The 57111-nt window shown below is 55.9% G+C and carries 51 protein-coding genes, 1 other RNA gene and 2 pseudogenes (1 of these 54 only partly in view); 28 read left to right on the plus strand and 26 right to left on the minus strand.

Translation table 11 applies throughout. The annotated features are described in order from the left end of the window. Window positions 1-94 precede the first annotated feature (94 nt). The 3 genes and pseudogenes from ACOTYN_RS07470 (at window position 95) to ACOTYN_RS07480 (ending at window position 2732) form a co-directional block, all read left to right on the plus strand. Window positions 95-661 carry a PH domain-containing protein gene (locus tag ACOTYN_RS07470; protein ID WP_014885296.1) on the plus strand — a complete coding sequence of 189 codons (567 nt, stop codon included), beginning with the start codon at window positions 95-97 and terminating at the stop codon, window positions 659-661. Between the two features lie 3 nt (window positions 662-664). Beyond that, window positions 665-1297: pseudogene (locus tag ACOTYN_RS07475) on the plus strand (phage integrase); the annotation flags it as partial. Window positions 1298-1562: 265 nt separating this feature from the next. Continuing rightward, window positions 1563-2732: a DNA repair protein gene (locus ACOTYN_RS07480; protein WP_332959296.1), complete on the plus strand. Its 1170-nt coding sequence runs from the start codon at window positions 1563-1565 to the stop codon at window positions 2730-2732. On the opposite strand, the gene ACOTYN_RS07485 is transcribed toward ACOTYN_RS07480, so the two are convergent. Further along, window positions 2733-3497 carry a siderophore-interacting protein gene (locus tag ACOTYN_RS07485; RefSeq protein ID WP_023331344.1) on the minus strand — a complete coding sequence of 255 codons (765 nt, stop codon included), beginning with the start codon at window positions 3495-3497 and terminating at the stop codon, window positions 2733-2735. A gap of 147 nt (window positions 3498-3644) precedes the next feature. On the opposite strand from ACOTYN_RS07485, the gene ACOTYN_RS07490 reads away from it, so the two are divergent. Continuing rightward, window positions 3645-4139: a PadR family transcriptional regulator gene (locus tag ACOTYN_RS07490; RefSeq protein ID WP_014885300.1), complete on the plus strand. Its 495-nt coding sequence runs from the start codon at window positions 3645-3647 to the stop codon at window positions 4137-4139. Here ACOTYN_RS07490 and ACOTYN_RS07495 read toward each other — a convergent pair. Then, complete coding sequence (locus tag ACOTYN_RS07495; protein ID WP_071922884.1) at window positions 4136-5695, minus strand: methyl-accepting chemotaxis protein; 1560 nt, start codon at window positions 5693-5695, stop codon at window positions 4136-4138. The two genes, ACOTYN_RS07490 and ACOTYN_RS07495, sit on opposite strands and share 4 nt — an antisense overlap. A 336-nt stretch (window positions 5696-6031) precedes the next feature. Continuing rightward, entirely contained in the window at window positions 6032-7552 is a 1521-nt protein-coding gene (locus ACOTYN_RS07500; protein WP_071922883.1) for a methyl-accepting chemotaxis protein, read from the minus strand. A 435-nt stretch (window positions 7553-7987) separates the two neighbouring features. Between ACOTYN_RS07500 and ygjG the strand changes: the two genes are divergently transcribed. Continuing rightward, on the plus strand, window positions 7988-9367 hold the full coding sequence (gene ygjG / locus ACOTYN_RS07505) for a putrescine aminotransferase (RefSeq protein WP_023337828.1): 1380 nt from the start codon (window positions 7988-7990) through the stop codon (window positions 9365-9367). A gap of 72 nt (window positions 9368-9439) precedes the next feature. Here ygjG and ACOTYN_RS07510 read toward each other — a convergent pair whose 3' ends face one another. After that, window positions 9440-10042 (minus strand): helix-turn-helix domain-containing protein, encoded by a 603-nt coding sequence (locus ACOTYN_RS07510; RefSeq protein WP_045268582.1) that lies wholly within the window; start codon window positions 10040-10042, stop codon window positions 9440-9442. 42 nt (window positions 10043-10084) lie between these two features. On the opposite strand from ACOTYN_RS07510, the gene ACOTYN_RS07515 reads away from it, so the two are divergent. Then, entirely contained in the window at window positions 10085-10771 is a 687-nt protein-coding gene (locus ACOTYN_RS07515) for a B3/4 domain-containing protein (RefSeq protein ID WP_071922882.1), read from the plus strand. Window positions 10772-10783: 12 nt separating this feature from the next. Then, a complete protein-coding gene (locus ACOTYN_RS07520) occupies window positions 10784-11632 on the plus strand; it encodes a dihydrodipicolinate synthase family protein (protein WP_332959291.1) in 849 nt (282 codons plus the stop codon). A 55-nt stretch (window positions 11633-11687) separates the two neighbouring features. Here ACOTYN_RS07520 and lsrG read toward each other — a convergent pair whose 3' ends face one another. Genes lsrG through lsrA form a run of 6 tightly spaced genes read right to left on the minus strand, consistent with a single transcriptional unit; the run spans window position 11688 to window position 17373 of the window. Continuing rightward, complete coding sequence (gene lsrG / locus ACOTYN_RS07525; protein ID WP_023331350.1) at window positions 11688-11981, minus strand: (4S)-4-hydroxy-5-phosphonooxypentane-2,3-dione isomerase; 294 nt, start codon at window positions 11979-11981, stop codon at window positions 11688-11690. Further along, a complete protein-coding gene (lsrF, locus tag ACOTYN_RS07530) occupies window positions 11978-12865 on the minus strand; it encodes a 3-hydroxy-5-phosphonooxypentane-2,4-dione thiolase (protein ID WP_014885309.1) in 888 nt (295 codons plus the stop codon). The genes lsrG and lsrF overlap by 4 nt, the downstream gene beginning before the upstream one ends. Before the next feature lie 11 nt (window positions 12866-12876). Then, window positions 12877-13878 (minus strand): autoinducer 2 ABC transporter substrate-binding protein LsrB, encoded by a 1002-nt coding sequence (lsrB, locus tag ACOTYN_RS07535; protein WP_332959288.1) that lies wholly within the window; start codon window positions 13876-13878, stop codon window positions 12877-12879. 1 nt (window position 13879) lies between these two features. Further along, window positions 13880-14857 (minus strand): autoinducer 2 ABC transporter permease LsrD, encoded by a 978-nt coding sequence (gene lsrD, locus ACOTYN_RS07540; RefSeq protein WP_045134798.1) that lies wholly within the window; start codon window positions 14855-14857, stop codon window positions 13880-13882. Next, a complete protein-coding gene (gene lsrC, locus ACOTYN_RS07545) occupies window positions 14858-15889 on the minus strand; it encodes an autoinducer 2 ABC transporter permease LsrC (RefSeq protein ID WP_071922878.1) in 1032 nt (343 codons plus the stop codon). Next, entirely contained in the window at window positions 15886-17373 is a 1488-nt protein-coding gene (lsrA, locus tag ACOTYN_RS07550) for an autoinducer 2 ABC transporter ATP-binding protein LsrA (RefSeq protein ID WP_071922877.1), read from the minus strand. Before lsrA ends, lsrC begins: the two co-directional genes overlap by 4 nt. 215 nt (window positions 17374-17588) lie before the next feature. Here lsrA and lsrR point away from each other — a divergent pair, with 215 nt between their 5' ends. The 3 genes from lsrR (at window position 17589) to ACOTYN_RS07565 (ending at window position 22379) form a co-directional block, all read left to right on the plus strand. After that, window positions 17589-18557, plus strand: coding sequence for a transcriptional regulator LsrR (lsrR, locus tag ACOTYN_RS07555; protein ID WP_023338807.1), 969 nt, complete (start codon window positions 17589-17591; stop codon window positions 18555-18557). Window positions 18558-18591: 34 nt separating this feature from the next. Continuing rightward, window positions 18592-20172, plus strand: coding sequence for an autoinducer-2 kinase (gene lsrK, locus ACOTYN_RS07560; protein ID WP_047625402.1), 1581 nt, complete (start codon window positions 18592-18594; stop codon window positions 20170-20172). 185 nt (window positions 20173-20357) lie between these two features. Further along, window positions 20358-22379, plus strand: a complete 2022-nt coding sequence (locus tag ACOTYN_RS07565; RefSeq protein ID WP_032635479.1) for an NADPH-dependent 2,4-dienoyl-CoA reductase — start codon at window positions 20358-20360, stop codon at window positions 22377-22379. A gap of 82 nt (window positions 22380-22461) precedes the next feature. On the opposite strand, the gene rlmG is transcribed toward ACOTYN_RS07565, so the two are convergent. After that, a complete protein-coding gene (gene rlmG / locus ACOTYN_RS07570) occupies window positions 22462-23598 on the minus strand; it encodes a 23S rRNA (guanine(1835)-N(2))-methyltransferase RlmG (RefSeq protein WP_014885317.1) in 1137 nt (378 codons plus the stop codon). Window positions 23599-23681: 83 nt separating this feature from the next. On the opposite strand from rlmG, the gene ACOTYN_RS07575 reads away from it, so the two are divergent. The 4 genes from ACOTYN_RS07575 (at window position 23682) to sstT (ending at window position 27925) form a co-directional block, all read left to right on the plus strand. Further along, window positions 23682-24185 (plus strand): YgjP-like metallopeptidase domain-containing protein, encoded by a 504-nt coding sequence (locus tag ACOTYN_RS07575; protein WP_014885318.1) that lies wholly within the window; start codon window positions 23682-23684, stop codon window positions 24183-24185. A 70-nt stretch (window positions 24186-24255) separates the two neighbouring features. After that, window positions 24256-25254 (plus strand): Gfo/Idh/MocA family protein, encoded by a 999-nt coding sequence (locus tag ACOTYN_RS07580; protein WP_014885319.1) that lies wholly within the window; start codon window positions 24256-24258, stop codon window positions 25252-25254. A gap of 252 nt (window positions 25255-25506) precedes the next feature. Next, on the plus strand, window positions 25507-26472 hold the full coding sequence (locus ACOTYN_RS07585) for a TerC family protein (protein ID WP_023331359.1): 966 nt from the start codon (window positions 25507-25509) through the stop codon (window positions 26470-26472). A gap of 211 nt (window positions 26473-26683) precedes the next feature. Next, on the plus strand, window positions 26684-27925 hold the full coding sequence (gene sstT / locus ACOTYN_RS07590; protein ID WP_023331360.1) for a serine/threonine transporter SstT: 1242 nt from the start codon (window positions 26684-26686) through the stop codon (window positions 27923-27925). 93 nt (window positions 27926-28018) lie between these two features. On the opposite strand, the gene ACOTYN_RS07595 is transcribed toward sstT, so the two are convergent. Next, the gene (locus tag ACOTYN_RS07595; RefSeq protein WP_023337835.1) at window positions 28019-29506 is read right to left on the minus strand and encodes a UxaA family hydrolase; all 1488 of its coding nucleotides are present in this window, start codon (window positions 29504-29506) and stop codon (window positions 28019-28021) included. A 17-nt stretch (window positions 29507-29523) separates the two neighbouring features. Then, window positions 29524-30936, minus strand: a complete 1413-nt coding sequence (uxaC, locus tag ACOTYN_RS07600; protein ID WP_014885323.1) for a glucuronate isomerase — start codon at window positions 30934-30936, stop codon at window positions 29524-29526. 474 nt (window positions 30937-31410) lie between these two features. On the opposite strand from uxaC, the gene ACOTYN_RS07605 reads away from it, so the two are divergent. From ACOTYN_RS07605 to ACOTYN_RS07655, 11 genes and pseudogenes are all read left to right on the plus strand, one after another. After that, window positions 31411-32709, plus strand: a complete 1299-nt coding sequence (locus ACOTYN_RS07605) for an MFS transporter (RefSeq protein ID WP_023331362.1) — start codon at window positions 31411-31413, stop codon at window positions 32707-32709. Between the two features lie 140 nt (window positions 32710-32849). Then, on the plus strand, window positions 32850-33626 hold the full coding sequence (gene exuR, locus ACOTYN_RS07610; RefSeq protein WP_014885325.1) for a transcriptional regulator ExuR: 777 nt from the start codon (window positions 32850-32852) through the stop codon (window positions 33624-33626). Between the two features lie 343 nt (window positions 33627-33969). Next, on the plus strand, window positions 33970-34632 hold the full coding sequence (gene yqjA / locus ACOTYN_RS07615; RefSeq protein ID WP_014885326.1) for a DedA family general envelope maintenance protein YqjA: 663 nt from the start codon (window positions 33970-33972) through the stop codon (window positions 34630-34632). 2 nt (window positions 34633-34634) lie between these two features. Then, entirely contained in the window at window positions 34635-35018 is a 384-nt protein-coding gene (gene mzrA, locus ACOTYN_RS07620) for an EnvZ/OmpR regulon moderator MzrA (RefSeq protein ID WP_047027421.1), read from the plus strand. Between the two features lie 143 nt (window positions 35019-35161). Beyond that, window positions 35162-35531 (plus strand): annotated as a pseudogene (locus tag ACOTYN_RS07625) (DUF1090 domain-containing protein). 29 nt (window positions 35532-35560) lie between these two features. Further along, window positions 35561-35866: a DUF883 family protein gene (locus tag ACOTYN_RS07630; RefSeq protein ID WP_008503141.1), complete on the plus strand. Its 306-nt coding sequence runs from the start codon at window positions 35561-35563 to the stop codon at window positions 35864-35866. A gap of 1 nt (window position 35867) precedes the next feature. Further along, window positions 35868-36266, plus strand: a complete 399-nt coding sequence (locus ACOTYN_RS07635) for a phage holin family protein (protein ID WP_014885329.1) — start codon at window positions 35868-35870, stop codon at window positions 36264-36266. Next, window positions 36263-36559 carry a YqjK-like family protein gene (locus ACOTYN_RS07640; protein WP_014885330.1) on the plus strand — a complete coding sequence of 99 codons (297 nt, stop codon included), beginning with the start codon at window positions 36263-36265 and terminating at the stop codon, window positions 36557-36559. The genes ACOTYN_RS07635 and ACOTYN_RS07640 overlap by 4 nt, the downstream gene beginning before the upstream one ends. Before the next feature lie 280 nt (window positions 36560-36839). After that, complete coding sequence (locus tag ACOTYN_RS07645; RefSeq protein ID WP_014885331.1) at window positions 36840-37232, plus strand: DoxX family protein; 393 nt, start codon at window positions 36840-36842, stop codon at window positions 37230-37232. A gap of 71 nt (window positions 37233-37303) precedes the next feature. Further along, complete coding sequence (locus ACOTYN_RS07650) at window positions 37304-38290, plus strand: glutathione S-transferase family protein (RefSeq protein ID WP_014885332.1); 987 nt, start codon at window positions 37304-37306, stop codon at window positions 38288-38290. Window positions 38291-38397: 107 nt separating this feature from the next. After that, the gene (locus ACOTYN_RS07655) at window positions 38398-38763 is read left to right on the plus strand and encodes a DUF805 domain-containing protein (protein ID WP_014885333.1); all 366 of its coding nucleotides are present in this window, start codon (window positions 38398-38400) and stop codon (window positions 38761-38763) included. A gap of 41 nt (window positions 38764-38804) precedes the next feature. Here the strand turns inward: ACOTYN_RS07655 and ACOTYN_RS07660 are convergent, their stop codons facing one another. Then, on the minus strand, window positions 38805-39707 hold the full coding sequence (locus ACOTYN_RS07660; RefSeq protein WP_014885334.1) for a LysR family transcriptional regulator: 903 nt from the start codon (window positions 39705-39707) through the stop codon (window positions 38805-38807). 104 nt (window positions 39708-39811) lie between these two features. On the opposite strand from ACOTYN_RS07660, the gene ACOTYN_RS07665 reads away from it, so the two are divergent. Beyond that, window positions 39812-40513 carry a pirin family protein gene (locus ACOTYN_RS07665; protein ID WP_332957700.1) on the plus strand — a complete coding sequence of 234 codons (702 nt, stop codon included), beginning with the start codon at window positions 39812-39814 and terminating at the stop codon, window positions 40511-40513. Window positions 40514-40552: 39 nt separating this feature from the next. On the opposite strand, the gene ACOTYN_RS07670 is transcribed toward ACOTYN_RS07665, so the two are convergent. From ACOTYN_RS07670 to garL, 11 genes are all read right to left on the minus strand, one after another. Then, window positions 40553-41854: a serine dehydratase subunit alpha family protein gene (locus ACOTYN_RS07670; protein ID WP_014885336.1), complete on the minus strand. Its 1302-nt coding sequence runs from the start codon at window positions 41852-41854 to the stop codon at window positions 40553-40555. A gap of 20 nt (window positions 41855-41874) precedes the next feature. Next, window positions 41875-43206 (minus strand): amino acid permease, encoded by a 1332-nt coding sequence (locus ACOTYN_RS07675; protein ID WP_047027423.1) that lies wholly within the window; start codon window positions 43204-43206, stop codon window positions 41875-41877. A gap of 260 nt (window positions 43207-43466) precedes the next feature. Then, the gene (locus ACOTYN_RS07680; protein WP_023338812.1) at window positions 43467-43877 is read right to left on the minus strand and encodes a Spy/CpxP family protein refolding chaperone; all 411 of its coding nucleotides are present in this window, start codon (window positions 43875-43877) and stop codon (window positions 43467-43469) included. 149 nt (window positions 43878-44026) lie between these two features. Then, window positions 44027-46321 carry a formate C-acetyltransferase gene (gene pflB, locus ACOTYN_RS07685; RefSeq protein WP_071922876.1) on the minus strand — a complete coding sequence of 765 codons (2295 nt, stop codon included), beginning with the start codon at window positions 46319-46321 and terminating at the stop codon, window positions 44027-44029. 15 nt (window positions 46322-46336) lie between these two features. Continuing rightward, window positions 46337-47545 carry a propionate kinase gene (tdcD, locus tag ACOTYN_RS07690; RefSeq protein WP_332957707.1) on the minus strand — a complete coding sequence of 403 codons (1209 nt, stop codon included), beginning with the start codon at window positions 47543-47545 and terminating at the stop codon, window positions 46337-46339. Window positions 47546-47575: 30 nt separating this feature from the next. Then, the gene (gene tdcC / locus ACOTYN_RS07695) at window positions 47576-48907 is read right to left on the minus strand and encodes a threonine/serine transporter TdcC (protein WP_332957697.1); all 1332 of its coding nucleotides are present in this window, start codon (window positions 48905-48907) and stop codon (window positions 47576-47578) included. A 9-nt stretch (window positions 48908-48916) separates the two neighbouring features. Continuing rightward, window positions 48917-49906, minus strand: coding sequence for a bifunctional threonine ammonia-lyase/L-serine ammonia-lyase TdcB (gene tdcB / locus ACOTYN_RS07700; RefSeq protein ID WP_023331369.1), 990 nt, complete (start codon window positions 49904-49906; stop codon window positions 48917-48919). 114 nt (window positions 49907-50020) lie between these two features. After that, a complete protein-coding gene (gene tdcA, locus ACOTYN_RS07705) occupies window positions 50021-50941 on the minus strand; it encodes a transcriptional regulator TdcA (RefSeq protein WP_047027425.1) in 921 nt (306 codons plus the stop codon). Window positions 50942-51628: 687 nt separating this feature from the next. Next, window positions 51629-52005: RNase P RNA component class A (gene rnpB / locus ACOTYN_RS07710), an RNA gene on the minus strand. Between the two features lie 59 nt (window positions 52006-52064). Continuing rightward, window positions 52065-52955, minus strand: coding sequence for a 2-hydroxy-3-oxopropionate reductase (gene garR, locus ACOTYN_RS07715; protein WP_023331370.1), 891 nt, complete (start codon window positions 52953-52955; stop codon window positions 52065-52067). A gap of 20 nt (window positions 52956-52975) precedes the next feature. After that, entirely contained in the window at window positions 52976-53746 is a 771-nt protein-coding gene (garL, locus tag ACOTYN_RS07720) for a 2-dehydro-3-deoxyglucarate aldolase (protein WP_014885347.1), read from the minus strand. A 359-nt stretch (window positions 53747-54105) separates the two neighbouring features. Here garL and garD point away from each other — a divergent pair, with 359 nt between their 5' ends. Beyond that, window positions 54106-55677, plus strand: a complete 1572-nt coding sequence (gene garD, locus ACOTYN_RS07725) for a galactarate dehydratase (protein WP_071922872.1) — start codon at window positions 54106-54108, stop codon at window positions 55675-55677. Window positions 55678-55750: 73 nt separating this feature from the next. Here garD and ACOTYN_RS07730 read toward each other — a convergent pair whose 3' ends face one another. Then, a complete protein-coding gene (locus ACOTYN_RS07730) occupies window positions 55751-56566 on the minus strand; it encodes a DeoR family transcriptional regulator (RefSeq protein WP_023337843.1) in 816 nt (271 codons plus the stop codon). A 239-nt stretch (window positions 56567-56805) separates the two neighbouring features. Between ACOTYN_RS07730 and kbaZ the strand changes: the two genes are divergently transcribed. After that, window positions 56806-57111 carry the start of a tagatose-bisphosphate aldolase subunit KbaZ gene (gene kbaZ / locus ACOTYN_RS07735; RefSeq protein WP_071922871.1) on the plus strand. 1002 nt of this gene lie beyond the right edge of the window, so 306 of the gene's 1308 nt are visible here — the first part of the coding sequence; the start codon lies at window positions 56806-56808; its stop codon lies off the right edge, out of view.

Consider the following 57111-nt stretch of genomic DNA (forward strand, 5'->3'; position numbering starts at 1 on the left):
TGGCTTATGAAGACATTACTAACATCGGGGTGTACTAATCAACGGGGAGCAGGTCAGGTTGTATTAACAATAAGATAAGCATAAGGATTTGAAGATGATTGACTACAAAACAGCATCAAAAGACCAACTCAAAGCGGAGATGAAACGCTTAGCTGGCGTTGTATCTGACACGCCCTTTGGTACAAAAAAAGAATTCTTTCACCTCCCTGAAATTTTGAACTCGGGCGAACGTCCGGTGGCCATTGCCAGTGGCATGATGGACGGCAACACCTGGCTCATCACACTGACAAATAAACGCGTAATTTTCCTTGATAAGGGCATGATTTTTGGTGTTAAGCAGGTTGACATCAACCTCAACAACATTGTGAGCGTAGGCGGCAAGACGGGGCTTATGTTTGGTGAAATTATGATTTCTACTAGCGGCCAAAACTACACAATCAAAAATGTCATGAAAGGCTCAGTTATACCCTTCACAAATTTAGTGAACGAAACAAAAAACTCTCTGAACGCCCCTGCCTCGCAACAACAAGAACCGACCAAAGACACTCAATCATTCGATGATCAAATGGCGAAAATTGAACGTCTTGCAAAAATGAAAGAAGAAGGGATTCTTACAGAAGAAGAATTCCAGCAGCAGAAAAAATTCATTTTGAATGGTTAATTTATGTCTGTAAGAAAGTTAGCTAACGGCCAACGGGTTGCTGATTTTTACACTGTAGACAGAACTGATAGTAAAGACGGCAAGCGGGTTCGTAGGAAGTTTGTCACTAAAGGCGAAGCGCTGGCGTTTGAAAATTACACACTGCAAAAATTTGAGGACACGCCCTGGTTAGGCCAGGGCAAAGACAAACGTCGTCTTTCGGATATAGTCCATCTATGGTTTGAGCGCCATGGAATAACTTTGCGTGACGGCGAGAAACGTAAAAGCACCATGCTCTGGGCAGATCTGTGCATAGGGTCGCCCCTGGCTACTGAATTCTTAGCCCAGCTTTTCACCGCGTACCGGGCAAAAAGGCTCGATGGCCATTTTGCCCGTACTAAGCGCGTTACTCAGGTTTCGCCTCGCACCATGAACTTAGAGCACGCGTATTTCCTCACGGTGTTCAATGAATTGAAACGACTTGGCGAATGGGAAGCGCCAAACCCGCCAGATAATATTCGACAGTTCAGAACAGAAGAAAGTGAGATGGCCTTTCTTACTGGAGAGCAGATTGACAGTCTCTTAGAAGAAAGCCACCACAGCTCTGCTAAAGATTTGGAGATGATTGTCAGAATTTGCCTGGCTACTAGTGCTCGCTGAATGACGGGTGCCCCCTTGTTGTCCCCTGAGTTTTCCTCCTGGCATTCGCCAGGCTATATTCCTCCTCTGATTTTTTGCTGCACCCTGTGCAAGCACACACGGAATCAATCAAATGTAGTCCGTCCTGCCGCTCACCCTCACAAACCCTAAAAACTAAAGAAATCCCCCATCGCGCCGATCATCATCCGTGTGTATTATTTCCTGTAGCGTTGCCCACAACTACCCTTAACTCAAATACTTAAGCGCCAAAGCGAAAGGCATCATGAGCACACCGATCAAACGGCTAGAAATCATTAAAAATGCCATTGAACTGGAAGATGACGACATCATCCAGAGCCAGCTGACACGGCTGAAGAATGAAGCGTTTGACGATGAGCTACAGGCAATCGTCGTGGCGCTTGAGCAGAAGAACTACACCGCCGCCATCAGGGCCATTACCGCCTGGCTGCAAGGCCAGCGCGCCATCACCCCGTGGCGCGACCCGCAAGTGGCAGCCAGCAAGCTGGAGCTGAAGGCGCTGGAAGAGCGTCTGCGCGATCTCATCGATCGCCGCAACGCGCGGGTGCAGCAGCTTGATGAGTTCAACGATCTATATTTCTCCCGTCTGGGTCCCCTGATGCAGCAGATCCTCGCTCTGCGTAAAACCCTGGCGGAGCTGAACCTGCGTCGTCAGCAGGCGGAGGCGCGTCGTCGCGAGGAAGATTACCGTCGCTGCCAGCGCTATATGGCGCAGGCGGTAGAGGTGCTGGCGACGCTCACCCAGCGCTGGCGCGATCTGCCAGCCGACTCCGTGCAGGCGGCTGAGGCGCGCAAGCATCTGGAGCAGCAAAGTAATTTGATTGCTAATTTGCTGGCCGAGGCGCTGGAGCTGGAGAGCGGCTTAACGCGCGAAGAGGAGCCTGCTCGCCAGGCGCGTGACGAAGCCAACGAAGAGTACGAGAAGTATCGCGAGCAACATCACGATGTCGAAATGCGGCTGCGCAAAGGGAAGCACCTCTCTGAAGAAGATCAGAACGAACTCAAGCGTCTCTGGCGGCAGGCGAGCAAACTCTGTCATCCGGACCTGGTGGCGGACGACCTGAAAGAGGAAGCCAACGCGATGATGGTGCAGCTCAACCAGGCCAAACAGCGTGGCGACGTCAAGGCTATTCGCTCGCTGGTCGCCCGCCTGCAGCAGGGCTTCGAGCCGCTGATGGCCAGCGACAGGCTGAACGATCTGGAACGTATCCGCAAAAAAATGGCGCAGGTACGCGAGCAAATCGACACCTTAGTGAACGAGCTGGCGGAGCTGGAGAAAGAAGAGTCCTGGCTGCTGGTGTCGTCGCTGAGCAATATGGAGGCGTTCTTTGCTCAGCAGGAGAAAGCCCTGCACGAGGTTCGCGCCTCGCTCGAACACCAGGTGAACGAAGCGCAAATGGATTCAGCAGCCTGATTATTTAGCGTGCCAGTAGGCGCTGGCACGCACCAACTGTTGATCAATCGCGTCAGTGTCAAACTGACGGCTCAGGCTTTTTACTACCTTTCCTTCCCCGGTCAGCCAGATAAAGTACTCTTCCGCCGGAACGGTCAACGCCGCCAGACGATCCGCCACCGCCTGCTCGCTGTGGCCCACTACCCAAGTGATGTCGACGTCGCTCAGGTGCGCCAGATAGTCCTTATATGCGTCGTTCCCGACCGTCACTACCGCGTGAATTTCCGGGCGAACCGGCAGTTTAGCAAGACTCTCTAAACGTCGACGTAGCGCAGGCATGCCGGATTCATCACACACGTACAGTTGCCAGGCGTAATCTTCCGGCACCACCAGCGAACCGCGCGGCCCACCAATGGTCAACGTGTCCCCCGCTTTCGCCTCAACCGCCCAGTTGCTGGCAATGCCGCCGTCATGAATGAAGAAATCGAGCACCAGTTCATGGCGAGACTCATCATACAGCGGCGTATAGTCGCGCGTCTGCGGACGCACGCCGTCGCCCCAGTCGATGCCTTCATCAGTCACCACGGGCGGCACAAACACCGCCCCCGGTGCCGGGAAAAAGACTTTGGTGTGGTCGTCGAAGCCGCGTGAGCTAAACCCCTCCAGCGCCTCACCACCTAATACAACGCGCTGGAAACCCGCGCTCACGCGTTCCACGCGGAGCACCGTCAGCTCGCGAAAACGCAGGTCATTACGAACACGCTGTGGGTAACGGGTAGATGCCATTTTTAGCCCCTTCTCTGATGAATACGATATATCTAAATTAATTTTTAAATGATAATGATTACTAATCAGTAAAAAAGCAAGATCTTTTAGATTGCATCTGAATATATCTTAGATATAGTTTAGATATATCAAATTAAAGGAATTACTATGCGACACGAACATGATGGCGGCGGACGCCGACCGCGCTTTTTCGGCCACGGCGATCTGCGGCTGGTGATTCTGGATATCCTGACCCGCAATGCGAGCCACGGCTATGAGCTGATCAAAGAGATTGAGAACCTGACCCAGGGTAATTACACACCGAGCCCTGGGGTGATCTACCCGACGCTGGATTATCTGCAGGATCAGACCTTTATCACCATTACGGAAGAAGAGAACGGCAGAAAGCGAATTGCGATTACCGTGACGGGCCAGCAGTGGCTGGATGAGAACCAGGAACAGCTTGAGCACATACAGGCACGCATCAAAGCGCGTTCTGTCGGCTTCCAGCTGCGCAAAAACCCGCAGATGAAGCGGGCGCTGGATAACTTTAAAGCGGTGTTAGACCTGAAGGTGAATCAGGGAGAGCTCAGCGACGCGCAGCTTAAGCAGATTATCGGCGTCATTGACCGCGCGGCGCTCGAGATCTCCCAGCTGGATTAAGCCGGAGCGTGTTCGCTCACGCGGAAGACACGTACCAGCTCTTTCAGGTGCATCGCCTGTTCGTTAAGCGATGCCGCCGCGGCGACGGACTCCTCCACCAGCGCGGAGTTCTGCTGGGTGGTGGCATCAATCAGGCCAATCGCGCTGTTAATCTGCGAGATCCCTTCCGTCTGCTCATGGCTGGCCTGGCGGATCTCACGCAGGATGACGTCCATCTCTTCCACGTTGCCCACCATCCCGTTGATCAGCGCGCTCGCTTTTTCCACCAGGTTCATGCCGTCCTGGGTCTGACTGGTGGAGCTCTCAATAAGCTCACGGATTTCGCTGGCCGACGACGCGCTCTTCTGGGCAAGCTGGCGCACCTCACCGGCCACCACCGCAAAGCCACGACCGTGCTCACCGGCGCGCGCTGCTTCCACGGCCGCGTTCAGCGCCAGAATGTTGGTCTGGAAAGCAATGGCGTCGATCAGGTCGATAATGTCGGACATCCGGTTCGACGTCTCGTTAATCAGGCGCATTTTGCTGGTCACCTGCTTCATCATCTCACCGTTGTTTTTGACCACCGTGGCAGCATCTGCCGAGAGGTTGGTCGCTTCGCCAGTGTGCGAGGCGGTGTTTTTCACCGTCGCGGTGATCTGCTCCATCGAGGCTGCTGTCTGTTCAACGGAACTTGCCTGCTCTTCCGTGCGCGCGGCGAGATCCTGGTTACCCGCAACGATCTGCGCGGCTGCGCTGGAGATATTCTCCGAGCCGGTTTGCACCTGCTGCACAATGTCCAGCAGACGGTTTTTCATCTCCATCAACGCATGCAGCAGTAAGCCCGTTTCGTCTTTGCCGTGCGGCGTGATGCTGCCCGTCAGATCGCCCTCTGAAATGGCCTTCGCAAAATTCACCGCCTCGCCGAGCGGACGGGTGATAGCGCGAACGATAAACCAGCCGATCAGGCTGCCTGCCGCGACGCTAAAGAGGGTGATGAGGATCAGCAGCAGTCGGTTAGACCTGAAATCCCCTTCTACCTGCGCGCCTGCACTTTGCATCTCGCTGTTTTGAATGGCAATCAGCTCCTTCACTTTCGCTTTATAAGCCTGCTGCACGGCAAGGGTGGTGGTCATCATCTCTTGAATGGCACCCGCACGATTGTTGTTCTGCACCGCCTGCAGGATGCGATAGCGCGAGTCCAGATACTGCTGGCGCACACTACGGATATCCGCCAGCACCTGCTGAGACTTTTCATCCTGCAACGCGTTGTTCAGCTCGCCCAGGATCACCGTGATGTGCTCGCTGATCTCTTTCAGGTGCTGCTGAGATTGCCCCGTGTAAGTCCCCTGCTCGTCCAGCAGCATCAGCTGTTGAGTGCTAATAAATTCCTGGAAGTTATCGATTAACTGGTTCGCTTTTACCGTGGTCGGATAATCAAGGGTAATAATGGATTGCATCCCATTATTTGCCCGGTTCAGACTCAGCAGAGACAGGCTCGCGCTGATTGCCATCAGGACAATAAAGAACCCAAACGCCAGAAATAATTTCGTGCCGATCTTTACGTCATGTAAGAACATATTTACTCCATCGATGTGATTATTTCTCAGACGATCGCTGTTATCGGTAACGAATTCGCTAACTTTATGATTTTGATCGTTTTTTTATTTCATAACCATCACAATGGATAGGCAGAGACTATTAATTTCGTCTCATCGATCGTTACCAGACCACCAGAAGCGTGTTTTGCAAAACAGCATCATGGGAAACTGACTTAGGCAGAAATAAATAACTGAGATACTTTTTTTAGTTATTTAATATTACATTAACAATAAAGCACATTAATAGTCACAAGCAGCCATAAAAAAGCCGTTTATTCCTTACGGAATAAACGGCTTTTCCGGAAATTTACTGACTCAATGGAGCACGGTTACCGCATCCTTCAGACGCCCGGCACGGTGTTTCACCATGGCAGAAATGTGTGCGCTCTCCTCGACCAGGTCGGCATTTTTCTGCGTGATGCTGTCCAGCTCGGCCACCGCACGGGTTAATTCTGAGAGCCCGGTGGCCTGCTCGGAGGTGGAGTGACTGATCTGAGCGATAAGCTGCGTCACGTTTTTCACCTGCTCGACAATGTCATCCATCGTGCGGCCGGCGGCGTGCACCTGCTCGGAGCCGGACTGCACTTTGCTGGCGCTGGCATCAATGAGTTTACGAATATCGTTAGCCGCACTGGCGCTGCGGCTGGCGAGATGGCGGACTTCGCCCGCGACCACGGCAAACCCTTTCCCCTGCTCACCCGCCCGTGCCGCTTCAACGGCCGCATTGAGCGCCAGGATATTGGTCTGGAAAGCGATGTCGTTTATCAGGGAGGTAATCGAGCCAATTCGCTGCGTGCTGTCGGCGATGTCATCCATGGTTTTGACCACGGTCTGCATCGCATTGCCGCCCTTCGTCGCCGCACTGCTCGCGGCAACGGAGAGTTTATCCACCTCGGCGGCAGTTTCAGAGTTGCTCTGCACGGAGGCGGCCATCTGGTTCATCGTTGCGACGGTCTGCTGCACATTCGCTACCGTCTGACGCGTACGATCGTTCAGATCTTCATTACCCCGGGCCAGCCTGTCGCTGCCGTCTCGCACGCTCACCACCTGGCTCGAGACGTCGTTGATCAACCAGCGGCACATCAGCCCCAGCTGGCCTATCGCGCGCAGGGTTAGCCCCAGCTCGTCACTGCGGTTTAGATGCTGCACGCTGTTGCGCTCCCCGGTAGCCACCCTCAGCGCCTGTCGCGCCACGTTTTCGACCGGACGCACAATCTGTTGCTCAAACAGCAGCGTCCCCAGCAGCATGACTACCACAGCCGCAACGAGCGGCATCCACCCTGCGGAGGTGGCGACCAGCGTGGCGGCGAGGACGGCAAAAAGCACCGCCATTACGCTACGCACCCGCCAGCGCAGCGGCATGGCCGGCAGTTTACCCAGCCAGCCCTTTCCCACCACCAGTCCTTTATGAATACGTTTCTTACAGCTGCCGTCATTCAGCGCGCGGTAGAGCGGCTCCACGGTGGCTATCTCTTCCGCCGTGGCTTTGGTGCGGATCGACATATAGCCCGTCACCTTCCCGTGACGCACCATTGGCACCGCATTCGCGCGCACCCAGTAGTGGTCACCGTTTTTGCGCCGATTTTTGACAATCCCGCTCCACGGTTCCCCCTGTTGCAGGGTGTACCACATATCGGCAAAGGCGGCTTTTGGCATATCAGGGTGGCGCACCATATTGTGCGGCTGGCCCGTCAGCTCATCAAGCGGGTAACCGCTCACCTGCACAAACGTGTCGTTGGCGTGGGTAATGTAGCTGTGGATGTCTGTGGTAGACATTAAGGTGGTGTCATCGTCCAGAGGATATTCATTCTGGGTGACATAGGTTGGAGAGGACATTGTGAGCATCCCTTGCAGGTTATTTGAATGTTAAATTTGTGGGTAATTGTTTTTTCGGCGGTAACCAATTTATCTTTAGTTGTTAAACTTGATGGAGATCGCAGATTTCACTTAAACCGCACTTTTTGTGAGAAATTATAATTCATTGATTTGAAATACTTTCTCTTGGAAATTACCTGCAAAGCATGACCTGTTAACGCCCGCTTAAGTGGCATGCAGTGCACTCCTTTCGTGCAATTGCGCTTTTATGCCCCGTCCTGCACGTGCTGTGCCTTATCGCTAAATCCCGTTTCGGTTGTATCGGCATGATTAAATATTGTGCAACATTATTTTAACCTGGCGTTTATCCCGATTTTCGTTAAGTCCTCTGAAGTGGCGTAATCCCTGCAATACTTACACCAGTATCATGTGATACGCGATCCCCGGGAGCATATTTTGAACAGGTTACCTTCCAGCGCCTCGGCTCTTGCCTGTACCGCGCACGCATTGAATCTCATAGAGAAGCAAACGCTTGATCATGAGGAGATGAAACAACTTAACCGAGAGGTCATTGATTACTTTAAAGAGCACGTCAATCCAGGATTTCTGGAGTATCGCAAATCTGTTACCGCCGGCGGGGATTACGGAGCCGTAGAGTGGCAAGCGGGAAGTCTGAACACGCTTGTCGACACCCAGGGACAGGAGTTTATCGATTGCCTTGGTGGTTTTGGTATCTTCAACGTGGGGCACCGTAATCCAGTTGTGGTTTCCGCCGTACAGAATCAACTTGCGAAACAACCTCTCCATAGCCAGGAACTGCTCGACCCGCTTCGCGCCATGCTAGCGAAAACGCTGGCGGCCTTAACGCCCGGCAAACTGAAATACAGCTTCTTTAGTAACAGCGGCACGGAATCGGTCGAAGCGGCGATTAAACTCGCCAAAGCGTACCAGTCGCCGCGTGGGAAATTCACCTTCATTGCCACCAGCGGCGCGTTCCACGGTAAATCCCTGGGCGCACTGTCGGCGACCGCTAAATCCACCTTCCGCAAGCCGTTTATGCCGCTGCTGCCGGGCTTCCGCCACGTGCCGTTCGGCGACATTAACGCCATGCGCACCGCGCTGAGTGAATGCCGTAAAACCGGCGATGACGTGGCGGCGGTGATCCTGGAGCCGATTCAGGGCGAAGGCGGCGTGATCCTGCCTCCGCAGGGCTATTTGCCTGCCGTGCGTCAGCTGTGCGATGAGTTTGGCGCCCTGCTGATCCTCGACGAAGTCCAGACCGGGATGGGACGCACCGGCAAGATGTTTGCCTGCGAGCACGAGAACGTTCAGCCAGACATTCTGTGTCTGGCGAAAGCGCTCGGCGGCGGCGTGATGCCGATTGGTGCTACGGTAGCCACCGAGGAGGTATTCTCGGTGCTGTTCGACAACCCGTTCCTGCATACCACGACCTTTGGCGGTAACCCGCTGGCCTGTGCGGCGGCGCTGGCGACCATCAACGTGCTGCTGGAACAAAACCTGCCTGCGCAAGCAGAGCAGAAAGGCGACATGCTGCTGGATGGCTTCCGCCAGCTGGGCCGGGAATATCCGGATCTGGTGCAGGATGCACGCGGCAGAGGGTTATTGATGGCAATTGAGTTTGTCGACAATGAAATCGGCTATAGCTTCGCGAGCGAGATGTTCCGCCAGCGGGTACTGGTGGCCGGAACGCTCAACAACTCGAAAACCATCCGTATTGAACCGCCGCTGACGCTGACGATTGAGCAGTGCGAGCAGGTGCTGAAAGCGGCACGTAAAGCGCTGGCAGCACTGCGTGTGAGCGTGGAAGAGGCGTAAAAAGCGCCGGGTGACGCTACGCTTACCCGGCCTAAGCAAGCCCGGTAAGCGTTAGCGCCACCGGGCAGTTTTTTACCGGTGAAACTCCGCCACCGTCATGGTGAAGCGAAGCACGGTATCGCCTTCGTTCCCATAGCCGTGCGCCATTTCGGTTTTGGCGACCGCCGACGCGCCAGCCTCAACCTGCGTCACCGTCTCGCCCACCGTCAGCGACAATACCCCCTCGTTCACGTGTAGCAGTTCACATGTGCCTGCCGGGTGCCCCGCTGAAGAGAAGTGTTCCCCCGGCTGCATCTCCCACTGCCACAGTTCAATCATGTCCGGGCCAGCGGTACCCGCCAGTAATCTGGCAGAACCGCCCTTTGCGCCCTGCCACAGAACCGGGATGGCCTGTTTTTCAATAACATGCACGACCGGTTCGCTGGAGACGTTAACAATATCCGCCACGGAAACGCCCAGCGCGGCAGCCAGTTTGCACAGGATAGCGATACTGGGATTGGCGGCCCCCTTTTCGATCTCCACCAGCATGCCTTTGCTGACGCTGGCGCGGCGGGATAGCTCATCCAGCGACAATTTTTTATCTTTACGCCAGTTGCGGATGCGGTTCGCCACGGCCAGGCTTACCTGGGCAACATCGGCCCCCTGCTCAGTCATTATATTGACTTTATCAGTCATTGGTCACTACCATGGTATAAAACAGTCAATACAGGATTATTTATGTCTCTCGTTACGCCGTCAATAGACCCGCGTCTTGCCGGGATTGCCCCGGGCTTTCGGGCGCTGAGCATTCTGGTTGAAGCCGCACAGATTACCCATCCAGAAGTTGCCACCGCCGCGCTGACGCAGGCTTGCCAGCAGGTGTTGAATGATGATGTGCAGTGGGCAGAAGCGCATCTCGCTGCCTGGGATGAGGTATTTAAAAACTTTGGCGCGAAGCCAAAACGTACCCCCTGCTCGGCCTCCGCACTGCGAAAGCGGGTGCTTAAAGACGGTTCGCTACCTTCACTCGACCCGGTGGTGGACATCTATAATGCGGTCAGTATTCGCTACGCCATTCCGGTAGGGGGCGAGAATCTCGCGGCCTATTCCGGTGCGCCGCGCCTGACGCTGGCCGAGGGCAATGAACCCTTTGACACCCTGAAAGAGGGCCAGCCGGTGGTGGAATACCCGGATGCTGGCGAGGTCATCTGGCGCGACGGTATGGGCGTCACCTGTCGTCGCTGGAACTGGCGACAAGGGATACGCACCCGTCTTGATAGCCAGGCGCAGACCATGTGGTTTATTCTCGAAAGTCTGCCAACGATGCCGTCAGGTGCGCTCGAAGAAGCGGGCGAGGAGCTGGTCAGCAATCTGCAACGATTAATGCCAGGCGCAACGGCTCAGGTTCAACTGCTGGAACTGTAAGAGGACAACACGATGTTTCACGGGTTAAGTGCGTTTCCGTTAACGCCCCTGAAAGAGGGGAAGTTTGACGAGCAGGCCTTTATCAACCTGCTGCGCCCCCTGATCGACGCGGGGGTGGATTCGCTGGGTATTCTGGGTTCAACGGGCAGCTATGCCTACCTCACGGTTGAGGAGCGCACGCATATTACCCGCTGTGCGGTGGAACATGCCAATGACATTCCGGTCATGGTCAGTATTGGCGCACTGAGACTGGATGACATTTTGCGTCTGGCTGAGCACGCGCAGAAGGCAGGTGCATCCAGCGTGCTGATGGCACCGGTGTCGTACCAGCGTTTGACGACGGACGAGGTCTATTCGCTGTATGAGACGGTAACTCGCCAGCTCTCCGTCCCGCTGTGCGTTTATGATAATCCCGCCACCACCGGGTTTGAGTTTAGCGACGAGCTGATGTTTGCCGTGGCGGCGCTGCCCAATATTGGCTCGGTGAAAATGGGCCACATGCCGGAGGATGTGTCGCAGGTGCGGGCGCGTCTTCCGAAGACGGTCACGCTGGGGATAAGCGGCGACTGGCGGGCAGCATCCGCCCTGCAGGCCGGGTTTGACGTCTGGTATTCCGTCATCGGCGGGCTGTTCCCTCAGGCGGCACTGGCAATTGCGCACTCGAAAGACAGCATGGAATCAGAACGTCTGGAGCCACTGTGGGCGCTGTTCCGCCGTTACGGCAGCGTGCGGGTGATGGCAGCGGCAGCCGAGATGATGGGAAAAGTGGAGGCACCGGCGCTCCCCTTCCCACTGCAGGCGATTCAGGGTGAGCCGCGCGAGGCGCTTGCTGCGATCCTGGCGGATCTGAAGCTGGCCTGAACAATGCCGGGTGGCGCTAGCGCTTACCCGGCCTACAAAGCCTTCACTACGTTTTCTACTCCGGCAACAACCCCACAAAACTGCGTTTTTTGCGCGGCTCCGACATCAGGTCCTCAAGCTTATCCACGCACGCCAGATAGTGCGGCGTCTGCTTATGCGCCAGCACCGCCGCTTCGTCTTTATAGGCTTCGTAGATAAAGAACCGGGTTTTCACCCTCGGATCCTGCAGGACGTCAAAACGCAGGTTTCCCGGCTCCTTAATCGCCCCTTCATGGTTGGCGCGAAACACCGTCAGAAACTCGTCCACCCGCTCGGGTTTGATGTTGATCTCCACTAACGTCACGTTCATTTTGCTTCTCCCTGTTTCTCTTCCTGCCAGAACTGGAACGCTTCACGGGCGCTCATGTTCTCGTGAACCACTTTTTTCACTGCCTTCAGCATGGCGAGCGGCGCGCTGGACTGGAAGATATTGCGCCCCATGTCCACACCGGATGCGCCCTGGTCAATCGCGCGCCAGCACATCTCCAGCGCCTCGTGCTCCGGCAGCTTTTTGCCGCCGGCGATGACGATCGGCACCGGGCAGCTGGCGGTGACTTTTTCAAAGCCCTCATCCACATAATAGGTTTTGACGAACTGCGCCCCCATTTCGGCGGCAATGCGGCTGGCAAGTGAGAAATACCGCGCGTCGCGCGCCATCTCTTTCCCCACCCCTGTCACCGCGAGGGTTGGCATGCCGTAGCGGGCACCGGCGTCGACAAGCTTGATGATGTTGTTGATCGACTGATGCTCGAACTCGCTGCCAATGTAGACCTGTGCTGCGACCGCACAGACGTTCAGCCGGAGCGCATCTTCCATTGCCACCGCCACGCACTCGTTGGACAATTCGCCCAGAATTGAGTTACCGCCGGAGGCGCGCAGCACAACCGGTTTGTTGGTGGCCGCAGGCACGGTACTCCGCAGGATACCGCGGGTACACATCAGCACATCGGTTTCGCCAAACAGCGGCGCAATGGAGAGATCGATACGCTCAAGGCCGGTGGTCGGCCCCTGGAAATAACCGTGGTCAAAGGCCAGCATCACCGTGCGGTTGCTTTGCGGGTTGAAGATGCGCGAAAGCCTGGACTGCATCCCCCAGTCCAGCGAACCACAGCCCTTCAGGGTAAACGGCACATTTTGCTGTGGCGTGCCGATGCCAAAATCCTTCCCGTCTTTGATGTCGTCTAAATCAGCCATTTGTTCCCCCGTCAGAAATCGTATTTGTTGATGTTCTCTTTAGTGAACACCACGCGTTCCGGCAGCAGCACGATGCCGTTACCTTTCGCCTCATACTGGTAGCCCTGCACGCTGTTCGGTTCGACCTTCAGCGTACCGATCTCTTTCACGTCCACGCTGTCGCCAACGTTAAGATCGCCTTTTTTCAGTAAACGATCGGCGACATTGACCGCAATTTTGCCCTGTCGCACCACGTCCCACAGGCCGAAGGCTTTTACCGTGCCGCGCTCCACGTATGGACGCATGACGTTTGGCGTGCTGAACCCGACAATCGCCACCCCTTCCCGCTTCAGATTTTCTGCTGCCTGCGCAGCGGCTGGCAGGGCGTTGGCATCCGGGGCGATGATCGCATCCAGATCCGGATACGCTTTTAAGATCCCCTCGGCGGTTTGCAGGGATTTGGTGGCATCGTTATAGCCAAACTGAGTGGTCACGATCTGCCACTGAGGATGATCTTTCTCGATTTTAGCCTTCGACTCTTTCACCCACTGGTTCTGGTCGGTGACCGTTGGGCTGGAGTAGAAGAATGCCACTTTGGCATTCGGTTTGGTGACCTGCTTGCCCGCCATCTCCACCAGCAGGCCGCCGAGCTGTTCCGGCGTCCCCTGGTTGATATATATGCTGCGGCACTCCGGTTTGGTGTCGGAATCCCAGGTCAGCACTTTGACGCCGCGCTGCATCGCGCGTTTTAAGGCCGGGCAGAGGCCGTCCGGCGACACGGCAGAGACGATAATCGCGTTGTAGCCCTGGTTAACGAAGTTGTTGATGAGCTGCACCTGGCCGGAAACGCTCGGCTCGGTTGGACCGTCATAGGTGACGTCCACGCCGAGGTCTTTCCCCGCCTCTTTCGCACCGTTGCCGCCGCTGGTGAAGAAGCCAACCCCCACCAGTTTCGGGATAAAGGCAATCCGATCCGCCGCCTGCGCCGAGGCGAAGCTGAGGGCCATTGCCAGGACTATCAGTTTTGTTTTCATCTTACGCTCCGGAAAGTTTTCTAAAGAGAGAACGCACCCATTCGCGGTGCAGACTCAGCGAACGACCCATCACCACCACAACCAGCAGCGCTCCTGAAAGCGCGCTCGATACCTGGTTGGGGATGCCGACCATCTGTAAACCCTGTTGCAGGTACCCCACCAGCAGCGCTGCCAGCGCCGTACCGACAACCGAACCTGACCCGCCATAGATATTCGCCCCGCCGAGTACGGCGGCGGTGAGCGCAGGCATCAGCAAATCGCGCCCCAGATCTGACCGCGCGGAACCGAAATAGGAGACCATGACCAGCGCGGCAATGGCCGAGGCCACGCCCACCAGACCGTACAGCGCGTAGGGCATACCGTTAACCGACAGCGCCGCATAGCGTGCCGCTCGCGGGTTCTGGCCAATCAAAAACAGATGACGGCCAAAGCGCCCGCGGTGGGTAATCAGCCAGAAGAAAACGGTAATCACAGCGAACAGCACCAGCGGGAGCGGCAGGCCAACGACCGTGAGATTCGCGAACGCGGTAAAGCTGTCCGGGAAGCCGCCGATGCCCTCATAGCCCGTCGCCCCCGCCATGCCGGAAAGCAGCAACGCCCCGCCACCGTAGAGATAGAGCGTGCCGAGGGTAATCACCAGTGGACTGATGCCGGTGTAGTGGATCAGCGCCGCATTCACCAGCCCGCACAGCAGGCCGAGCAGCAGCGTCAGCGGAATGGCCACCGCCATCGGCCACCCGGCCTGCATCATCACCCCCAGCGCGATGGCGCACAGGCCGATGGTCGAACCCAGCGAGATGTCGATCCCGCCGCTGATAATGACAAGCGTGAGCGGCAGCGCCACGATACCGATACAGATGAAGTCGCTGGTGCTGAACAGCAGCATATTGATGTCGAGCATGCGCGGGTTAATGGCGCCAAAGAGCAGGATCTCCAGCACCAGCAAAACCAGCAGCGCGCTTTCCCAGTTAAGCTTCATTTACGCCACCTCTTTTTTGCGTTTGGGAAAGGGAGTGACGTGCTTTCCCCCTCTGTGACCTGGCTGGAAGCGGCCGTATTTCAGCGCCCGCTGATGGCGCGCCAGCGCCTGACGCAGCCGCCCGTCGAGCACCAGTACGCCCAGCAGCACCAGCCCGGCGATAAAGTCATTCCACCAGGCTGGCAGCCTGAACAGCACCAGTACGGTGTCGATTTGGGTGAGGAAGAAAGCCCCAAGCAAAGCACCGATCAGCGTGCCGGTGCCACCCAGCAGAGAGATCCCCCCGAGCACGCAGGCGGCGATGGCCTTCATCTCCAGCCCGCTGCCGGTCTGGTTGGGGACAAAACCAATTTGCGCGGCAAAGACAATCCCTGCGCAGGCCGCCAGCATGCCGTTCAGGGTAAAGGCGAGCATGCGGGTGCGGTTCACCGCTACGCCCAGCTGACGCGCGGCGGCGAGGTTATCCCCCACCGCGTAGAAATCACGGCCGAACGCGGTACGCGACAGCGTCCACGCGCCCGCGGCTGCGATAATTAACACCACCATACCGAGTGGCGACATGCCGAGGGCAAGCGGGTCAGAGAGAGATTTCAGCCCCGGCGGCAACCCTTCAATCCACTTCCCGCCCGTCCAGAGCAGCATCGCCCCGCGATACAGCCCCAGCGTGCCGAGGGTGGCGACAATCGCCGGGATGCGCAGCCCCACCACCAGCACGCCGTTGAACGCCCCGGCCAGTGCGCCAATCGACAGTGCGAAGAGGATGGAAACGGGCAGGCTGTAGCCGCCATTGAGCGCCACGCCGACGGCGATTGCCGACAGCCCAACGGTCGAGCCCACCGAGACGTCAATATTGCGGGTCAGCATGACCAGCGCGGCACCGATGGCCAGCAGGATCAGGATCTGGGCACTGGCGAAGATCATCCCCAGCGTTTGCAGGCTGAAGTAAGACGGGTTCAGCACCACCAGCACGGCAAACAGTGCCAGAATGGCGAGAAACGCGCTCAACTCACGGTTCTTTAATAAGGTCTTCATGATTGCCCTCCGAACGCCAGCGCCATCATCCTGTCGAGGCTAACGGCATGGCGCGGCAGCTCGCCGCTGAGTACGCCCTGATGCATCACAAGCACGCGATCGGCAAGGCCCGGGAACTCATCGAGATCGCTTGAGATCATCAGTACCGCAACGTTCTGCGCGGCCACGCTTTTGATGAGCTGGTAGATATCGGCGCGCGCGGAGACGTCCACACCACGCGTCGGTTCATCGACAATAAGGAGTAAAGGATTGGCCTCCAGACAGCGCGCCAGCAGTACCTTCTGCTGGTTGCCGCCGGAGAGCGTACGCACGGTTTGATCCGCATGGTTGAGCTTGATCCCGAGCGCACGGTGATAGCGCTCTACCACCGCCGACTCCCGCTTGCGCTGCTGCCAGAGAGACGGCTCGTTCAGCACCACGGTGTTCCAGCGGATCGGCGCGTCGAGGAACAGGCCGGAAACCTGCCTGTCTTCCGGCAGGTAAACCAGCCCTTTTTCCAGACGTGAATCAGGCGGATCGGCAGTGATTTCCTGATTCTCCAGCCAGACGCGCCCCCCGCGCACCGGACGCAGGCCGTAAAGCGTTTCGGCAAACTCGGTGCGCCCGGATCCCACCAGCCCGGCCAGACCGACGATCTCACCGGCGAAGATCTCAAGACTCAGATCGATAAACCCCTCCCCGGTGAGATCCTCCACGCGCAGCACCGGGAAATCCTGCGGCTGGGTGCGGCGGTTGCCCGGCAACGCCAGCCAAAGCTTTTGCGTCTCGCTCAGAGATTTTTCCCGACTCACTGGCGTCATGGCTGCAATCAGGGCGTTATCGTCAAACTGCGCGGTTTCACCGCTCAGCACCACTGCACCGTCGCGCATCACCGAGATGTGGCTCGAAAGCAGGCGAATTTCCGGCAGCTTATGCGAGATAAAAACAATGCCGACGCCAACCGCCTGCAACGCGCGGATCTGGCGGAACAGGCGTTCGGTTTCGCCGGGCGTGAGCGAGGCGGTGGGTTCGTCGAGGATCAGGATCCTGGCGTTGCGCATTAATCCGCGGAGGATCTCTACCATCTGCTGATCCGCCACTTCCAGTGTGCTGGCGGTGGCATCAAGGTTAAGCTGGCATTTCAGCTGCTGGAGCTTATCGGCCAGGCGCGGTTCCAGATCCCGTTCACGGGGCAGGCGAAAGAGGATGTTTTCCCGCACCGTCAGGTTGGGGAACAGCAGCGGCTCCTGCGGTACCAGATAAATGCCGAGCTTATGCGCCTGCGCTGGCGTAAGCCGTGCAAAAGACTCCCCCGCAACCGAAAGTTCACCGCTGTCGGGCGTTTCAACTCCGGCGATGATCTTCATCAGCGTCGATTTTCCCGCGCCGTTCCCGCCCATCAGGGCGTGTACCTGGCCCGCGAGCAGCGTGAAATCAATGCCTTTTAACACCGGCACGCCCGAGAACTGCTTGCTGATCCCCCGCGCTTCAATAAGTGGTGTCATCATCGCTCCGCTATTGAACAAATGATTTTTAGATTTAATAATGTTCAAAAGCGTAGACGGTGAACTATATTTACAACCGTGCAGGGATCACAGTTTTATTGATTAAGATCCAGATAAAACAGAAACCCGCTTAAAGATCCGTTTTGTCGCGTGGCTCACATTTTCCCTTCGCGTCATCACGAACATATGATCTAAATTTTTATAAGAGTTCAATTATGAGCGATAAACGCACTGCGGAAGAAGGACGGTTTGCCGGGCTGGCGCTGGCGGAAGAGGAGCTGGTGGCGCGCGTGGCCTGGTGCTATTACCACGACGGGCTGACCCAGAACGACATCGGTGAGCGACTCGGGCTGCCGCGTTTGAAGATCTCCCGTCTGCTGGAGAAAGGCCGCCAGTCCGGGGTGATCCGCGTGCAGATCAACTCCCGTTACGAGGGCTGTCTGGCGCTGGAAACCGAACTACAGCAGCGCTTTGGGCTGAAGCTGGTGCGCGTGATGCCCGCCCTGAATACGCCGCCGATGAACGTGCGGCTGGGCATTGGCGCGGCGCAGTCGCTAATGGGCGTGCTGGAGCCCGGCCAGCTGTTGGCGGTGGGATTTGGTGAAACGACCATGAGCAGCCTGCAGCACCTGAGCGGCTTTATCAGCTCGCAGCAGATCCGCCTGGTGACGCTCTCCGGCGGCGTCGGGCCGTATATGACCGGTATCGGCCAGCTGGACGCGGCCTGCAGCGTCAGCATGATCCCCGCCCCGCTGCGCGTGTCATCCGCCTCCGTTGCCGGGATCTTAAAACGTGAAACCAGCGTGCGGGACGTGATCCTCGCCGCCACCGCCGCCGACGTGGCGGTGGTTGGCATTGGTTCGGTGAACCAGCGCCGTGACGCCACGATACTGCGCTCCGGCTATATCAGCGAAGGTGAACAGCTGATGTACGCCCGCAAAGGCGCAGTCGGCGACATTCTCGGTTATTTCCTTAATGCCGAGGGGGAATGCGTTGAGGAGCTGGAGATCCATAAAGAATTACTCGGCGTCACGCTCGATGAACTGGCGCAACTGCCCACCATCGTTGGCGTGGCCGGCGGGGAAGAGAAAGCCGATGCGATTTATGCCGCACTTAAGGGTCGCCGTATCAATGGCCTGGTGACGGAGGAGACGACAGCCCGCGCGGTGCTGGCCCTGACGTAACGGGGATGCCCTGCGCTAACAACGAGGCAAGCTCATGAGTTACCTTTTAGCGTTAGATGCAGGGACCGGCAGCGTTCGCGCCGTGATTTTCGATTTACAGGGCAGCCAGATTGCCGTCGGTCAGGCCGAGTGGAAGCACCTGAGCGTGGAGAACGTACCGGGATCGATGGAGTTCGATCTCGACACCAACTGGCGGCTGACCTGCCAGTGCATTCATCAGGCGCTGGAGCGTGCGCACCTGACCGCGGCGGATATCCAGTCCGTTGCCTGCTGCTCCATGCGCGAAGGGATTGTGCTGTACGACCGCAACGGCGAGGCCATCTGGGCCTGCGCCAACGTCGACGCCCGCGCCAGCCGCGAGGTGGCCGAGCTCAAAGAGATCCACGACAACCGCTTTGAATCCGAGGTGTATGACGTCTCCGGGCAAACTCTCGCCCTGAGCGCCATGCCGCGCCTTCTGTGGCTGGCGCACCATCGCCCCGACATTTACCGCAAGGCCGCGACCATCACCATGATCAGCGACTGGCTGGCGGCGAAGCTTTCCGGCGAGCTGGCGGTGGATCCCTCCAATGCGGGCACCACGGGCATGCTCGATCTCTTTTCCCGCGACTGGCGTCCGGCGCTGCTCGACATGGCCGGGCTGCGCGCCGATATTCTCTCCCCGGTGAAAGAGACCGGCAGCGTACTGGGAGCCATTACCCATGAAGCCGCGCAGCAAAGCGGCCTGCGCGAAGGCACGCCGGTGGTAATGGGCGGTGGCGATGTACAGCTGGGCTGCCTGGGGCTGGGCGTGGTCCGCGCCGGACAAACGGCGGTGCTGGGCGGCACCTTCTGGCAGCAGGTGGTGAACCTGCCGCAGGTGCGCACCGATCCCGATATGAATATCCGCGTGAACCCGCACGTCATCCCCGGCATGGCCCAGGCGGAGTCGATCAGCTTCTTCACCGGGCTGACCATGCGCTGGTTCCGCGACGCCTTTTGCGCAGAAGAAAAGCTGATTGCCGGGCGGATGGGAGTGGACACCTATACCCTGCTGGAAGAGATGGCGAGCCGCGTGCCGGCAGGCTCCCATGGGGTGATGCCGATCTTCTCCGACGCGATGCATTTCAAGCAGTGGTACCACGCCGCGCCGTCGTTTATTAACCTCTCTATCGACCCGGAAAAGTGCAACAAAGCGACGCTGTTCCGTGCCCTGGAAGAGAATGCGGCAATCGTTTCGGCCTGCAACCTGGCGCAGATTTCGCGCTTCTCCGGCGTGACGTTTGAAAGTTTAGTTTTTGCGGGCGGAGGGGCAAAAGGCGCCCTGTGGAGTCAGATCTTAAGCGACGTCACCGGGTTGCCGGTACGCGTGCCGGAAGTGAAAGAGGCGACAGCGCTCGGCTGCGCGATTGCGGCAGGCGCAGGCGCGGGATTATTTGCAGATATGGCCTCAACGGGCGAGCGGCTGGTGAAGTGGAGCCGTGAGTTCACGCCAAATCCCCAGCATCGTGAGCTGTATGACGGCATGATGCAAAAATGGCAGGCGGTGTATGCCGACCAGCTTGGGCTGGTGGATAGCGGGCTGACCACATCGATGTGGCAGGCCCCGGGATTGGTACGGGCAGCGGCGCCGTAAAAAACGCCGGATGGCGCTGCGCTTATCCGTCCTGCGGTTTTGTAGCCCCGGTAAGCGCAGCGCCACCGGGGAAGTTCTTTGAGATCTATCACAATCATTCGATCCCGCTTTTACCTTTCCGCTGCCGCTGGCTAAATTAGTAACTCATCCGACCACATAACAATAATTTTACACTGGAAGAGACTATGAGCCGCTACCCGTCGTTGTTCGCCCCCCTGGATCTGGGGTTCACCACCCTTAAAAACCGCGTGTTAATGGGCTCGATGCACACTGGGCTGGAAGAGCGTCCGGACGGTGCCGAGCGTCTGGCGGCCTTCTACGCCGAGCGCGCGCGGCATGGCGTGGCGCTGATTGTCACCGGTGGCGTAGCACCTGCGTCTTCAGGCGTGACGATGGAAGGTGGCGCGGTGTTGAACGATGCGAGCCAGCTTGCACATCACCGTATCGTTACCGACGCGGTTCACAAAGAGGGCGGCAAAATCGCCCTGCAAATCCTGCACACCGGGCGCTACAGCTATCAGCCGAAACTGGTCGCGCCGTCGGCCATTCAGGCGCCGATTAACCGCTTCACACCGCATGCCCTCAGCCACGACGAGATCATAGCGCTGATTGACGACTTCGCCCGCTGCGCGGCGCTGGCGCGTGAAGCAGGTTATGACGGCGTCGAAGTTATGGGCTCAGAAGGTTATCTGATCAACGAATTCCTTGCCGCCCGCACTAACCAGCGCGAGGACGAATGGGGCGGCGACTATGTCCGCCGCATGCGCTTTGCCGTTGAAGTTGTGCGCGCGGTGCGCGAACGAACAGGAACAGATTTTATTATCATCTTCCGCCTGTCGATGCTCGACCTGGTGGAGGGCGGCGGGACGTTCGACGAAACCGTGCAGCTGGCGCAGGCGATTGAAGCCGCTGGTGCCACCCTCATTAACACCGGGATTGGCTGGCACGAAGCCCGTATTCCGACCATCGCCACACCGGTGCCGCGCGCGGCATTCAGCTGGGTGACGCGCAAGCTGAAAGGCAAAGTGTCTGTTCCGCTGGTCACCACCAACCGCATTAACGACCCGCAGGTGGCGGACGATGTGATATCGCGCGGCGATGCCGACATGGTGTCGATGGCGCGGCCGTTCCTTGCGGATGCCGAGCTGCTGTCCAAAGCGCAAAGCGGACGCGCGGATGAGATCAACACCTGCATCGGCTGTAACCAGGCCTGCCTGGATCAGATCTTCGTCGGCAAGGTGACCTCCTGCCTCGTCAACCCGCGAGCCTGCCACGAAACTAAAATGCCGATCGTTCCGGCGGCCAGCATAAAACGCCTGGCCGTCGTGGGCGCAGGCCCGGCAGGCCTGGCGTTTGCAGTGAATGCCGCCTCGCGCGGCCACAGCGTGACGCTTTTTGACGCCGCAGGCGAGATTGGCGGGCAGTTTAATATCGCCAAACAGATCCCCGGCAAAGAGGAGTTCTACGAGACCCTGCGCTACTACCGCCGGATGATCGACCTGACGGGCGTCGAGCTCCGGCTCAATCAGTTTGTCAGCGCGGCGGATCTGATCGGTTTTGATGAGGTGATCCTGGCGAGCGGGATCGTACCGCGAACGCCTGCGATCGCAGGTATCGATCATCCAAAAGTGCTGAGCTATCTCGACGTATTGCGTGACAAAGTGCCGGTCGGAAAAAGCGTAGCGATTATCGGCTGCGGCGGAATTGGCTTTGATACCGCCATGTACTTAAGCCAGCCGGGTGAGGCCACCAGCCAGAACATTGCCGAGTTTTGCGTGGAATGGGGTATCGACACCAGCCTGAGCCAGTCCGGCGGCCTGCGTCCGGAAGGACCGCAATTGCCGAAAAGCCCGCGTCAGATTGTGATGCTGCAGCGTAAAGCCAGCAAGCCGGGCGAAGGACTGGGTAAAACCACGGGCTGGATCCACCGGGCAACCCTGCTTTCACGCGGGGTGAAGATGATCCCGGCGGTGAGCTACGAAAAGATCGACGACGAGGGTCTGCACGTTACGATCGGCGGCGAACCGCAGCTGTTGCGCGTGGATCATGTGATTTTGTGTGCCGGGCAGGAGCCGAGAAGGGATCTGGCGGATCCGCTGCGAGAAGCCGGAAGAACGGTGCATTTGATTGGCGGATGCGATGTGGCGATGGAGCTGGACGCACGGCGGGCGATTGCACAGGGGACGAAGCTGGCATTAGCGATTTGATTTCTTGCCCGGTGGCGCTGCGCTTACCGGGCCTACAAAACCGTAGGCCTGTGCAAGCGCAGCGCCGCCAGGCAAAACAACCTTAACGACGACGCCCCAGCTTCACCGCCTTCAGCACCACAAACTTGTTGTTCGTCGCGATGGTGACGCAGTTGCCGAAAATTTTCTTCAGCTTGTGGAAGTAGTCCAGGTGGCGGTTCGCCACGATATACAGCTCGCCGTTGATTTTCAGACAGCGGCGCGCGTGGTGGAACATCTCCCAGGCGACGTTATCCGTCAGAGCATGCTTCTGATGGAACGGCGGGTTACAGAACACGGCGTTGAAGCGGAACGGCTCCACGCCGGAGAGCGCGTTGTTGATCATAAACTCGCAGCGATCCAGCGCCTCTGGCAGGTTAGTTTCCACGTTCAGACGGCTGGAGGCCACCGCCATTGGCGATTCGTCGCTAAACACCACGCTGGCGTCCGGGTTTTTCGCCAGCAGCGTCAGGCCAATCACACCGTTCCCGCAGCCCAGGTCGACGATCTCCCCTTCCAGATTTTCCGGCAGATGTTCCATAAAGAAGCGTGCGCCGATATCCAGGCCGGTACGGGAGAAGACGTTTGCATGGTTGTGGATGGTCCAGTCGGTGCCTTCCAGCTTCCAGCTCAGCGTCTCTGGCGCGTCGGCCAGCTCCGGTGCGCTAAACGTACAGTTGATCAGGCGCGCTTTTTTCCAGGCAAGCGTAGTGGTGGTTGGACCGAGGACTTTCTCGAACAGCTCCAGCGTCGACGTGTGGATATCGCGTGCCTTGGCACCCGCGATAATACGGGTTTCTGGCGTGACGACTTTTCGCAGCGCGCGCAGCTGTTGCTCCAGCAGCGCCATGGTTTTTGGCACTTTGATCAGCACTACACCCGGCGCCTGCGGGTACTCCGCGGTGCTGTCGAGGAACTTCACGCTGGATTCGTCGATTTCGTTATGGCGCAGGTTTTCACGCGTCGCCAGCTCGCTTAAGTAAGAATCGCCGATGCTGTAAGGTTTGTGCTCCGCCAGCGCGCAGCCCAGCGCGCCGAATGCATCATTCAGGATCAGAACCGGCCCGAGGATTTCGGTATCATCCAACTGCTGCAGCAGATACTCATCCGCCGCTTCCCACGCCTGAAGCGGGTTAACGTCGTCCGTTTCCGGGAAACGTTTAAGGTTGAGTGAACGGAAACCGTTGTCTAAGTGGCTCATCGGCCCTCCTGAATGGTAAAATTTGGCGTATCCCTGAAAAGGGTGCGTGAGTATACCCGTTTTATTGTCGATTTGGGGCGTTGATGAACCAACTTACTTATCTCCAGGGCTACCCGGAGCATTTACTTTCTCAGGTTCGCAGCCTGATTGCCGAGCAGAAGCTGGGCGCGGTGCTGGAAAAACGCTACCCCGGTACGCACGATTTCACGACCGATAAAGCCCTCTGGCAGTATACGCAGGATCTGAAAAGCCGGTATCTGAAGAGCGCGCCGCCGATCAACAAGGTGATGTACGACAACAAAATCCACGTTCTGAAAAACGCGCTCGGCCTGCACACCGCTATCTCCCGCGTGCAGGGCGGCAAGCTGAAAGCCAAAGCCGAGATCCGCGTGGCGACGGTTTTCCGTAACGCACCGGAAGCCTTTCTGCGGATGATCGTGGTCCATGAGCTGGCGCACCTGAAAGAGAAAGAGCACGACAAAGCGTTCTATTCCCTGTGCTGCCACATGGAGCCGCAGTACCACCAGCTGGAGTTTGATACCCGGCTGTGGCTGACGCATTTATCGTTAAAGAGTAATGCGCAGTAACGCACGCGAATTGTCATGATGACGTGCTACAGTGGTTAAAGGTTCCCCGCTACGGAGTACGTAAACGTTTATGATACGTTTCGCAGTCATTGGAACGAACTGGATCACGCGCCAGTTCGTCGACGCCGCCCACGAAACCGGCAAACTTAAACTCACCGCAGTCTATTCCCGCAGCCTTGAGCAGGCGCAGAGTTTTGCGAATGATTACCTCGTCGAGCATCTCTTCACCTCTCTCGACGAGATGGCGCAAAGCGACGCCATAGACGCGGTGTATATCGCCAGCCCGAATTCCCTGCACTTCCCCCAAACGAAGCTGTTTCTCAGCCATAAAAAGCATGTGATTTGCGAGAAGCCGCTGGCGTCGAATATCCAGGAAGTGGAAGCCGCCATCGCGCTTGCCCGCGAAAACCAGGTGGTGCTGTTCGAAGCGTTCAAAACGGCCAGCCTGCCGAATTTCCTGCTATTGCAGCAGTCGCTGCCGAAAATAGGCAAAGTGCGTAAAGCCTTCATCAACTATTGCCAGTACTCGTCGCGCTATCAGCGTTATCTGGACGGCGAGAACCCCAATACCTTTAACCCGGCCTTCTCTAACGGCTCGATTATGGATATCGGTTTTTACTGCCTGGCCTCTGCAATCGCGCTGTGGGGCGAGCCGCACGGCGTCACGGCCACGGCCAGCCTGCTGGAAAGCGGTGTGGATGCGCACGGCGTCGTGGTGCTGGATTACGGCGATTTCAGCGTCACGCTGCAGCACTCTAAAGTCAGTGATTCTGTGCTGCCGAGCGAAATTCAGGGCGAAGCCGGGTCGCTGGTGATTGAGAAGATCTCCGAGTGTCAGAAAGTGAGCTTTGTGCCGCGCGGCGGTAAAGCGCAGGAGCTGACGCAGCCTCAGCATATTAACACTATGCTCTATGAGGCAGAGGTCTTCGCCCGTCTCGTGGAAGACAACGAAGTGAATCACCCGGGCCTCGCGGTGAGCCGCACCACGGCGAAGCTGCAAACGGAGATCCGCCGTCAGACCGGCGTGGTGTTCCCGGCAGACGGCGTGGGCGCAGAGGCTATCGCGTAAAGCTGTGTAATGAAAAGGCGCAGACCATTGACGAAACCGATGGTCTGACATATTTTGTTACCTGCAAAGGGGAGTAACTTCTTCGCCGGTGGATCGTCATTACGATGCGTGCAAAATCGCATCCGGTCGCCGGGCAACCTTCGTGGTTGTAAGTGAGACCTTGCCGGAAGGCGAGGTCTATGCATAAAAAGCTAACGGCTATCGTCTTCTGACCATAGCCGTTTTTGTTTTTTTATGTGTAAGGAAAATAGTATGCATTCTGTCGGCACTCCAATGTTGTGGGGCGGATTCGCGGTTGTCGTGCTCATCATGCTGGCGATCGACCTCTTTTTGCAGGGGCGTCGCGGTGAGCACGGCATGTCCATAAAGCAGGCCGCCGTCTGGTCCCTGGTATGGGTCACCCTCTCTCTGCTCTTCTGTGCTGCCTTCTGGTGGTACCTGGCCTCAACCGAAGGCCGTGCGGTGGCCGATCCTCAGGCGCTCGCCTTCCTCACCGGCTATTTGATTGAAAAAGCCCTCGCGGTCGATAACGTCTTCGTCTGGCTGATGCTGTTCAGTTACTTTGCCGTGCCTGCGTCACTGCAGCGCCGTGTGCTGGTCTATGGCGTGCTGGGTGCGATTATCCTGCGTACGATCATGATCTTCGCCGGTAGCTGGCTGATTACGCAGTTCGAATGGCTGCTGTACGTCTTCGGCGCGTTCCTGCTGTTCACCGGGGTCAAAATGGCGCTGGCGAAGGAAGATGAAACCGGTATTGGCGAAAAGCCGCTGGTCAAGTGGATCCGCAGCCACCTGCGCATGACGGATAAGATCGAGAGCGAGCACTTCTTCGTGCGCAAGAACGGTCTGCTGTTTGCCACCCCGCTGCTGCTGGTGCTGATTCTGGTTGAGCTGAGCGACGTGATTTTCGCCGTAGACAGCATTCCGGCCATCTTTGCGGTGACGACAGATCCGTTCATCGTCCTGACCTCTAACCTGTTCGCGATCCTTGGCCTGCGCGCCATGTACTTCCTGCTGGCAGGTGCCGCAGAGCGCTTCTCGATGCTGAAGTATGGCCTGTCGGTGATCCTCGTGTTCATCGGTATCAAGATGCTGATCGTCGATTTCTACCATATCCCGATCGCTATCTCGCTCGGCGTGGTGTTCGGCATTCTGATCGTGACGCTGATTATCAATACCTGGGTTAACCGCCAGCACGATAAGAAGCAGCAGGTTTAGTGCGTTTTGCCGGGTAAGCGCAGCGCCACCCGGCACTTCCGTTAACCAATAGTTAAAAAACATGACGCAACACGTAAAATCCAGCATTTTACTCTTCCGCCTTGCCCTGCTTTCCCTGATACTCAACCAGGCAAACAAATACTTACATCCGGACATAAATGTGACTTAGAGCACATACAGGATGGAACGCAATTTCACTCAGGAATAACGTATGAGCACACAATCAAGCGGTCTGTTCGCGCGCCTGGCGCAGGGCAGCCTCGTTAAACAAATTCTCGTCGGGTTGGTACTGGGCATTCTGCTGGCAATGGTGTCAAAACCCGCTGCAGAAGCCACCGGGCTTCTCGGCACCCTCTTTGTTGGCGCCCTGAAGGCCGTCGCACCGGTTCTGGTTCTGATGCTGGTCATGGCCTCCATTGCCAACCACCAGCACGGACAAAAAACCAACATTCGCCCTATTCTGTTCCTGTATCTTCTGGGAACCTTCTCCGCTGCCTTAACGGCCGTGGTATTTAGCTTCCTGTTCCCGTCTACGCTGCACCTGACCAGCGCGGCCGGTGACATCACACCGCCGTCCGGCATTGTGGAAGTGCTGCGCGGTCTGCTGATGAGCATGGTATCCAACCCCATCACGGCGCTGATGAACGCGAACTACATCGGCATCCTGGTCTGGGCGATTGGTCTGGGCTTCGCGCTGCGTCACGGCAACGAGACCACGAAAAATCTGGTCAACGATTTATCGAATGCCGTCACCTTTATGGTGAAACTGGTGATTCGTTTTGCGCCAATCGGTATTTTCGGGCTGGTCTCCTCCACGCTGGCCACCACCGGTTTCGACGCGCTGTGGGGCTACGCGCAGCTGCTGGTTGTTCTGGTCGGCTGTATGCTGCTGGTGGCGCTGGTGATCAACCCGCTGCTGGTGTTCTGGCAGATCCGCCGCAACCCGTATCCACTGGTGCTAACCTGCCTGCGTGAGAGCGGGGTGTATGCCTTCTTCACCCGCAGCTCTGCGGCAAATATCCCGGTTAACATGGCGCTGGCGGAGAAGCTGAATCTGGACCGCGATACCTATTCCGTGTCGATCCCGCTGGGTGCGACCGTGAACATGGCGGGCGCGGCAATCACCATCACCGTGCTGACCCTGGCAGCGGTACATACCTTAGGTGTTCCGGTCGATCTACCAACGGCGCTGCTGCTGAGCGTGGTGGCTTCTCTGTGTGCCTGTGGCGCGTCCGGCGTGGCGGGTGGCTCGCTGCTGCTGATCCCACTGGCATGTAACATGTTCGGTATCCCGAACGAGATCGCCATGCAGGTTGTGGCCGTCGGCTTTATCATCGGCGTATTGCAGGACTCCTGCGAAACGGCGCTGAACTCCTCCACCGATGTGCTGTTCACCGCAGCGGCCTGTCAGGCGGAAGACGCGCGTTTAGCGAAGAACGCTCTGCGAGGTTAACAGCAAAGCGGCAACCTCTGGTTGCCGCTTTTAATGTTTTCACCCTCTCCCCGTGGGAGAGGGCCGGGGTGAGGGCACCAGCCCGCACTCAACCTAAAGCGTCACACCACTCTTAAAGATCGCCAGCTCGCGAAAATCGTTCTTCTCATTGCAGGTCTGTCTGCCGCTGGCAAACGCCACGATGGCGTCCACGAACTCCGTCAGCAGCTGCGGCATCGCTTTGCCGTGAATCAGCTGGCCTGCGTCGAAATCAATCCAGTGCTTTTTCTTCGCCGCCAGCTCGCTGTTGGTCGCGATTTTGACCGTCGGCACAAAGCCACCGTACGGCGTGCCGCGACCGGTACTGAACAGCACCATGTGGCAGCCAGCCCCCGCCAGCGCGCTGGTGGCGACCGCATCGTTACCCGGTGCGCTCAGCAGGTTCAGACCGTGGGTTTTCAGGCGCTCGCCGTAACGCAGGACGTCCACGACCTGGCTTGCCCCCGCTTTCTGGGTACAACCGAGGGATTTCTCTTCAAGCGTCGTGATCCCGCCCGCTTTGTTACCCGGCGACGGGTTCTCATAAATCGGCTGATTATGGGCGATGAAGTACTGTTTGAAGTCGTTCACCATGGTGACGGTCTTCTCAAACGTCTCTTCGTCGCGGCAGTGGCTCATCAGAATGCGCTCTGCGCCGAACATTTCCGGCACCTCGGTCAGCACCGTTGTGCCGCCGTTAGCGATCACGTAATCCGAGAAGCGGCCCAGCATCGGGTTCGCCGTGATGCCGGACAGGCCATCGGACCCGCCGCACTCCAGACCAAACTTCAGCTCGCTTAGCTTGCCCGGCTGGCGTTTATCGTGGCGCATCACCTCGTACAGCTGGTGCAGATGTTCCACGCCCGCCTCCACTTCGTCATCCTGGTGCTGACATACCATAAAATGAACGCGCGCCGGGTCAAATTCGCCCAGCGTGTCGCGGAAGGCATCGACCTGGTTGTTTTCACAGCCGAGGCCAATCACCAGCACCGCTCCCGCGTTAGGGTGGCGCACCATGTTTTGCAGCATGGTGCGGGTGTTGATATGGTCGTCGCCGAGCTGCGAACAGCCGTAGGTATGGCTGAAGAGATGTACGCCGTCGGTACCTTCAGCATCGTGAGTTTCTTTCAGAAAACGCGTCTGGATCTGGCGTGCAATGCCGTTCACGCAGCCGACGGTTGGAAGGATCCACAGCTCGTTGCGGATCCCCACCTCACCGTTCGCACGACGGTAGATCTGCACGTCCCGATCCGCCGCCTGCTCTTCTTCCGACTGAAAATCAGGTTGATAGCTGTACTCGTCAAGATCGCTCAGATTTGTGCGGGTGTTGTGGGAATGAATATATTCACCCGGCGCAATATCCGCCAGTGCATGACCGATGGGCAAGCCGTACTTCACCACGTTCTCCCCTTTCGCAATGGGGATCAGGGCAAACTTGTGTCCACGCCCAACGGCCTGGCGTAACGTCACCGACTGGTTGTTGAAGGTCACTTCCGTCCCTTCGGTTAAATCTGCCAGCGCGACGGCAACGTTATCCAGCGAATGGATTTTGATGTATTGCATATCAACCTCAGACGGCCTTAGTTCAGTTCAATGGCGAAGTAGTCACGCGCATTGTTAAAGCAGATGTTTTTCACCATGTCGCCCAGCAGCTGGATATCGGCTGGCGCTTCGCCTGCGTGAACCCAACGGCCAATCATCTGGCACAAAATGCGGCGGAAATATTCATGGCGCGTATAGGACAGGAAGCTGCGGCTGTCAGTCAGCATGCCGACAAAGCGGCTCAGCAGGCCAAGCTGTGCCAGCTGCGTCATCTGACGCTCCATGCCATCTTTCTGGTCGTTGAACCACCAGCCGGAACCGAACTGCATCTTGCCCGGCATCCCTTCGCCCTGGAAGTTGCCAATCATGGTGCCCAGCACTTCGTTATCGCGCGGGTTCAGGCAGTACAGGATGGTTTTGGGCAGCAGGTTTTGTTCGTTCTGTTTGCTCAGCAGTTTAGATAACTCTTCCGCCAGCGGGCGATCGTTGATGGAGTCGAAGCCCACGTCAGCACCGAGCAGTTTGAACTGACGCTGGTTGTTGTTGCGCAGCGCGCCGATGTGGTACTGCTGTACCCAGCCGCGACGGGCGTATTCCGCACCGAGGAACACCAGCACCGCCGTTTTAAACTGCGCCACGTCGTGCTCGTTAAGCGTTTCACCCGAGAGACGACGCGCCAGAATGCTGTCCAGCTCGGCTTCGCTGGCGTCCGCAAACAGCACCACGTCAAGCGCATGGTCAGAGACTTTACAGCCATGTGCCGCAAAGTGATCCAGACGTTTGGTCAGCGCGGTTTGCAGATCGGCGAAACGGCGGATATCGGTATCGGACACCTCGGCCAGCTTCGCCATGTAATCGTTGAAGGTGGCCTGTTCGATGTTGAAAGCTTTGTCCGGGCGCCAGCTTGGCAACACTTTAATATCGAAAGAGGTATCTTTCGCCACGACAGCGTGATGTTCCAGGGAGTCAATGGGATCGTCGGTGGTACCCACCATCTTCACGTTCATCTGCTTCATGATACCGCGTGCGGAGAAATTATCCTGCGCCAGCAGTTCGTTGCACTGGTCCCAGATTTCATCCGCAGTGGCAGGTGAAAGCAGTTTTCCGGTGATGCCAAACGGACGGCGCAGTTCCAGATGGGTCCAGTGAAAGAGCGGGTTGCCGATGGTGTGTGGAACGGTCGCGGCCCAGGCGTCAAACTTCTCGCGGTCGCTGGCGTCGCCGGTACACAGGCGCTCAGCCACACCGTTGGTGCGCATCGCACGCCATTTATAGTGGTCACCCTTCAGCCAGATGTCATACAGGTTTTTGAAACGGTAATTTTCGGCAACCTGCTGCGGCGGCAAGTGGCAGTGGTAGTCGAAAATCGGCTGGTCTTTGGCATAGTCATGGTACAGACGGCGAGCAAATTCGGTATCTAGCAGAAAATCGTCGGTCATAAACGGCGTCATTATCGTCATCCTCATTACGGGAGCGTCAGAAAGCGTATGTTCATATGCTGCAAAGTTATCACACCAATTTCCATCGGCAGACGTTTTTTTCGTGAGTAAGATCAATAAACGCCAACAAATAAATCCCCCTGAATGACGTAAACTCTTCTCTACCCCGCGCCAGTACTGGCTTCATCCGCAAAGCAGAATGCCCACACAAATAATCATACATTTGTGATGTCACTCACCTTTTAAAGTTGTATAACAAGTTATCTTTTCGCCGTCGCAAACCATAAGCCGACGGAATGCATTGCCGGTGTGAAACATCGGATTTAACGGTACGGATACCGACTGAAAGACGCTTACTGATGGCAAAGTTCGGGCCGTTCCGGAAACACCTTCCGGCTACGCCCCTCCCGTTACACAGCTGCTCCCGGAAACGGTTGAGAGGTTGCCGTGCTCTGGCACGGAAATAACATAACGATGAGGTTTTAGATGCGTAAAATTAAAGGGTTACGTTGGTATATGATCGCACTGGTGACGCTGGGCACCGTGCTGGGCTACCTGACGCGTAACACCATAGCGGCGGCGGCGCCTACGCTAATGGAAGAGCTGCACATTTCAACCCAGCAATATTCCTACATCATTGCGGCCTACTCCGCGGCTTATACCATTATGCAGCCGGTTGCTGGCTATGTTCTGGATATTTTAGGCACCAAAATCGGCTATGCCTTCTTCGCCGTCACCTGGGCCATTTTCTGTGGCGCAACGGCGCTGGCAGGCAGCTGGGGCGGGCTCGCGCTTGCGCGTGGTGCAGTAGGTGCCGCCGAAGCGGCAATGATCCCGGCAGGGCTGAAAGCCAGCTCCGAATGGTTCCCGGCGAAAGAGCGTTCCATTGCTGTCGGATACTTCAACGTGGGGTCGTCGATTGGCGCGATGATTGCACCGCCGCTGGTGGTGTGGGCTATCGTGATGCACAGCTGGCAGCTGGCGTTCATTATCTCAGGCGTGCTGAGCTTCGCATGGGCAATGGCGTGGCTGATTTTCTACAAGCATCCGCGCGACCAGAAAAAACTCTCCGAAGAAGAACGCGAATACATTATTGGCGGTCAGGAAGCGCAGCATCAGGTCAACAACGGCAAGAAACTGTCCGTCTGGCAGATCCTGGGCACCCGTCAGTTCTGGGGTATTGCCCTGCCGCGCTTCCTCGCTGAGCCTGCCTGGGGGACGTTCAACGCGTGGATCCCGCTGTTCATGTTTAAAGTCTACGGCTTTAACCTGAAAGAGATCGCGATGTTCGCCTGGATGCCGATGCTGTTCGCCGATCTGGGCTGTATCGTGGGTGGCTATCTTCCTCCGCTGTTCCAGCGCTGGTTTGGTGTGAACCTGATTGTCTCCCGTAAAATGGTCGTGACCATGGGCGCACTGCTGATGATTGGACCGGGGATGATTGGCCTGTTCACCAGCCCTTACGTGGCTATCGCGCTGCTGTGCGTTGGCGGTTTTGCTCACCAGTCACTTTCCGGCGCGCTGATTACGCTCTCGTCTGACGTCTTCGGCCGTAATGAAGTCGCCACCGCTAACGGCCTGACCGGGATGGCGGCATGGACTGCAAGTACGCTGTTTGCGCTGGTAGTGGGTGCCCTGGCAGACACCATCGGCTTTAGCCCGCTGTTCGCCGTGCTGGCCGTCTTCGACCTGATGGGTGCGGTAGTGATCTGGACGGTACTGAAAAACAAATCCGCCGAGGAGCTGCAGAAAGAGACGCTCGGGAAACCGGCCACGCAGAGTTAGCATCGCTGTGCCGGGTGGCGGCTTCGCCTTACCCGGCATTTAAAGGCCGCTCCGTAGCGGCTTTTTTCATGTCAAAATCTGGAGAGTGGCACGCAGAAGTGGTATAACAAATCATCTGCCGTACCCTGCCTGGAGCGCATATGGACATCACCGAACCACGTCGTTTATATCAACAACTTGCTGCGGAGCTGAAAGATCGCATCGAGCAAGGAGTCTATCTTGTCGGTGATAAACTTCCCGCCGAGCGTTTCATTGCCGATGAAAAAAGCGTGAGCCGTACCGTCGTGCGTGAAGCCATTATCATGCTGGAAGTGGAAGGCTATGTTGAGGTCCGCAAAGGCTCCGGTATTCATGTGATTTCCAATCAGCCTAAACACTCTCCGGTAACGGATGAAAGTCTGGAATTCGCCAGCTATGGTCCGTTTGAGCTGCTCCAGGCTCGCCAGTTAATCGAAAGCAATATTGCCGAATTTGCCGCGACGCAGGTGACCAAGCAGGACATCATGAAGTTAATGGAAATCCAGGAGAACGCCCGCAAAGAAAAATGTTTCCGGGATTCTGAGTGGGACCTGCAGTTTCACGTCCAGGTTGCGCTGGCAACCCAGAATACGGCGCTGGCGGCAATCGTTGAGAAAATGTGGACTCAGCGCGTTCACAACCCTTACTGGAAAAAACTGCACGATCATATCGATTCCCGCACCGTCGACAACTGGTGTGACGATCATGATCAAATCCTTAAGGCGCTGATTCGTAAAGATCCTCACGCGGCAAAACTGGCGATGTGGCAACATCTGGAAAACACCAAGCAGATGCTGTTCAATGAAACCAGCGACGACTTCGAATTTAACGCAGACCGCTACCTTTTTGCTGATAATCCAGTGGTTCATCTTGATACGGCACCCAGTGCCGCAAAATAGATGACCTTTCTGCTGGCAGGCGCTTCGCTGCGCCTTCCGGCTTAAGTGGGTAAGCAAAACATATATAGTGTCAGCCTTTGTAAATCCCCTCGCTCACTTCCAGGGCTTACGCCAAAATCACCTCACCCTGCAAATTCTGTGACGCAGAACGTTGGGCTTTGTTACAATTGGATTCACTTCGTTATTTTGTAAGTTAGTGCTTGCTAACCAGCCAATTAACAGGGAACAGTGTTGGCCACACCGCAATGTGTCCGCGAGCGACCATAATGAAATCACAACAATGTCGCCGTACTGTTTGTCCCGGCTAACAGGCGTGACGTTAACCGATTTCCAGGAACACTGAATGGAACTTTTGACTCAACTACTGCAAGCCCTCTGGGCGCAGGATTTTGAAACGCTGGCCAACCCTTCCATGATTGGCATGCTCTATTTTGTCTTATTTATGATCCTGTTCCTGGAGAATGGTTTGCTGCCTGCGGCCTTCTTACCGGGTGACAGTTTGCTGGTGCTTGTCGGTGTGCTGTGTGCCAAAGGGGCAATGGCATTCCCGCAAACCGTTTTATTACTGACCATCGCGGCCAGCCTCGGCTGCTGGGTAAGTTATATCCAGGGAAGGTGGCTGGGCAATACCCGGATCGTACAGAACTGGCTTTCTCATCTGCCGGCGCATTACCACCAGCGGGCGCATCACCTTTTCCATAAGCACGGGCTTTCCGCACTGCTGATGGGCCGCTTTATTGCCTTTGTGCGCACCCTGCTGCCCACCATTGCCGGGCTGTCCGGGTTGAGCAGCACGCGCTTCCAGTTCTTTAACTGGATGAGCGGCCTGCTGTGGGTGCTGATCCTGACGACGCTGGGCTATGCGCTGGGTAAAACGCCGGTCTTCATGAAATATGAAGATCAGCTGATGTCTTGTCTGATGCTGCTTCCAGTGGTTCTGCTGGTCTTCGGCCTGATTGGCTCGCTGGTCGTTCTGTGGAAGAAAAAGTACGGAGCGCGAGGTTAACGATGGTTATCTCTCCCCTCGCCCTGCGCCGTTCTGCCTGTGCATTCATTGTACTGATGTTCCTCTGCGCCCTTCTGCTGGCCTGGAGCGCGCTTTCACATCAGGAATCTACGCTGGCCATTCGTCCGGTTAATCAGGGCGCCAGCGTGCCCGACGGTTTCTCTGTCTGGCATCATCTGGACGCGAACGGGATCCGCTTTAAAAGCATTACGCCGAAAGACGATGTGCTACTGATCAAGTTTGACTCCCGCACGCAAAGCGCCGCGGCGAAAGCGGTTCTTGACCGTACGCTGCCGCGTGGGTATATCATTGCCCAGCAGGAAGATGACAACCAGCCAGCGGCGTGGCTGTCATTGATTCGCGATACGTCGCATCGGTTTGGATAATTACCAGGATTCCGAATCTTTTCACTCACTTTGGTGAATCCCCCGTTTACTTACTATGCTTAAGTACGCGGAGCACCCCTCGAATGTACTCCGCATCATTCTGGAAAGCGGCTTACGCCGCAACACAATGGAAGGTTTCGATAATGAAATTCCGCATGACTCTGGCTCTGGCCCTTTTTTCTTTAAGCACAGCGACCTTCGCCAACTCTCTCTGTCAGGAGAAAGAACAGGATATTCAGCGTGAGATCGGTTATGCCGAAAAGCATAACAATCAGCACCGTGTTGATGGTCTTAAAAAAAGCGCTGAGCGAAGTGAAAGCAAACTGTACAGACAGCAAGCTACGTGCCGATCATCAGAAAAAAATCGCTGAACAGAAGGACGAGATAGCCGAGCGCCGTCAAGACCTGCAGGAAGCGAAAGAGAAAGGGGATGCGGAAAAAATTGCTAAGCGCGAGAAGAAGTTGAAAGAAGCGCAGGACGACCTGAAAGCGCTGGAAGCTCGCGATTATTGAGTTAACGGAAATCTCAACAGGAGAGAATCATGTCAAAAGATACGACGTCTGAACATCTGCGCGCTGAACTGAAATCCCTGGCCGATACCCTTGAAGAGGTGTTGAACTCTTCCGCCGACAAGTCGAAAGAAGAAGTGAGCAAGCTGCGTAGCAAAGCGGAGCAGGCACTGAAAGAGAGCCGCTACCGCCTGGGTGAAACCGGTGATGCACTGGCAAAACAGACCCGTGAAGCGGCGGCTCGCGCGGACGAATATGTGCGCGATAATCCATGGACGGGGGTAGGTATTGGTGCCGCAGTCGGTGTGGTACTGGGTGTTCTTCTGACGCGTCGTTGATATGGAAGATCCTCGTCACGCACAAGGGCCTGCTAACAACGTCCTCGGCATCGGTCAGCGTATTTTAACTACGCTGGTCGGGATTGCCGAAACGCGCGTCCGGCTGGCAGTGGTCGAGCTGGAAGAGGAGAAAGCAAATCTCTTCCAGATGCTGCTGATGCTCGGCCTGACCATGCTCTTCGCCGCGTTTGGTCTGATGAGCCTGATGGTGTTAATCATCTGGGCCATTGATCCGCAGTATCGACTCAACGCGATGATTGCCACCACCGTCGTTTTGCTGGTCGCCGCGTTGATTGGCGGCATCTGGACGCTGCGCAAAGCACGCAAGTCGACTTTCCTGCGCCATACGCGTCAGGAGCTGGCTAACGATCGCGCCCTGCTGGAGGATGACAAGCCGTGAGCGATAAAGCCGAACGTCAGAAGCGCAAAGCCTACCTGTTGAGTCAGATCCAGCAGCAACGGCTGGATCTTTCTGCCAGCCGTCGCGACTGGATTGACGCGACGCGGCGGTTTGACCGTGGCTGGAATACCTTTCTGAGCCTGCGTTCATGGGCGCTGGTCGGCAGTAGCGTAATGGCTATCTGGACGGTTCGTCATCCAAATATGCTCATCCGCTGGGCACGCCGCGGTTTTGGTGCCTGGAGCGCCTGGCGTCTGGTGAAAGCGACGTTGCGTCAGCAGCAGTTGAGGTAGCCTTCTCGCCGGGTGGCGGCTTCGAGGTAAAAGCAAAACGGTAACTCAGGTTACCGTTTTTTGTTTTTGCGCCCTCTCCCCGTGGGAGAGGGTTGGGGTGAGGGCACCAGCGCGCACTTCTTTTTACTCAATATCTTTGAAGAAGATTGACAGTTTTCCTTGCTAACAATTGTCACCCGCCCCGTTTATTATCCTCTCCATCGACAGCAAATCCGCGGTATCTACCCGGAATTGCACACAAATAAAGTTCAGCCGCTGATGTGGTTTCCTGGAGAGTAAAATGAAAAAATTAGAAGATGTTGGTGTACTGGTAGCGCGTATTCTGATGCCAATCCTGTTTATCGTAGCGGGTTGGGGAAAAATCACCGGTTATGCGGGTACCCAGCAGTACATGGAAGCCATGGGCGTGCCGGGGTTCCTGCTGCCTCTGACCATTCTGCTTGAGTTCGGCGGCGGCCTGGCGGTTCTGTTCGGTTTCCTGACCCGTACCACCGCGCTGTTTACCGCGGGCTTCACCGTGCTGACAGCGTTCATCTTCCACAGCAACTTTGCGGAAGGCGTGAACTCTCTGATGTTCATGAAAAACCTGACCATCGCGGGTGGCTTCCTGCTGCTGGCAGTCACTGGCCCGGGCGCATACAGCATCGACCGCCTTCTGAATAAGAAGTGGTAAGCACGCTATACTGAATAAACACAAAGCGAGGAGACATCTCCTCGCTTTTGCTATCTGACGGAGGAGAAAAAATGGGACAACTCGTAGACGGCGTCTGGCAGGATGTCTGGTATGACACAAAATCCACCGGAGGACGCTTTAAGCGCTCTGTTTCGGCCTTCCGTAACTGGCTGACCGCCGATGGCGCACCTGGCCCGAGCGGTGAAGGCGGCTTCGCGGCCGAGAAAGATCGTTATCATCTTTATGTTTCTCTGGCCTGCCCGTGGGCACACCGCACGCTGATTGTGCGCAAACTTAAAGGCCTTGAATCCCTCATTCCGGTTTCGGTGGTCAACCCGCTGATGCTGGAAAACGGCTGGACGTTTGACAGTGATTTCCCCGCCGCGACCGGCGACGATCTTTACCACCACGATTTCCTCTACCAGCTTTATTTGCGCGCCGATCCGCACTACACCGGACGCGTTACTGTCCCGGTACTGTGGGACAAGAAAAACCAGACGATTGTCAGCAACGAATCTGCGGAAATCATCCGCATGTTTAATACCGCGTTTGATGCACACGGCGCCCGCGCCGGGGACTACTACCCGGTTGAGCTGCGCGATAAAATTGACGAGCTGAACAGCTGGATCTACGACAACGTCAACAACGGTGTCTATAAAGCCGGGTTTGCGACCAGCCAGGAAGCCTATGACGACGCGGTCGGGAAAGTGTTTGAATCCCTGGAGCGTCTGGAGCAGATCCTCGGCCAGCATCGCTATCTGACAGGCGACCGCCTGACGGAAGCCGATATTCGTCTGTGGACCACGCTGGTGCGCTTTGATCCGGTCTATGTCACTCACTTTAAGTGCGACAAGCATCGTATCAGTGACTATCTGAACCTGTATGGTTTCCTGCGCGACATCTACCAGATGCCGGGCATTGCCGAAACGGTCGACTTCGACCATATCCGCACCCACTATTTCCGCAGCCACAAGACCATTAATCCGACGGGCATTATCTCCATCGGCCCGTGGCAGGATCTGGATGAGCCGCACGGTCGCGACGTGCGTTTTGGATAAATATCAAGGGCATCACCAGATGCCCTTTTTTAATTCACAATCTCCATCTATCCTTATCTCGATCGCTTAAAAAACAAGTGATTGACCGATTATTGAGGCAAGGAAAAATGGACTGGTATTTAAACGTACTGCGCAACTATATTGGATTTGGTGGCCGCGCCCGCCGCAAAGAGTACTGGATGTTCATTCTGGTGAACTTCATCTTCGCGCTGGTGCTAAGCATCGTGGATAAAATTCTGGGCTGGGAGTGGGCGAGCGGGGAAGGCGTTCTCACCTCAATTTACGGCTTATTTATTCTGTTGCCTTCCTGGGCCGTGCAGTTTCGACGCCTCCACGATACCGATCGTTCGGCGTGGTGGCTGTTGCTGCTGCTGATCCCGATCGTGGGATGGATTGTGATTTTGATCTTCAACTGCCAGTCCGGTACGCCGGGCGAAAACCGCTTTGGTCCGGATCCTAAGATCGCTGCGTAAATTATTGCCCGGTGGCGCTTACGCTTACCGGGCCTACACGCTTATTTGTTGTGGTGCGCAAAGAGTTTGGGTATTTCGCGCAGGCACCACGATTTGGCTTCGCCCATGCTGTCGCGACGCCAGGCCATAATAATGTCCACTTCGCTGGTGTACTCCGGGCTCACAACGCGCAGACGCCCTTCCGCAATATCTTTTTCCACAAACGGATACGGCATGGTTGCCACGCCAAGCCCGGCCAGCAGCGCCTGTCGTTTGTCTTCCAGTGAAGTGACCGTCAGACGAGGCTGTTTATCCAGCAACTGCACCGTCAGCACCGGACGTTCACGCGCGGTATCAGCGACCGCCACGCCGCGATACTTCACGCGCGTCACCTCAGAGAGCGGCTCTGGCTCCTGGTGAATCGGGTGATTGGGTGCGGCAACGTAAACGTTCATCACGCTGTAGAGCTTGCGCGAGTTGATTTCCGACGACGAGCGGAAGTGCATATCCGGCGCAATAACGATATCCGCCCTGCCCGTCTCCAGGCGCTCCCACGCGCCTGCCAGCACTTCGGTAATGATCGACAGCTGCGTGTTCGCTTTATCAGCCAGACGGTCAACCAGCGGGAACAGCGCTTCAGTAGGCACCAGCGCTTCGGTCACTAACGTCAGATGGGTTTCCCAACCGCGCGCCAGCGCTTCGGCATCGGTCGTTAACTTATCCGCCGCTTCCAGCAACACGCGACCGCGCTCCAGCAGCATTCGGCCCACGTTGGTGAATTTTGTTCGATGACCGGAGCGGTCAAACAGCACCACGTCCAGCTCCTCTTCCAGCTTCTGCATGGTGTAACTCAGCGCCGACGGAACGCGCCCCAGTTCATCAGCGGCTGCCGCAAAACTGCCGCGCCGGTCAATCGCGTCCATGACGCGAAGCGCCTCAAGCGTCAATGCTCTCTCTTTAGCCATCTCGTTCTCATTCAGGAAATTTGAACATACCGGGCAGAATATCTGGCTAACAATGCAGCGTCCATACCTTTACCATTGTTTTAGTGTAAAGAGAGGTCAAGTTTATGATTACGACAAGAACAGCTAAACAGTGCGGACAAGCCGATTTCGGCTGGCTGCAGGCCCGCTACACCTTTTCTTTTGGACACTACTTTGACCCTAAACTCCTCGGTTACGCTTCATTACGCGTGTTGAACCAGGAAGTGCTCGCCCCTGGCGCGTCCTTCCAGCCGCGTACGTACCCGAAAGTCGATATCCTGAACCTGATCCTGGAAGGCGAGGCAGAATACCGCGATAGCGAGGGCAATCATGTCCAGGCAAAGGCTGGCGAAGCGTTGTTAATTTCCACGCAGCCGGGCATCAGTTACAGCGAGCATAACCTCAGCAAAGATAAAACGCTGACCCGTATGCAGTTGTGGCTGGACGCCTGCCCTGAGCGGGAAAATCCGCCGGTACAAAAGGTAGATTTAACGGGCGATAAGCAGCAGCTGATTGCGTCGCCTGATGGCAGCAAAGGCAGCCTGCAGCTGCGTCAGCAGGTATGGCTGCATCATATCGAACTGAAGAAAGGTGAGCAGGCGAGCTTCCAGCTTCATGGACCGCGTGCGTATTTACAGTCCATCCACGGTACGGTGCATGCCGTAACGCATACGGAAGAGAAAGAGGCGCTCACCTGTGGTGACGGGGCGTTTATTCGTGATGAAGCGAATATTACCCTGGAGGCCGATACGGCATTGCGGGCGCTACTGATTGATTTGCCGGTGTAATTAACCTTATCCCTCTCCCAAACGGGAGAGGGGTATTCTTTACACCTTACTCGCCATAATCTCGATAATCTGCCGATCCGTTGCCTGCATCGAGCGGCACGCTAGTGCGCACAGATTGGAAATAGACTGTTCCACATCGTGCGCCACAATCCCCTCATTGCCCGTTACGGCAGAATCGTCCAGCGCCATCATGACTGCTTTCCAGGCACTGTTGACGCTGGTGGAGACTTTCATCGCGCAGCTATTGGAGGCGCCATCACAGATCATCCCACTGACATCCCCGATCATACTGCCGATTGCCATCGCAACCGTCTTGTAGCTTCCGTCCATCAGCCACGCCATACCTGCCGCTGCGCCCATTGCCGCCGTCGTTGCTGCACACAATGCGGACAATCGCGGAAGCTGGTAGTGGATATAAATGGCCGACAGATGTGAAAGCATCAGCGCCCGCGCCAGCCGCTCGTCGTCAGCCTGAACGTGTTCAGCCACAACAACAACCGGCATAGTCGCGGTGATCCCCTGGTTTCCTGACCCGGAATTACTCATCGCTGGCAGTGTCGCACCGCCCATGCGGGCATCCGAGGCCGCGCTGGTGCGGATAACAATATCTGAACCCAGATCCTGTGCCATCCATCCGCGGGTGCGCTGTTTATCGAGCGTCGCACCAATGTGCAATCCCCATTGCCCGCTGAGCCCTTCGCGTGAGAGCGCATCGTTCAAACGCCCGGCATCAAGGATAAACCGGATCGCATCGAACGGGACCTGCTCGACAAACTCCAGGATCTGCGAAAGCGTCGTGGTTGACAGCACCGCCAGGGGGTCACTCCCTGCCTCTGCCTGTTGATCGTCCAGCCTGAAGCGCGTTTCGCCCTGACACACCACCTCCACAACACGGGTATGCCCGCCCGCGATAGTCACCATCGCCGAGGCATCACCGGCGTATACACAGGCCCGTGAATAGAGAATCTCTTCGCACGGTTCCTGAAGTTTCACCTGCACCTGACCGGCATTCAGCAGCGCTTTAGCCCGTACCAGCGCATCCGCGCTGGCATCTTTCAGTACCTCCAGCCCCGCCTGCGCATTACCACCGATGGCGCCCAGCGCCGCCGCAATCGGCAACCCGACCATTCCGGTACCCGGCACCGTTACGCCCAGCCCGTTCTTCATCAGGTTCGGCGATACCCACGCCTCAATCTGTGTTACGTCGCCTGACAGGTGCTCTGCGGCAATTGCACAAGCCAGCGCCAGAGAAACGGGTTCGGTGCACCCCAGTGCAGGTTTAACTTCTTCCTGCACCACGCGAATAAATTGATTCCATAAAGGATGAGTTTGCTCAGACATCGTTACGACCTTAATTACCCTCAGGAGAATGCGAGGAAAGGAGAAACACAAAGCAGCAGCCCGGTGATAACAATAATCACCAGCGACACGCCTTTATATTTATGCAGTGCTGGCACTTTATAGACCAGCCATGCAGGGATCAGGCAGCCCACCATGCCGAAGATAGGGCTACAAATGGAGGTGAAGCTCAATACCGGCGCGTTTAAGACAATCGCGCTCCAGGCCAGCAGAATGGCGAATAACATGATGCCGCGCTGGACGGTGCTTTCATTGATTTTCTCTGTTGGCATTTTGCGGCGCAGGACGTTCATCACGATCCCCTGCGTGGCCTCACGAAAGCCCAGATAGACGCCGAAGAATGCCGTCATCACGGCAAAGATATTGAGAATTACGCTGACGATTTTGACCCAGCCCGCACCGTCGCCGCTGATAAATTGCGCCGCGATCGCCAGGGCAGAGATATTCTGTTCGTAGGCTTTGACCGCTTCGTCGTGTCCCATTGCCAGGGTGAAAGAGACAGCGTAAAAGAAGACCGTCACAAACAGTACGCCAAAAGCGATATTCATTGCCCGCAATGCTTTGTGTCGCGCCACTTCAACGGACTTTTCCCGTGAGCGGTACGAGATAACCATCGGGCTTAAAGTCTGAATAAACAGAATGGAGGTTAAGGTAAAGGGCAACGTAATAATGGCGTTTTTAATCAGCAGACCCACCGGTGGCAGCATGCCCACATTGGCTAAATGCCAGAGGCCAATCATCGACAGCCCCAGCGCGGCAACCACGAATAGTTTGGTCAGCACCATCAGGCTGGAGACCTTAAACAGCAGCTTTTCACCGCGTGAAGAAATGGCGACCAGAATGCAGATCAGGAATAAACCGTAGAACGGACTGTCAGACAACAACCCGTCGGTCACACCGAAAGTATGCAAATACGATGCGCTGTCGTTGGTGATGGCAGTGGAATAAACAAACATCCAGATCACCAGCATCACGAAATAGAGCGCACCTAATAGGATGCCCCAGTTTTTACCTAAGTAACCGCTAATTACGCTTGGATAGTCTTTGCATTCCGGAGACTCCGCCAGCGTATTAATAAACAAACGCTGGAACAGATACATGGCCGGATAACCAATAATCGACGAGAGCAAAAAGACCCACAATCCCATTAATCCAACCTGCACAGGGAGAAAAACAATCCCCGCGCCAATAGCCATCCCGATACTCATGATGACCCACCCCGTGTCGGTGCTGTCGAATTTAATCGCTTCTCGCCACTCGCTTTCACTCATTCCCGCCCGCCTTGCCGCAGGGGAATCATTCACAATCACACTGCTGTTTGTTGCCGTATCCATTGGGTACTCGCTTATTTTGTAGGGTAAACAGTTGTTTTTATTAGATTCCGATCGCCAGCGATTGCGAGTCAGAGAATGCAGGTGTGTGTTATTGGTGTGGGAAGATCATATCCGGAGCGAGGGAGAAAAAAGTCACAAGTTTTATGGGGATTTTCAAAGACTGGAGGAAAAATTTCCTTTTTTAATTCTTTAAATGCATAACTTTTCTAAAAGTGACGACGATCAAGAAATAAAAACCCGCGCCGTGCGCGGGTAGGAAATCACTCAGCCAGCGCGTTAGCCATATCGGTTTTGACCTGCTTACGCTGCTCCGGCGTCAGCACCTGGCTGACGTCAAAGTAATATTTCACTCGGTAGTAGCGCGCCTGCTGCTCAATCTTACTGAAGGCAGATAGCTGGCTTTTCACCGTGCTTTCGTCCCATTTACCCGCCTGGAACATGTCGATCAGCGCGCCGTCCTTCACGCCCGTCATTGGGATCTTGCTGACGTTTTGCTCCAGTTGCTGATGCAACTCTTTAATCTTATTAATCTGCTCATTGCTGAGCTTCAGGTGCTGTACCAGCGGATCCTGCGATGGAGACGGGGCTGCCTCAACGTTCGCGGCCTGCGCGGTAAAACTGCACACCGCCAACGACGCTGCAATCAAAGCAATACGGGTCATTTTCATCATCTTACTGTCCTTACATTTTGTTATTGGGAAAAGCAGGAACATTGTTTTTCAAGAGCGGATGAATATGTGTGAGTAATTATATAAACAATTTTGTATGTTTAGCGGGCAAAAAAGTGCCCCCTGCGTTGAGGGGGCATGTGAACACACTTTTAGATAGATTGAGTAAACGTCCTCGACATCACATCCTGCTGCTGCTCGCGCGTCAGGGCATTAAAGCGCACGGCATAGCCTGAAACACGAATGGTCAAATTCGGGTAATTTTCCGGATGCGCAATGGCGTCCAGCAGCATTTCCCGGTTCATTACGTTGACGTTCAGGTGCTGCCCGCCCTCAATGGCCGCTTCATGGTGGAAGTACCCGTCCAGCAGCCCCACCAGGTTGGTTTTGCGCACCAGCTCATCTTTGCCCAGCGCCTGCGGCACGATAGAGAAGGTGTAGGAGATCCCGTCCTTCGCATAGGTGAACGGCAGCTTGGCCACCGACGTCAGCGAGGCCACCGCCCCTTTTCTGTCACGGCCATGCATCGGGTTCGCGCCAGGAGCAAATGGCGTGCCGCCGCGGCGACCATCCGGCGTATTCCCGGTCTTCTGGCCGTAAACCACGTTGGAGGTAATAGTCAGAATAGACTGGGTCGGCACCGCATTGCGATAGGTTGGCAGCGCCTGAATTTTCTTCATAAAACGCTCAACCAGGTCGCAGGCGATGCTGTCCACGCGGTCGTCGTTGTTGCCGTACTGCGGATAGTCACCTTCGATGACGAAATCAACCGCCAGACCGGTGTGGTCGCGCACCGGTTTCACCGTGGCGTATTTAATCGCGGAAAGAGAGTCCGCCGCGACCGACAGCCCGGCGATGCCGCAGGCCATGGTGCGATAGACGTCACGGTCATGCAGCGCCATCAGTGAGGCTTCGTAGCTGTACTTATCGTGCATGTAGTGAATGAGATTCAGCGCGCTGATGTACTGCACCGCCAGCCAGTCCATAAAGTGATCGAGGCTGGCCATCACGGTGTCGTAATCCAGCACCTCATCCAGCAATGGCGCGGTTTTCGGGCCGACCTGAATCTTCAGCTTCTCATCCACTCCGCCGTTGATGGCGTACAGCAGCGTTTTCGCGAGGTTGGCGCGGGCGCCAAAGAACTGCATCTGCTTGCCGATCACCATCGGGCTGACGCAGCAGGCAATGGCGTAGTCGTCGCTGTTGAAGTCGACTCGCATCAGATCGTCGTTCTCGTACTGCAGTGAGGAGGTGACAATCGACACCTGCGCGGCATATTTCTTAAACGCAATCGGCAGCTGTTCAGACCAGAGGATCGTCAGATTGGGCTCCGGCGCAGGCCCCATGGTGTGCAGGGTGTGCAAATAGCGGAAGCTGTTTTTGGTGACCAGCGTGCGGCCGTCCAGCCCCGTTCCGCCAATCACTTCCGTCGCCCAGATCGGATCGCCCGAGAAGAGCGTGTCGAACTCCGGCGTGCGCAGGAAGCGGACCATGCGGATCTTCATGATGAAGTGGTCGATCAGCTCCTGCGCCTGCACCTCATTTAGCCGTCCGGCCTGCATGTCGCGCTCAATGTAGATATCGAGGAACGACGCTGTGCGCCCCAGCGACATCGCGCCGCCGTTCTGGGATTTCACCGCCGCCAGGTAGGCAAAGTAGACCCACTGCACCGCTTCCTGCGCGTTCATCGCCGGACGCGAGATATCAAAGCCGTAGTTCGCCGCCATCTGCTGGATCTGGAGCAAAGCACGCTTGTGCTCCGCCAGCTCTTCACGCAGGCGGATCGTCGCTTCGAGATCGTCACCGCGTTCCAGCTTCGGCTGGAGATCCGCAAACTGCAGCTCACGCTCGCGCACCAGATAGGTGATGCCGTACAGCGCCACGCGTCGGTAGTCACCGATGATGCGCCCGCGTCCGTAACCGTCCGGCAGACCGGTCAGCACGCCGGATTTACGGCAGCGCATCATCTCCGGCGAGTAGACGTCAAACACGCCCTGGTTATGGGTTTTACGCAGGTCGGTAAACAGGTATTCAAACTGCGGATCCATCTCGCGGCCATAGGCTTCAAACGAGCTGCGGATCATGTTGATCCCGCCATACGGATGCAGGGCACGCTTGAGCGGTTTATCGGTTTGCAGCCCGACGATCGTCTCCAGATCCTGATCGATATAACCCGGCCCGTGAGCGGTAATGGTGGTGGCAATGTTAGTATCAAAATCTACCGGGGCGTGGGTGGCATTCTCCTGACGAATGCCGACCATCACCTTCTGCCACAGCGCCGTCGTTGCTGGCGTCGCCTGCGCGAGGAAAGCTTCGTCACCTTCATAAGGGGTGTAGTTATGCTGAATAAAATCGCGCACGTTGACGGCGTTTTTCCATTCTTCACCGCGAAAGCCAGCCCATGCGTCGCTGTAGGGCGCGACGCCTGTATCGATTGTTACGTTCATGTGTTTCTCGCTATATCAGGCGTAAGCCGCAGCCGGAGTGACCTTCCCAAGACGGAGGGCGTCCAGCGCGATCATTTTTTCTTCATTGGTAGGGACAACCGCGCAGACTACGCGGGAGGAATCGGTGCTGATGACGCGCTCGCCCGCGCTGCCCGGCAGGGCATTTTTAGCCTCGTCGAGGAGGATGCCGAAGACCTTCAGATGCTCCGCCACCAGCGCGCGGATCAGTTTCGAGTTTTCGCCAATACCACCGGTAAAGATCACGCCATCCAGACGATGCAGCGATGCCGCGTGGCCGGCGATATGCCGAGCAATCCGGTGGACAAAGGTGTGGATCGCCAGCTGCGCCCGTTGATTGCCTTCGTGCCAGGCTTTCTCCAGCGCGCGTAAATCGGAGGAGATGCCGGATATCCCCAGCAACCCGGACTCTTTGTTAACCACGCGCTCCAGCTCATCAAATGACTGGCCGGTTTGCTGGGCAATCCACGCCATCGCGCCAAAATCCACGTCGCCACAGCGCGTGCCCATCACCAGCCCTTCCAGCGGCGTCATGCCCATGGAGGTATCGACGCTCTCACCGTTGCGCACCGCGCAGATGGAGGCCCCGTTACCAAGATGAGCAATCACCAGCCCGCTGTCGTCGGGGGACAGCCCGAGAAGCGTATGCGCCTGTCCGGCCACGTAACGATGGGAAGTGCCGTGAAAACCGTAACGCCGTACGCCCAGCGCTTCAAAATAGCGGTACGGCAAGCCGTACAGATACGCCTGAGGCGGCAGCGTCTGATGGAAGCTGGTATCGAATACCGCCACCTGCTGCACGCCCGGGAACAACCGCTCTGCGGCTTCCACGCCGCTTAAGTTGGCGTAGTTATGCAGCGGTGCCAGCGGGGAAACCTGACGGATCTGCTCAATCACCTCTTTCGTAATCAGGGTCGACTCGCTGAAGAGGTCGCCGCCGTGCGCAATACGGTGGCCAATTAAGGACACGCTGCTCATCAGGTTGCGCTTCTCCAGCTCCAGGGCGATGGCTGCCAGCGCCCCTTCGTAGTCCTGGTGAGCCAGTTTGACTGGCTCACCCCCGTTCACGGAAATAAAGGCCTTTTCGGTGTTGATACCGTCCGCAATGCCCGTCATCAGGGCCTCACAGCTGCTGGCGTCGAGCACCGAAAACTTAACAGAGGACGAACCGCAGTTAATAACCAGTACTACCGGAAACTCAATCATCATATGACTCCGCTCTTCCTGAGCTATGGGTTAGAACAGTTTGTAAACAATATTCAGAATGGTCAGCAGGCCCACAACCGTGACGAAGATGTTCTCGGGTTTGCCCTTATATTTCGCCATGGCTGGCGCTTTGCGGATGGCGTACATCGGCAGCAGGCACAGCAGAGAGGCGATGATCGGTGCGCCCATGGCTTCGATAAGGTCGAGAATGTTCGGGTTGGTATAGGCCACAATCCAGGTGGAGCCCATGATGAAGACCATGCTGATGGTGTTCAGCTTGCCAACGGAAACCTTCTTCTTATCCCCCTTATAACCAAACTTGAGGATCAGGCCGTTCAGCCCTTCCAGCGTGCCCAGATAGTGCCCAAAGAAGGATTTAAAGATAGCGACCAGCGCGATGATGGACGCACCGTATTCCAGCACCGTGGCAAACGTCGATTTGGTTCCCGACATGGAGGCAAAGTGGTTCGCCAGATAAGAGAGCACCGGAATGTTCTGCGCTTTGGCATCCGCCATGTTCTGCGGAGAGAGCGTAAACAGGCAGCTAAAGGCGAAGAACATCACTACGGCGACCATCAGCATGCTGGCGCGACCGATGATTTTGGAACATTTCTGCTCGGTAAACGCTTTACCGAACTCGGGCTCGTACTCTTCACGCTTGGAGACCACAAATGAGGAGACGATGGGCGAGAAGTTGAAGGAGAAGACCATGATGGAGATCCCCAGCCACACCGTGACCAGAATGCCGTCATGACCGGTAAAGGAAATATCGCTCAGGTTGACCTGGTCGATCACCGCCGAGTTCCAGTATGGGATCAGCGACAGGGAAATCAGCACCAGGCTGGCGATGAACGGGAACACCAGGAAGCTCATCACCTTCACCATCAGATCTTTACCAAACCAGATCACAAAGGCCATCAGCAGCAGCAGGAACAGCGCCACTACACCACGGTTCAGCGCAGGCAGCTGGAGCTGGTTTTCCCAGAACGTCATAAAGGTGTTGGTAATGGTCACGCCGTAAATCCACAGCAGTGGGCAAATGGCAAAGAAGTAGAGGAAGGTGATGACCACCCCGCCGGTCTTGCCGAAGTGCTCTTCCACCGTTTCGGTAATGTTGCCGGAGACATTACTCCCGGACAGGCACAGACGCGCCAGCGCGCGATGACAGTAAAATGCAATCGGGAACGCGAGGACCAGCATCAGCAGGATGGGGATCAACCCGCCAAAGCCTGCGCGAATAGGGAAGAACAGCACGCCTGCGCCAATGGCGGTTCCGAACAGGCCCAGCGTCCAGGTGGTATCAGACTTACGCCAGGAGGACGTTTTTGTCTGGCCAACGATAATGCTTTCTGTGTTGCTCATAGGTCACCTTTATGCGTCAACGAAGCCGGTAATTTGGGAAACACGGGAGAGATCGATATTGCCGCCGGAAATAATGCAGACGGTTTTTCGGCCCTGAATATAGTGGTCAAGTTTGCCGCTTAATAATGCCGCGCAGGCCAGCGCGCCAGCACCTTCCGTCACCACTTTATTTCGCTGAATAAGCGCAATCATGCTGTTGCGAATATCGTCTTCGCTCACCAGCACAATGTCATCAACCAGTTCGCGGACGATTTCGAAGGTTAATTTACCCGGACGAGATACGTCGCAACCGTCAGCTAATGTACCGGTGACGCGATGGTTGATGATTTCTCCAGCCTGGTATGATGCCGCCATCCCATGAACATTTTCAGACTGTACGCCAATAATATTAATGGTCGGGTTAATGGATTTAATGGCCGTTGCAATCCCGGCAATTAATCCGCCACCGCCGATGGGAACAATCACGTTATCCACATCATACAAATCTTCGAGAATTTCCAGGCCAATGGTGCCCTGTCCGGCGATCACTTTCGGATCGTCATACGGCGGGATAAAAATGCGCCCTTCCATCTCGACGATTTCACTCACTTTCGCGATGGTGTCGTTGAAGTTCTCGCCGTGCAGCACCACTTCCGCCGAGTAGTCACGCGTCGCGGCTACTTTAGACTTTGGCGCGCCCATCGGCATCACCACTTTGCCGTCAATGCCGAGCATTGCACACGAGAGCGACACACCCTGCGCGTGGTTTCCCGCCGAGCAGGCGACGACGCCCTTACGCTTTTCAGCATCGGTCAGCGAGCTTAATTTATTAAACGCACCGCGAATTTTAAACGAGCCGGTACGCTGCATATTTTCAAACTTCAGGAATATTTCACCCTTACAGCGCTCGCTGAGATAATTCGAACGCGGCATGCCGGTTTTATAGATTTTACCCGCCAGGCGTTTTCTGGCGTCCTGAATATCTTCAATCGTTACCGGAAGGTCGTAGGTAATGTGCATAATATCCTCGTTATAATAATTCATTCTTTTCAGGCAAAGTCAGGGTATCAGAGCATAAAATTATCTCTGGGTGTTTTTTATAAAATGTTTATTGCTTCTAAGGAGATCAATATTTCATCGTCGTCTTTCACCGGTGAGTGAGGCATATTGTTTTGCCAGTTCAACCAATACTGACGCGGATTTTTTAATTCTGTAATTTTTCGACCACACAGCGGCATAACGCGCCACGGGTAATTCATCCTCTACCGGCAGAACAATAAATTGATCCGAGCCGAACGGAGCAATCATGTCGCGTGGAATCACCGTCAGATAATGGGCATTCAGGACAAGGTTATAAATGGTGACCACGGAATCGGTCTGGACGATGTTTTCAATACTGATGTGGTTGTCTTGCAGAGTGGTCAGAAGTTCTTTGTAGTAGCCCATATCGGTTTGCGGCATCACCCACTGCTCATGCGTGAGCGATGCCAGTGTCGTCGGGCCGGTGCACGTTCGTGATTTACTGGCGACCAGCACAAATTCTGACTCAAACAAGGACTCGACGTGCAGATCCTGCAGCAGCATCTCATCACTCAGCGTGCCGATGGCGAAATCCAGCCGACCATCGCGAATGGCTGGCAGGAAAGAGGAGAGCTGGGCTTCATACATAGATACACGCGCTTTCGGGAACACTTCCTTGAATTTTTTGATCATTTCGGACAGGAAGGTGAAACCAATCAGTGATGGGTAGCCAAAGGAAACGTCCATCACGGTGCTGAAACTCAGGCTGTTGATCTCGCTCACCATGTTTTTCATTTCGCGGGTGATCGACTCTGAGTAGGAGAGCAGCACCTGGCCTGCGGCAGTCAGTTTTACGCCCGTGTTTTTACGCACCATGACTTCCACGCCGAAGTAGGATTCGATATCGCTGATGATTTTGCTGACGGCGGGTTGCGTCAGGCCCAGTTGTCTTGCAGCAGAACCTATGGAGCCACTTTTAATGACTTCCTGAAATACCACGAGGTGCTGTGTTTTCGGTAGAATAATAGTGTTCATAATATTCTGCGCTTATTTCCCTATGACGCAGCGGATTCTACCCAATATTGTTTCAGGGGGTATGTGCTGTTACTCACAATTTGCCTTCCCGCGTTATTCACCGGAACAACAAAAAACATAAAAAGCTTTTATCATCAATCAGATAGGCTTGCCAGATCACACCATTACGCTGATATCGATCAACAAAACCAACAGTAATAAATTTATTTTATGGCGATAACCTGGATAAATCTTCCTGCGTTAATAAAATCAATAAAGACGATCTTTCAGGCAATTAAAGACCAATAAATAACCGTTATTCAGTTGAAACATTCTTTCAATTTATCAATTTTTACAGATGCTTTTAGGCTGGCTTTCGATAAAAAGAGGAATACGTCACACATTCGCAGGATGAATGTTTTTAAACGCAATATGGAGATATCAAACATGAAAACATATTGATTCATTAAGACAACAATCACAACAAATTAACAACACCGTGGATTAACCCCTTTTCAGCGCGAAATTTTGTGATAACGATCGCCTGTAGATTGGTTGAGGCCATTGAAGAGATAAAAACAGTGAAATGTGCTTAATGTCGCAAATATGAGAATTGATGTCGTTTGTGGGGTTGTCGGGTGGCGCAGCACTTAACCGACCTACAACCACCTGAAAGCAAAAACCCCGCCGAAGCGGGGTTTTTTAAGAAGTTGAAGCTGACCGATAAGCCGGGTTCTGTCGTGGACAGTCATTCATCTAGGCCAGCAATCGCTCACTGGCTCAAGCAGCCTACCCGGGTTCAGTACGGGCCGTACCATGTGAACCCCTATTTGGCCTTGCTCCGGGTGGAGTTTACCGTGCCACGGACTGTTACCAGCCGCGCGGTGCGCTCTTACCGCACCCTTTCACCCTTACCTGATCCCGCTTGCGCGGGCCATCGGCGGTTTGCTCTCTGTTGCACTGGTCGTGGGTTTCCCCCCCAGGCGTTACCTGGCACCCTGCCCTATGGAGCCCGGACTTTCCTCCCCTCCGCCCGTCTCCCCCGAAAGGGACGACGACGAAGCGGCGACTGTCTGGTCAGCTTCGGCGCGCAGTATAGAGGGTTTGCGCGCCGCTGTCACCTTCAGGTGCAGGCAAGACGTAATTAACGCGCAACTTCTACCTTTGCCAGTTTTTCGTAGTAGCATGCAATCGCGCTGTGATCGGCCGTACCCAGACCATCTGCACGCAACGCCTGCATCATCTCCATCACCGCCGCGGTCAGCGGCAGCTGTGCGCCTACGCCGTGGGACGTATCGAGCGCGTTCGCCAGATCTTTAATGTGCAGGTCGATACGGAATCCCGGCTTGAAGTTACGGTCCATCACCATCGGCGCTTTGGCATCCAGCACGGTACTTCCCGCCAGACCACCGCGAATCGCCTGATAGACCAGGTCCGGGTTAACGCCCGCTTTGGTTGCCAGCGTCAGCGCTTCAGACATCGCGGCGATGTTCAGCGCCACAATGACCTGGTTCGCCAGCTTGGTCACGTTGCCCGCGCCAATTTCACCCGTATGCACCACGGAGCCTGCCATCGCTTTCATCAGGTCATAGTATTTATCGAAAATAGCTTTATCCCCGCCGACCATCACCGACAGCGTGCCGTCGATCGCTTTCGGCTCACCGCCGCTGACCGGCGCGTCCAGCATATCCACGCCCTTCGCTTTTAGCGCCTCGCTGATTTCACGACTTGCAAGCGGTGCGATAGAGCTCATATCAATCAGCACCAGGCCGGGCTTCGCGCCCTCAATGATGCCGTTCTCCCCCAGCGCGACCTCTTTAACATGCGGGGAGTTTGGCAGCATGGTAATGATGACATCGCACTGCTCAGCAATCGCTTTGGCGGTGGAGGCGGTTTCTGCGCCAGCCGCCATCACCTCGGCCACAGATTGCGGATTATGATCGGAGACCACCAGTGAGTAACCCGCTTTGATGAGGTTCTTACTCATTGGTTTACCCATGATCCCCAGGCCAATAAAACCCACTTTCAGCGTCATAACTGTTTCCTCAATGATGGTTATTTTTTAAAAGCGTCCGCTAATTTCTGCGTCGCTGAGCGGAACACCCCGAGATCGCTGCCGACGGCAACAAAGGTGGCTCCCCACTCCAGATAACGTCGGGCGTCGGCTTCAACCGGCGCCAGTATGCCGCTCGGTTTACCGTGTGCTTTGGCGCGAGCAAATATGTGCTGGATCGCACGCTGCACGTCAGGGTGGCTGGCATTGCCCAGGTGGCCAAAGGCGGCAGCCAGATCGCTTGGGCCGACAAAGATACCGTCCACACCGTTTGTGGCTGCAATAGCGTCGAGGTTATCAACCCCCTGCTGGCTCTCAATCTGCACCAGAACAGTGATGTTGCTATTGGACTGCGCGAAGTAGTCCGGCACGGTGCCGAACATGTTGGCGCGGTGTGAGACGGAGACGCCGCGGATCCCTTCCGGCGGGTAGCGCGTTGATGCCACGGCCAGCGCCGCTTGTTCCTGGGTTTCCACAAACGGGATGAGGAAATTGTAGAACCCGATATCCAGCAAACGTTTGACGATCACCGGGTCATTGGTTGGCACTCGCACCACCGGGGCGCTGGCGCTGCCTTTCAGGGCCATCAGTTGCGGAATAAAGGTGCTGATATCATTTGGCGCATGTTCGCCGTCGAGCACCAGCCAGTCAAAACCAGCAAGGCCCAGCACTTCAGTACTTATTGGGTTTGCCAGCGCAGACCAACAGCCAATCTGGATCTGGTGCGCCGCGAGGGCCGTTTTAAACGTATTCGGGAAGATATTGTTATTCATCACTTATACCTTTTTAATTCCGCAGTTTGAGCCGGGATTATTTATTGCGAAACATATTGTTTTTATATTTATTTCTCTGACTGAATGTTGGCAATATAAAATCGTCCTTCAGTATAATCGTCACTTCACAACAGCACATTGTTTTTATGCTCAAGTATTGCGCCTCATTTCAACGCCATTTTGAGCATATGCCCAACGCTGTGGGCGCTAATGCACAGAATCAGGGATTAGTTAGCCTGACGCGATCGCGATCACATTTTTAACTGTCTTCTGCTGACATCCTTTATTTCCTCGAGAATAAAACGATTATCCAACGGGTTAAATTTACTATCTGACACTTTGCCGGAGAAATGTGAATAATGGCCGATATTGAAATGAGAGAGGCATCGCCGACGGCGTTTTATATAAAAGTTCACGATACGGATAACGTGGCGATTATTGTCAATGACAATGGCTTAAAAGCGGGAACACGCTTCCCGGACGGACTGACGTTAGTTGAACATATTCCCCAGGGGCACAAAATCGCACTGGTCGATATTCCTGCCCATGGGGAGATCGTGCGTTACGGTGAAGTCATCGGCTATGCCGTACGCGCAATTCCGCAGGGAAGCTGGATTGAGGAGTCGCTGGTTGAACTGCCAAAAGCGCCACCGCTGAACACCCTGCCACTTGCCACCCGCGTACCGGAACCGCTTCCCCCACTGGAAGGCTATACCTTTGAAGGCTATCGCAATCCGAACGGCAGCGTCGGTACCAAAAATCTTCTCGGTCTTACCACCAGCGTACACTGCGTGGCGGGCGTGGTGGATTACGTGGTGAAAATCATCGAACGCGATCTGCTGCCGAAATACCCGAACGTCGATGGCGTGGTTGGCCTGAACCATCTCTATGGCTGTGGCGTAGCGATCAACGCGCCAGCGGCGGTCGTGCCGATCCGTACCATTCATAATATTGCCCTCAACCCGAATTTTGGCGGCGAGGTGATGGTGATTGGTCTGGGGTGCGAAAAACTGCAGCCTGAGCGTCTGCTGCAGGGTACCGAAGACGTCAAAGCCATTCCGGCAGACGAGGCCAGCATTGTACGTCTGCAGGACGAACGCCACATTGGGTTCCGGTCTATGGTCGACGATATTCTGCAGGTTGCCGAGCGTCATCTGGATAAGCTCAACCGACGCCAGCGCGAAACCTGCCCCGTCTCTGACCTGGTGGTGGGAACCCAGTGCGGCGGCAGCGATGCGTTCTCTGGCGTGACGGCCAACCCGGCGGTGGGCTTTGCGTCCGACCTGCTTGTTCGTTGCGGTGCGACGGTGATGTTCTCTGAAGTGACCGAAGTCCGTGATGCCATCCATTTACTGACGCCGCGCGCCGTCAATGAAGAAGTGGGCCAGCGCCTGCTTGAGGAGATGGCCTGGTACGATAACTATCTCGACATGGGTAAAACCGACCGCAGCGCGAATCCGTCTCCGGGAAACAAAAAAGGGGGCCTGGCAAACGTCGTGGAAAAAGCCCTGGGTTCGATTGCGAAATCCGGCCAAAGCGCGATTGTGGAAGTCCTCTCTCCGGGACAGCGGCCGACCAAACGCGGCCTGATCTACGCGGCAACGCCTGCCAGCGATTTTGTTTGCGGCACCCAGCAGGTGGCATCCGGCATTACGGTGCAGGTCTTTACCACAGGACGCGGCACGCCGTATGGCCTGATGGCAGTCCCGGTGATCAAAATGGCGACGCGCAGCGAGCTGGCAAACCGCTGGTACGACTTAATGGATATCAACGCGGGAACCATCGCCACCGGAGAAGAGAGCATTGAGGACGTGGGCTGGAAGCTATTCCACTTCATTCTGGACGTGGCAAGCGGGCGGAAGAAAACGTTCTCGGACCAATGGGGATTACATAACCAGCTGGCGGTGTTTAACCCGGCACCGGTGACGTGATGACTTCCCACCCTGCCCTCTCCCTAAGGGGAGAGGGCAAAAAAAGCAGCGAACGGTCCCCTCTCCCGGTGGGTTAGGGTGAGGGGGAAACCAGCACTACATCAATCCCGCTTTTACGCAATCCATCCAGACTTTCCGCCGGAATGCCCTCATCGACAATAATCATATCAATCCTTTGCGTATCAATGATTTTATGCAGGCTTGAGCGGTTGAACTTGCTGGAATCAGTCACAACGATAATGCGCTCTGCCACCTCGCACATTTTGCGATTCAGACGCGCTTCATCCTCGTTATGCGTGCTCACGCCACGATCCAGATCGATGGCATCAACGCCCAGGAACAGCAAATCAAAGTGATAATTCTGTAAGGACTGTTCCGCCTGGTCACCATAGAAAGACTGCGACTGACGACGCAAGTGGCCGCCGGTCATCAGCAGTTCCACCCCTTCCGCTTCCAGCAACGCATTCGCCACATTCATTCCATTGGTCATGGCAATGACATCCGTGTGCTGGCGCAGCATTCTGGCAATTTCAAAGGTCGTGGTGCCAGAGTCGAGAATAATGCGATGGCCCGGCTTCACCAGCGCGGCGGCGGCCTGAGCGATGCTGCGCTTGACCGCCGTATTGAGCGAACTTTTATCCTCAACGGAGGGCTCGATGCCGGGCACATTACCTTCACAAATTAGCGCCCCGCCGTAAGCGCGAACAGCGATGCCCTGCCTTTCCAGGAATGCCAGATCGTTACGGATCGTCACTGTCGATACGCCATATAAATGAGAAAGATCGTTAACCTGCACGCTTCCCTGCGCCCGCAACCGCTGAATGATCTGCTCTCGCCTTTCACTGGTACCGGTGACGCGCTTTTCTGCGGATGAATCGGAGCTATTCATATGAAGTCCTTAATCAATACACTTTCGTTTCATTTCGTTTTGCCTATTAACGCCTTTCTTTTTGTGGAATGCAAGCGCTGTCTGGGGGACATACGCAAACAAGCTCAACGCTGAAACCTTTCATTATGTTTCTTTTGTGAAACAGATCGGAAAACTATTATCTTTCGTTTTATTTTTACATCACCATAATGCAGGATTAAATGAAACAAAACGAAAGATGGCTACCAACACCATCCGAAATGGAGAGGAAAGTGAAACATCTGACAGAAATGGTGGAACAACATAAACGGGGGAAGGCAAACGGAATTTATGCCGTCTGTTCCGCACATCCACTGGTACTTGAAGCGGCCATTCGTTACGCCCAGTTACGCTGCACGCCACTGCTGATCGAAGCGACCTCAAACCAGGTGGATCAGTTTGGCGGCTACACCGGCATGACGCCCGCCGATTTTCACGGTTTCGTTAGCAGGCTGGCGGAGTTCCTTGGTTTTCCGACGTCACAATTGATCCTCGGCGGCGATCACCTGGGCCCAAACCGGTGGCAA

The organism is Enterobacter cloacae complex sp. IR5458, from assembly GCF_049238025.1.
In the GTDB taxonomy this organism is placed as follows: Bacteria; Pseudomonadota; Gammaproteobacteria; order Enterobacterales; family Enterobacteriaceae; genus Enterobacter; species Enterobacter kobei.

What these genes read in the sequence shown, in the direction of transcription:
- lsrA (WP_071922877.1), bottom strand. Translation starts at nt 17,373, where the DNA reads ATGACACCACTTATTGAAGCGCGGGGGATCAGCAAGCAGTTCTCGGGC.
- exuR (WP_014885325.1), top strand. Translation starts at nt 32,850, where the DNA reads ATGGACATCACCGAACCACGTCGTTTATATCAACAACTTGCTGCGGAG.
- ACOTYN_RS07660 (WP_014885334.1), bottom strand. Translation starts at nt 39,707, where the DNA reads ATGGCTAAAGAGAGAGCATTGACGCTTGAGGCGCTTCGCGTCATGGAC.
- ACOTYN_RS07655 (WP_014885333.1), top strand. Translation starts at nt 38,398, where the DNA reads ATGGACTGGTATTTAAACGTACTGCGCAACTATATTGGATTTGGTGGC.
- ACOTYN_RS07485 (WP_023331344.1), bottom strand. Translation starts at nt 3,497, where the DNA reads ATGGCATCTACCCGTTACCCACAGCGTGTTCGTAATGACCTGCGTTTT.
- yqjA (WP_014885326.1), top strand. Translation starts at nt 33,970, where the DNA reads ATGGAACTTTTGACTCAACTACTGCAAGCCCTCTGGGCGCAGGATTTT.
- ACOTYN_RS07480 (WP_332959296.1), top strand. Translation starts at nt 1,563, where the DNA reads ATGAGCACACCGATCAAACGGCTAGAAATCATTAAAAATGCCATTGAA.
- ACOTYN_RS07585 (WP_023331359.1), top strand. Translation starts at nt 25,507, where the DNA reads ATGCATTCTGTCGGCACTCCAATGTTGTGGGGCGGATTCGCGGTTGTC.
- garR (WP_023331370.1), bottom strand. Translation starts at nt 52,955, where the DNA reads ATGACGCTGAAAGTGGGTTTTATTGGCCTGGGGATCATGGGTAAACCA.
- ACOTYN_RS07490 (WP_014885300.1), top strand. Translation starts at nt 3,645, where the DNA reads ATGCGACACGAACATGATGGCGGCGGACGCCGACCGCGCTTTTTCGGC.
- ACOTYN_RS07500 (WP_071922883.1), bottom strand. Translation starts at nt 7,552, where the DNA reads ATGTCCTCTCCAACCTATGTCACCCAGAATGAATATCCTCTGGACGAT.
- sstT (WP_023331360.1), top strand. Translation starts at nt 26,684, where the DNA reads ATGAGCACACAATCAAGCGGTCTGTTCGCGCGCCTGGCGCAGGGCAGC.
- lsrD (WP_045134798.1), bottom strand. Translation starts at nt 14,857, where the DNA reads ATGAAGCTTAACTGGGAAAGCGCGCTGCTGGTTTTGCTGGTGCTGGAG.
- ACOTYN_RS07510 (WP_045268582.1), bottom strand. Translation starts at nt 10,042, where the DNA reads ATGACTGATAAAGTCAATATAATGACTGAGCAGGGGGCCGATGTTGCC.
- ACOTYN_RS07650 (WP_014885332.1), top strand. Translation starts at nt 37,304, where the DNA reads ATGGGACAACTCGTAGACGGCGTCTGGCAGGATGTCTGGTATGACACA.
- tdcB (WP_023331369.1), bottom strand. Translation starts at nt 49,906, where the DNA reads ATGCACATTACCTACGACCTTCCGGTAACGATTGAAGATATTCAGGAC.
- ACOTYN_RS07575 (WP_014885318.1), top strand. Translation starts at nt 23,682, where the DNA reads ATGAACCAACTTACTTATCTCCAGGGCTACCCGGAGCATTTACTTTCT.
- ACOTYN_RS07665 (WP_332957700.1), top strand. Translation starts at nt 39,812, where the DNA reads ATGATTACGACAAGAACAGCTAAACAGTGCGGACAAGCCGATTTCGGC.
- ACOTYN_RS07635 (WP_014885329.1), top strand. Translation starts at nt 35,868, where the DNA reads ATGGAAGATCCTCGTCACGCACAAGGGCCTGCTAACAACGTCCTCGGC.
- ACOTYN_RS07520 (WP_332959291.1), top strand. Translation starts at nt 10,784, where the DNA reads ATGTTTCACGGGTTAAGTGCGTTTCCGTTAACGCCCCTGAAAGAGGGG.
- lsrB (WP_332959288.1), bottom strand. Translation starts at nt 13,878, where the DNA reads ATGAAAACAAAACTGATAGTCCTGGCAATGGCCCTCAGCTTCGCCTCG.
- tdcA (WP_047027425.1), bottom strand. Translation starts at nt 50,941, where the DNA reads ATGAACACTATTATTCTACCGAAAACACAGCACCTCGTGGTATTTCAG.
- garD (WP_071922872.1), top strand. Translation starts at nt 54,106, where the DNA reads ATGGCCGATATTGAAATGAGAGAGGCATCGCCGACGGCGTTTTATATA.
- ACOTYN_RS07605 (WP_023331362.1), top strand. Translation starts at nt 31,411, where the DNA reads ATGCGTAAAATTAAAGGGTTACGTTGGTATATGATCGCACTGGTGACG.
- ACOTYN_RS07565 (WP_032635479.1), top strand. Translation starts at nt 20,358, where the DNA reads ATGAGCCGCTACCCGTCGTTGTTCGCCCCCCTGGATCTGGGGTTCACC.
- ACOTYN_RS07645 (WP_014885331.1), top strand. Translation starts at nt 36,840, where the DNA reads ATGAAAAAATTAGAAGATGTTGGTGTACTGGTAGCGCGTATTCTGATG.
- lsrR (WP_023338807.1), top strand. Translation starts at nt 17,589, where the DNA reads ATGAGCGATAAACGCACTGCGGAAGAAGGACGGTTTGCCGGGCTGGCG.
- uxaC (WP_014885323.1), bottom strand. Translation starts at nt 30,936, where the DNA reads ATGACGCCGTTTATGACCGACGATTTTCTGCTAGATACCGAATTTGCT.
- mzrA (WP_047027421.1), top strand. Translation starts at nt 34,635, where the DNA reads ATGGTTATCTCTCCCCTCGCCCTGCGCCGTTCTGCCTGTGCATTCATT.
- lsrC (WP_071922878.1), bottom strand. Translation starts at nt 15,889, where the DNA reads ATGAAGACCTTATTAAAGAACCGTGAGTTGAGCGCGTTTCTCGCCATT.
- tdcD (WP_332957707.1), bottom strand. Translation starts at nt 47,545, where the DNA reads ATGATTGAGTTTCCGGTAGTACTGGTTATTAACTGCGGTTCGTCCTCT.
- garL (WP_014885347.1), bottom strand. Translation starts at nt 53,746, where the DNA reads ATGAATAACAATATCTTCCCGAATACGTTTAAAACGGCCCTCGCGGCG.
- ACOTYN_RS07580 (WP_014885319.1), top strand. Translation starts at nt 24,256, where the DNA reads ATGATACGTTTCGCAGTCATTGGAACGAACTGGATCACGCGCCAGTTC.
- lsrK (WP_047625402.1), top strand. Translation starts at nt 18,592, where the DNA reads ATGAGTTACCTTTTAGCGTTAGATGCAGGGACCGGCAGCGTTCGCGCC.
- ACOTYN_RS07675 (WP_047027423.1), bottom strand. Translation starts at nt 43,206, where the DNA reads ATGGATACGGCAACAAACAGCAGTGTGATTGTGAATGATTCCCCTGCG.
- rlmG (WP_014885317.1), bottom strand. Translation starts at nt 23,598, where the DNA reads ATGAGCCACTTAGACAACGGTTTCCGTTCACTCAACCTTAAACGTTTC.
- tdcC (WP_332957697.1), bottom strand. Translation starts at nt 48,907, where the DNA reads ATGAGCAACACAGAAAGCATTATCGTTGGCCAGACAAAAACGTCCTCC.
- pflB (WP_071922876.1), bottom strand. Translation starts at nt 46,321, where the DNA reads ATGAACGTAACAATCGATACAGGCGTCGCGCCCTACAGCGACGCATGG.
- ACOTYN_RS07670 (WP_014885336.1), bottom strand. Translation starts at nt 41,854, where the DNA reads ATGTCTGAGCAAACTCATCCTTTATGGAATCAATTTATTCGCGTGGTG.
- ACOTYN_RS07515 (WP_071922882.1), top strand. Translation starts at nt 10,085, where the DNA reads ATGTCTCTCGTTACGCCGTCAATAGACCCGCGTCTTGCCGGGATTGCC.
- ACOTYN_RS07470 (WP_014885296.1), top strand. Translation starts at nt 95, where the DNA reads ATGATTGACTACAAAACAGCATCAAAAGACCAACTCAAAGCGGAGATG.
- ACOTYN_RS07730 (WP_023337843.1), bottom strand. Translation starts at nt 56,566, where the DNA reads ATGAATAGCTCCGATTCATCCGCAGAAAAGCGCGTCACCGGTACCAGT.
- ACOTYN_RS07595 (WP_023337835.1), bottom strand. Translation starts at nt 29,506, where the DNA reads ATGCAATACATCAAAATCCATTCGCTGGATAACGTTGCCGTCGCGCTG.
- ACOTYN_RS07495 (WP_071922884.1), bottom strand. Translation starts at nt 5,695, where the DNA reads ATGTTCTTACATGACGTAAAGATCGGCACGAAATTATTTCTGGCGTTT.
- lsrF (WP_014885309.1), bottom strand. Translation starts at nt 12,865, where the DNA reads ATGGCTGATTTAGACGACATCAAAGACGGGAAGGATTTTGGCATCGGC.
- lsrG (WP_023331350.1), bottom strand. Translation starts at nt 11,981, where the DNA reads ATGAACGTGACGTTAGTGGAGATCAACATCAAACCCGAGCGGGTGGAC.
- ACOTYN_RS07680 (WP_023338812.1), bottom strand. Translation starts at nt 43,877, where the DNA reads ATGATGAAAATGACCCGTATTGCTTTGATTGCAGCGTCGTTGGCGGTG.
- ACOTYN_RS07630 (WP_008503141.1), top strand. Translation starts at nt 35,561, where the DNA reads ATGTCAAAAGATACGACGTCTGAACATCTGCGCGCTGAACTGAAATCC.